Genomic DNA, 57,671 nt, shown 5'->3' on the forward strand with positions numbered 1-57,671 from the left:
TGGAGCCGGCCGAGCAACGGATTTCGACTTCGTGCGCGTTTTCCAGCAACAGTCCGCCTTCGCGAACGCCGACGGCTTCACCGTGCAATTCGACGGGCACAGCCAATTCAACCTTTTCCTTCAGGTTGACGCGAATCAGGTCCATGTGCAGGACTTCGATGCCCAATGGATCCCACTGCATGTCGCTGACGAGAGCGGTCTCATCCACGTCGCCTGACAATTGGACGGTTTTGCTGTGGTGACGAAGCAGCCCTTTGACCTGAACTTCAGGAATCGCCAAGTGCTGATTTTCTTCGCCGTGACCGTACAGGACTGCGGGGACATGACCGTCGCGACGCAATCGGCGAGTGGCGGCCGTGCCGGTGGATTCACGTTTCGTGACTTGAATGACGTCCGTCATAACGGGACCGACCTGGACAAATAAAAGTGGGTGTGGATGGGGAAAACCGCCTCAAAATCGTGTTCGCTGCCATCATCGTCGACTCGATCTCACCGCTTCTGACAGCGGGCAGCGACCGACGGGGCGCGGGATTCCTGGCGGAGCAATTTTTCGAAGCACGGCAGTATGCCGATTTCCGGTCTGCCTGCAAGGCCAAAACTACCTGTTTTGCGTCTCCGATCCAGTCGCATCCGCGATCGCTTCGTTGAGAACTTGAAGCATCCGGGACATCGACTCCTCGTCAAAGGCTCGATACCCCAAGTGCGTCTTCAGCTCCGACGACCAAGGAATTTGGACTGGCCCGGGCATCCGCTGCAAGGCAAATGCTCGGTCTTTCGGGATCATCAGGATCGAAATCTCGTTTCCGTCCACATGGATTGCCCGATCTTCGACCGTATCCGCAGGAATTAGATGAATCGGCATCGCGGTCTCCACACTCCAGTGTTCCGACCGCGCCGGCGTCGTTTCTTCGTTCAGCAACCAAACCGCGGTGGCGGTCCGCCCGGTGTCCGGGTGCGTCCAAACCAGATGTCGCATCCGCCGGTCAACATGCTTGCCACCGATGGACACCAAGGCGATCACGTCAAAGATGACCAGATTGGTGGTTTTCAAGATCACCATCGGCGGGTCGAGCATGGCCTCGTTCTTGGCCAACACGCGACTGGCGACCATCCCCAAATCCGCCCCCAGCGATTCCGCTTTCGCGGACGTGACAATCGTCGGTCGGTCACCGATCTGATAGGCCAAGCCCAATCCGACCTCGCGCAATCGGTGCTTGCCATTCTCCGGCTGAACGGTGGCCATGATGGTCAGCTTGAACAAACTGCTGTTGTCGCGAACCAGATCCGTGACCGCGTCAACATCCCCGTGGGTCAGCTTGGGTGTTCCCAGAAACAACAGTTGGTTGAACCGGTCACGAGGGAGTGACTTGGCAACCAAACCCGGTGGCAAACGGACCACACCGGAGTCGACTCCCCATGCCGCTTTGGCGATCGGTTGTTGAGCCGCCAGCTGCTGAGCCGCCAATCGTGCAGGCGATGCGAGTCCACCACCGCCGAGCAGCTCCGCGCAAACGACAATCGCCAAACCAACCAGAAACTGGCGGGTTTGGCGACGCGTGAAAGTTACCAACGGAGATGTCCGTTTCATCAGCGATTCATCGAGCTCAGGCGCTCTTGGTCGTGGGCATCTGGAAGAGATCTTGCTTTCCCGTGACGATGGCTTCGTCGATCGTGTAGACCTTGCCGTCTTCTTGTTCGGGCAAGTCGTACATGATGTCAAGCATCACGTCTTCCATGATGCCACGCAAGCCACGAGCACCGACGCCTTTGTCGATCGCCTTCTGAGCAATCGCGTGCAACGCTTCTTCGGTGAACTCCAACTCGCAATTTTCCATCGCGAACAGAGCTTGGTACTGTTTGACCAACGAATTCTTTGGCTCGGTCAGCACTTGGATCAACCCGTCCAAGTCCAACGGTTGCAGGTAACTGATGACCGGCATCCGCCCGACCAACTCGGGGATCAAACCGAATTTCAGGATGTCTTCGGTTTGGACCTGGGCAACCAATTCGCCGGCTGATTGCTCGTTGCGAACATTGGCACCTTCGCCGAAGCCCAGCGTGCGATGCCCCAGACGGCGACGAATGATCTCTTCGATTCCAACGAACGTTCCGCCGCAGATGAACAGAATGTTGCTGGTGTCGAGCTGGATGTATTGCTGCTCGGGGTGTTTGCGTCCGCCCTGAGGTGGCACGTTGGCCACGGTGCCTTCCAACATCTTCAGCAAACTCTGCTGAACACCTTCACCAGAAACGTCGCGGGTGATCGAGACGTTGCTGTTGGTGCTGCCGATCTTGTCCACTTCGTCGATGTACAGGATGCCACGTTGTGCGGCCTCCACATCGAAGTCCGCAGCGTGCAACAACTTCAACAGCAGGTTTTCGACGTCTTCACCGACGTACCCGGCTTCGGTCAGCGTGGTCGCGTCGCCGATCGCGAAAGGCACGTTCAACATGCGGGCCAGCGAACGTGCGAGCAAGGTCTTTCCGCTACCAGTGGGACCAGCGAGCAGGATGTTGCTCTTTTCAATTTCGACTTCGCCGTTGCTGCCGTCGGCACCATTGCTGAGTCGTTTGTAGTGATTGTGAACCGCGACAGCCAACACGCGTTTGGCGGCGGTTTGACCGATCACATAATTGTCCAAGTGTTCGACGATCGTCCGCGGTGACGGGATGTCATTGAACAAAGACTTGGACGGGCCACGTCGACGTTGTTCCTGATCCAAGATGGATTGGCACAAGTCAATGCACTCGGCGCAGATATAAACGTCACCAGGTCCCTCAACGAGAGGCCCGACGTCACGATAACTCTTACGACAGAAGCTGCAAAAAGCATTCTTCTTCGTCGCTGCGCCGCCGCGGCGAGAGTTCGAAGTTTCCTTGGTGGGCATACACGACTCCTTACTATTATGAGTCCAAGCTGACGGGCGCGAGCTTTTGTTGCCGGTGGATGACGATCATTGAGGTTTTCGCGGACCGTCCAGAGCCGGCACCAAACTTGGTGCCCACGCTGTATTGTACGCGATTCCTCGCATCCACCGAACATTCAAAGCGCGTTCTCGCAGAAGAACTCGACACATCGAACGGATCGGCCACGACTCGAATGCTTTTCAGCTCAGTGCGACCTGGAGCGAATCCAGGCCGACCCGTGCCGAAGGAACATCCTTGTCCTCGAAGCTCGAGCCATTCGTGGTTTGGTAATGGGTTTCATCGGGGTGTCGATGATCGGTATGCCCATGAATTGGGAGGGCAAACCATCGACGGCGTTGGTTAGCAACGGGATCGGTCGATTTCGACTCCTCACCGTTGTCTCGGCGCCTTGTTGGTTCAGGTTCGCGATTCGTTCTCACTCTTCTCGTCAGAACGAGGAGAGAGGGAAGAACCGTGACCGGAATCAGCCTGGGAGGCAGAAGGAACCGGGAGATGAGTCGTCGAAGCGGAAGTTGACCGCGTCGCTGCTTGTATTGTTCGGAATTCCTCCTCGCTAATGTCACCTTTGCGACGCATTTCTTCCAGGTTTGCTAGCAGTTCTGGAGCCTCGAGCTGGTCGTCAGTGGTGTAGTCGCGCAACCTTGCCAACACCCAAAATGCGAGTGCAATCAAGATGGCTAGAACCACTAGAGCAATGCCAGCCTGCACGGCCGGCTTTGCAATCACATCTGTCACAACCGAGACTTCGTTCATGATGGCTAACTGGGAAGTTCGACGCCGCAGACAATCTCGCGAAGGAGGTCTTGCCGCTGCACCTTGATCATAGGAGTGTCCCGGTGGGCCGGTCCACTTTCAAAACTCTGAAAAAACAACGCTTTTGGGTTTCATGACAGGATGTTTCACTCGCCGGGACGAACCGCCTTCCATCGTCGCGGCCGCCTGTGACGTCCTGGCATTCGCGTCTGGCATCCACCTCCCGCCTTCACATTTGATTCAACCGCTCTCGTCGCCGTCTTTCTGCTGGCACGCCCGCTGCCACCAATGACACTGCATCAAATGCTGCATTCCTAGACGCGGAATCTGCAGCCCTTGTTCGCAATGCCCCTCGACCCGAACCACCGCGGGCCCCTCAAAACCGATTTTCCCCAGGGTCTCGGTCACCCGTCGCACACTCAGTTCGCCTTTTCCGATCGGCGTGTCGTCCCGACCAATGGTGGACGGTGGCAAATCACGAGGTGGCTGGCCCGGCCAACGATGATCGCACAGATAGACAATTTTCAGTCGCTCGGCGTTTCGCTGCAGACGGGGTCCCAGCGGCATTTCACCCGCCGACACCATCTCGCCCAAATCGGCGGCCAATCCGAGCTCCACCGACTCAGGCAACCACTGGCAGATGCGTTCAAACTCCGCCACGCTGGCGACAGCATGCCCCGACGCGGGACGCAGAGCGATCACGACGCCGCGTCGCCGAGCGTACTCGCCAATCTGCTCAATCCGAGACGCCACATGTTCGAGATCGGATTCGCTCGGTCCCAGCGAGAATTCTTCGCGGGAGTGAACGCCGGACCCAAACGTCACCATCGTGCCGGGTTTCTGTTCGGCCAATCGGATCCAACCTTGGATCCAATCCAACGTTTTCTGAACACGTTCTTCATCGGAATCCGCCAAACACGGCATCGACGCTGATTCGTCGTCCAACAGAAAAGACGATTCGGTATCGATGACCAACTGACAACGATGCAGCCGAGCTTCTTGCAGCAATCGTTCCCAAGACGATTCATCCGCTTCGAAACGCGAACCGTTGCCCAATGCACCGGGTGAAGATGAAATGCTTGCCAACATTCCCTGTCGGGGGCGCACGGCCACGCAGCGATATCCCATCGACGCCAGCGGCTCCACCAACGCGATCGGATCGTGCAGCAACAAGCCGCTGGTGTGATACCCCGGCGTCATCGGCATGATGGTAACCTTGCGGCTCGAATCATCTCTCGCTTTCGTTGGCTCTGGATGGGATTCATCTGGAAGTGAACGGACAAACCTCGAAGAATGGGCAAACCACCCGCGGTCCAACGGGCACTTGGTCCTTGTCAGGTGGCAACATCGACGCTGCTCATCTTACGAACGGTCCCACCCCCACGCCGGGTCCTTGCTCAACTCGCTTCCCACTGTAGCCGAATCTCCATGCCAGATTCCTCCTCCGCCACCGCTGAACCCTCCACCTCCAGCGGGCCAATTGATTCGCTCAGCCATCCATCGTTCGTTGGATTCATCGCGACACAGTTCTTTGGCGCGTTCAACGACAATCTTTTCAAGCAACTGCTGCTGCTGTTGGCCATCCCAACCGCCGCGGTCGCGACCATGTCCGAAAACGGCTCCCTCGATTCAGCACCGGACCCAGCAACCAATCAAGCAGTGGTCGCGCCAGTCGACAGCGAACCCGAGACGGATCCAACCAACGCCCCATCGACTGAATCAAGCGCCAGTGATACCGCCAACGACAACGCCAACAGTGAAACCGCCAAACCGTCCGGCGGAGGCGACTTGCAGGGCATCGCGACGGTGGTGTTTGGTTTGCCGTTTGTTCTCTTTGGCGGCTTGGCCGGATACTTGGCCGATCGATACAGCAAACGCACGATCATCGTGACCAGCAAGGTTGCCGAGATCGTGGTCATGGGATTGGGTCTGCTCGCATTCCTAGCAACGCCCATGATCGGATTCGCGGGATTGTGGATCGTGCTGTTTCTGATGGGACTTCAAAGCACGTTCTTTGGACCCGGCAAGTACGGCATCATGCCAGAGATGCTTTCGGGCAACCAACTGAACCGAGGCAACGGGTTGGTGCTGATGACGACGTTCATCGCGATCATCATCGGCACGGCGGTGGCGGGACCACTCAAAGATTCGATCATCCCGGAGGGTGTTCCACAGTTGGAAGCCGCGTCGGGTTTGTGGATTGGATCGTTGGTTTGCGTCGGCATCGCCGTGGTGGGAACGATCACCAGCCTGCTGATCATCCGATTGCCGGCCGCGGATCCACAATTGAAATTGAAGGCCGAATACTTGGCCGTCCCGAAACCAATGCGAACGTTGCTGAAAACGGATACACCGTTGCTGATCGCTTTGCTCGCATCCTGTGTGTTCTGGTTGATCGCCGGACTGACCATCCAAGCCGTCAATTCGCTCGGCAAAACGCAGTTGTTGGTCTCCGACACCAAGACCAGTTTGATGGTGTCGTTGATCAGCGTCGGGATTGCCGCCGGTGGTGCCGCGGCGGGTGTGCTGAGCAAACGATTGACCGACCGAGTCGTGATTCAAATTGGGATGTGGGGCGTCGTTGCCTTCTGTGCCCTGATGGCGATCTCGCTGCCCGGCGGTCGCCACCTGCTGGGTTTTGGAGGCTCCATTCCCGTGTTGATGTTGCTCGGTGCTTCCGCAGCCTTCTTCGCAATTCCCATTCAGGTTTTTCTGCAAGCTCGTCCGCCCGAGGCACTCAAAGGACGAATGATCGCGGTCATGAACCAAGCCAACTTTTTCGCGATCGTGATGTCAGGCGTGCTCTATCAAGTCCTGAACACCATCCTGACAAAGGCGGATTTGCCACGCAGCACCGTGTTCGGCGCGATGGCGGTTCTGTTCCTGCCCGTTGCGATTTTCTATCGGCCTTCACTGGAACGCACGTCGGTGGAAACGTTGCCCGTCGCACCGATCGACTGAGCCGACTAGCAGATCTAAGCAATGAGTAGAGCCATGCCGGCCAATCGCTGCAGGTTGGCTTGCATTTTGATGCTCACCAGCGGACGCAGACGTTCCTCGCCCGTGACGACTTGATCGCCTTCGACCAAACCGCCGTTGGACATCGCGTACTGAGTCATCTGCTCGATCAACCCGGCGTGGTCAGTCTTGCCGTCGCAGCAACGGACGAGGTGCGCCGTCACATCGTCCAGCCGAATGGGTTGATGCCATAGGTTGGTCACGGTCTCGCCCGTCCGTGCTTGCTCTCGGGCCAGTTCCGCGACATGGGGGTGAGTCGACACGGTGCAACACGGTTGAACGCTGGAGGCACTGACCGTGACCAGACCAACGCAAACCAATTCGAACAGATCCGCCTTCAAATCTTCCATGGCCTCGGGTGTGTCGGAGTCCGGCGATGTTGATTTGACTTCGCGACACAACTCCTCGAAAGAAATCGTGCGAGGATAGAGTTCGATCAATCGCTGCATCGCGATTTGTGTGACGGGGTAGCCAACCGATCCGCTCAATCCATTGCTGCCCGTTAGCTGCCCATCCTGCATCGTCGACGTGGAAGCCAAATGCATGGTCTCGATTTCGGATGATTGCAACGTTTCACTCAATGTCACGGATTCATGACACACCAACGTCTGCCGAAAAGTGCGGCGTCGAAAGTAATCGAGGGTTTGAGCACGTCGCGTCTTCGGCAAAGACGCGAGCGCACGAGCAACATCCGGTCGCACGTACTCGTAAGTTGTGTCGCCCCATTCCGCCTCGGCAATGTACTGCAACAAGTGCGACGATGCCTCCGCGGCAAACTGGTGGAAGTACCGCGGTTCGTTGGTGTCTTCGAACTGCTCGTGAAAAACGTAGGCTTGGTTGGCTTGTTCCAATGCTTTCAGTTCTTCTTCCAGACTCAAACGGTAAGCGGACCCTTGGGGCACGTTTTGCATGACGGAACTCAACAGAGCTTTGCCATGACGCAACCGAGTCAACGGATCATCGATGCCTTCCGCGTGATAGCGCATGATGTCCCGTGCCATCTCGCGTTGGTGCCATCCGGGATACGTGTTGTAGCTGATCAATGCCACGCCACGCTCCGACAGTCGCATCTGACAGATCGCCAAAATGGATTGCCGGACCGCATCGGGCACCCAGGAATACACTCCGTGCGCGATGATGTAGTCAAAGCGTTCATCATCGGCTTGGGGTTCGACAGCCCAATCCTCGATGTTGCCATGCTTCAATTGAATGTTGTTCAGACCCAACTTGGCGATGACCGCATTGCCTGTTTTGATGTGACCGGCCGCCAAGTCCACACCTTCGAACTGGCTGTTCGGAAGCAAACTCGCCAGCGAGATCAAGTTGCCGCCTGGACCGCAGGCAAGTTCCAACACGCGACAAGACTCCGGCGGCACCGCGTCCAAGCCATTCAAACGAGCGATCGCCGCCATGTTTCCCGGATGGGTGACCGGGTGAATGAAATCGGGATAGGGGACTTCGTCGTAGTTGCTCATCAACTTGGTCGGGTCAGAGATGGTGTGCGGTTTCGACTCGCGAGATGCTCAAATTGTCGTCGGCTTCCGTGTCTTCGGCCGGTCAATGATATGATCGGCGACACACTTTCGCACGATCCATGGTTTTCACGCTCGGGTGCCTCAGTTGAACGAATTGTTTCCACGTTTGATATGCGGACTGGGGATCGTCGTGTTTGTGGCACTGGCGTGGTGCATCAGCTCCGATCGCAAAAACTTTCCTTGGCGGATTGTGATCGGCGGCCTGCTGCTGCAGTTCACCTTGGCTTTGCTGGTCTTGCGAACTCGACCGGGACGGACGGCTTTTAAATGGATCGGTGATGGCTTTCAAACGATGATGGGAACGGTGGACTCCGGATCCGGCTTCCTCTTTTCCACCGGTCCGTCATCGACGCTGCAGGATTCCTTGCTGGGAACGTTTGCGTTTGGTGTTCTGCCGACGGTCATCTTCTTTTCCGCTCTGATGAGCATTCTGTATCACCTTGGCGTGATGCAGCGAATTGTGTGGGTGATGGCTTGGGTGATGAAGTTCTCACTAAAAACGAGCGGCCCTGAAACGTTGGCGGCTGCCGCGAATGTCTTTGTTGGTCACACCGAGGCTCCTCTCGTCGTGCGTCCTTACCTTTCCAAGATGAGTCGCAGCGAACTTTGCGCGATGATGACGGGAGGCTTCGCGACGGTGACCGGCGGTTTGTTGGGTGCGTACGCAAAAATGGGCGTCGACATCAGTCACTTGCTCACGGCGTCCATCATCAGCGCTCCCGCGGCACTTTTGATTGCGAAAGTCATGGTGCCGGCAACGGATCCAACGGACGCAGATGACGCGGCGGACGATTCCATGCAGTTGAACATCCAGAGAACCAGCGTCAATGTGATCGGCGCCGCGGTGGAAGGTGCCAGCGAGGGTCTCAAACTGGCGCTCAACGTGGGTGCGATGCTGATTGCTTTTCTATCGTTGATCGCACTCATTGATTTGCTGCTGGGTGGCATCTGTCACGCGTTTGGTTGGCAATCCACCGATGGCGATCCAATTTTGAGCCTGGGCGTGATCTTGGGCTACGCCTGTTGGCCGCTGGCTTGGTTGTTGGGAATTCCGGCATCGGAATGCTTCGCAGCCGGGGAGCTGATCGGTTTGAAAACCGTGGCCAACGAATTCATCGCCTACCAACAACTTGGGCAAATTGCCGCGGCGGAAGACTCACCGATCAACCCCCGCACGGCGACCGTGCTGACCTACGCCCTAGCCGGATTCAGCAACTTTGCCGCGATTGGAATCCAGGTCGGAGGCATTGGTGGCTTGGTTCCCGAGCGCAAATCCGATTTGGCGTCGCTCGGTCTGCGGGCGATGTTCGGTGGCCTGTTGGCGTGCTGCATGACGGGCGCCGTCGCGGGAATGATGCTCTGATCCGGCGGCATTTTTTTGTCGCTTGAGTTATACTTTGGATTCCTACCTGCACCCTCTGCATCCGCGTCGGGAACTGTGATTCTCGAGCGCGTCGCAATCAGATTTCCCACCCGCATTCTAAGTGAACACCTTGAAATTCCTCCGTTTGCAATTGGTCACCGCACTCGCACTTTTGGCCTCCTTGTTGGTGCCGAACATCAGCACAGCGGAGTCTCAAAAATTGGTATTGGTTGCCGGCAAGCCTTCACACCCGCCTCGCATGCATGAATTCAATGCGGGCGTCCAACTCCTCGCGAAATCACTGCAGGATGTCGAGGACTTGGACGTGGAAGTCGTGCTCAACGGCTGGCCGACCGATGAATCCGTCTTTGAAGATGCCGACGCGGTTGTTTTCTACATGGACGGCGGTGGCCGCCACGAAATCGTTCAAGAGGAGGGTCGTCGTCTGAAGATAATTGACCAGTGGGCCAAACAAGGCGTCGGGCTCGGGTTCATGCACTACGGCGTGGAAGTCGTCGCGGACCAAGCTGGCGAAGAAATGATGCGTTGGATCGGCGGTCATTACGAGAACGCTTTTTCCTGCAATCCAATCTGGGAACCCTCGTTCACCGTTTTCCCCGACCATCCGGTAACGCAAGGCGTGAAGCCGTTCCAAATCAACGACGAGTGGTATTTCAACATGCGTTTTTTGTCAGGATCGGCCGGTAACGAAGCCGAGACGGTGGACGGCATGAAGTTCCAACCGATCCTGCTCGCGAAACCATCGGATGATGTTCGCGATGGTCCCTACGTTTACCCTCGCGGACCCTACGATCACATCCAAGCATCCAAGGGCCGTGCGGAAGCGATGATGTGGGTGGTGGAACGAACCGACGGGGGCCGCGGCTTTGGTTTCACCGGTGGTCACTTCCACGACAACTGGGGAAATGACGACTATCGCAAAGTGGTGCTCAACACTCTCGTTTGGACAGCCAAAGGTGATGTCCCTTCGAATGGCATCGAGTCCACCGTGACCCAAGACGAATTGGACCTGAATTTGGATCCCAAGAAGCCACGTAAAAAGAAGTGAACACGTCCCGCATCGAATGCCTCACCGGAGCAGTCTCAGGCTGCTCCGTTTTTTTTGTGGAACGGCAGTCGTTCAGAACAAGACAGGTTTGCCACACGACCGCCGCACGGGAACCACCTGCCCAGCGTGCATCATCGGGTGGGTTCCAATCAGGATGAACATGTCGCCGATGGTCGGACAAAACGCACGCATGTGTTCGGGTGATGGGTCGTCCAAGGTGGAGTCGTCCATTTCGGTTAAGGCCGCCAGCGTATTGGCCCGAACCTTGGTCATCAGGTCAAAGTATTCTTCGCGGGTGTTGAACTTCGACGCATCGTCGCAGCCCGCGTTGTCTTTGTGGTGAGCTTCCTCGAACCCTTCGGGTAACTCAGTCTTTTTATCCGGGAACATCCCGCTGACCATCATGACTTCGGAGACGATCAAGTGCCCGATCTGCCACGCCAAGTGATTGCAGTCAGGATTTGGCCGCAGCATCAGCTCTTTGTCGTCCAAATCACCGAGGTACCCTCGGAACACCATGTCGCTGAAATTCATCGCCGACCGAATCGCGTCTTTTGCTTGCACGACAGAACCTTGTCATAGAATCGAGTGAATCCCGCGAGCGTGATGGGAGATCCATCCTGAAACGCAAACGGGGCTAGGCACGAGTCTACCGAATTGGATGCAACCAAAACATTGTGACCGCGGACATCGTGCCCACGATCCGCAAATCTAACCGTGTCGCGGATAGGCCCCAACTTCACGTTCACGCGAAACAGCTTGCGCCCACTTCGACCCACACCTGATCCACCAACACCGCATCGAGAGCGTTCGATGAAGTTTCATCATCCTCTCCATGAAGTTCCGAATCATGATCGTGATCCGGATCGTCATGGTGATGATCCTCGTGGTCGTGATCACCATGGTCGTGGTCATGCAGGAACACCGAGATGATGGGATCCACGTGCCCACTCAACGAATTCTCGGAGGATGTTTCATCTCCGTGGTCTTCTTCGTGTGCATGATCATCGTCATGTTCGTGGACGTGATCGTGTTCGTGAACGTGGACATCGCCTTCGTGTTCTTCGGCAGATGTGAGTTCCAGCGCCGCGGCGGAAACTGCGTTCACCGAGTCACTTTCTGAACTCGCGGCGGGTGGTCCTGATAACGTGTTGATCACGCGAAGAGCGTCCAGCGACGACACCGTTCCGTCACCGGTCACATCGTAGTAGTTGCCATTGCCAACGATACCCTCGCCAACATTCACTGCGTTCTGACCAAACTCGTTCAGAAGATTGATGACGCGAAGGGCATCCAGCGCCGAAACCATTCCGTCACCCGTCACGTCAGCGGGTTGGAGCAAGTTCAACGCCACCGGGTTATTGATCGCTTGGTACCCAGCACTGGAGCTGACCTGATATTGCTCGGCCGTGGATCGAGCGTCAAAGCGAAGGACATAGTCACGGTTTGCCGCCAACGAAACCGTCAACTCGCCCGAACCGTCGTACTGTCCGATCGGTTGCAAGTTCTCATCGAGAACAAAGAACGCTTCCGATGGCGGATTGCCACCAACCTTCGTCACTTGGAACGTCGTGTTGGCGGATGCTCGAAATAGAAAGGCGAGCGGCTGACCATTGCCGGGAACGGTGATGGATGTGCCGCTGAACTCCGGGTTGCTCAGTTGAGTTTCGGAGACCGGAGCACCATCGTTGTCCAAAATGTGAACCGTTGTGGCGACGGAGTCACCCAGTTTTGCATCGGTCGAATCCCGCAACGTCACCGTCACGGATTCCAGCGACTCGTTCGTCGCATCGTCTACGATGTTCACGGTCACCGTCGCATTGCGTTGACCGGGCGAAAAATTGAAAGCCGACGGCGACAACGTGTAATCCGAATTCGCCGACGCGTTTCCCGTCACGGTGAATGGAACGGAAATGCTTTGGGTGCGAGTGGCAGACAAAGAAGCCGTCAGGGTCACTTCGCCAGCCGACTCCGGCACGGTTTGCTCACCGGATGTCAGTTGCACCGTCGGTCGGTCATCCGCGGCCACTTCCCAGCCAGTGTCATCCAACGCCGCGAAATCCAGGTCGCTCAAAAAGCCATCAAAGTACTGAGTCATGGTGGTCGGCACGACGTCACGGACTGAATCCGCGAAGTGGCTCGAACCGTTCATGGGAACGTTGGCCGAGCCGGGATAAACCGCGTTGGTTTGTGGTCCCGTGAATCGCGAACCCGATAGGTAACGAGTGAAAGACGGAGCGGTTCCAAAACCCAACACGTGCGCGAATTCGTGAGACACCAGTGCACGGAAGTTCGTTTGACCGAGATCCTCCGACCCAATCGATCCGAAGTACCAATCCACACCGGTTCGGGTGTCGATGGTGATCGCACCGACCACGGGTGCGAAGTCGGTGGGGTTCGATCCCGCCGCGCCCGTTTCCCCACGAGTGGTCAAATTCTGAATGAACGCGTTCGCTTGATTGACGCAGGCCTGATCGGGGCAGTTGTATCCCACTCCGAAGGAGTTGTACCCACCCAGGCCTCGCGTCAGCCCGGTCAGGTTGTTTCCGCGAACGTAAACCACAATCTCGTTCGCTGCGGCGCGAAACGATTGCGGCAACGCACTGAGTGCCCCTGTCCGCGGATCCAACACCGCGGGTTGCCACTGAATCTCGGAACGACTGGGTGGGTTGATCGCCGACAACGTGTCGTTGAAACGCGCGACGACTTCGTCCACCGCCTCCTGCATCGCGGCTCTCGCCTGCGGATAACGAGAGGTGAAGAAGTTGCTCTGGTCGAGAGAAAAATCCAAACGGACTTTGAGGACACTTTCGCCCTCGGCCGCCTGATCCGAACCTTCCGCCGAAGCGAAAACGGCCGAGCTGGTGACCGCATCGGCTGGATGACTCTCCAACCAATCGTCCGGCAGTGACGGTCCCATCGCGAAATCACCCGCCAGCAGTCGACGGGTTTCCAAATTTTCAACGCGAAGGCGTCGGGAAGAGTTCTTCATTCATCCGGCTCGACAAGAATTGCTGCGGTTGGAATCCCTCATTCCCAGCTCGCACAAACATTTTACGAGTGAGCAAACTCGATTCGAGCGGCTTCAACTCAATTGAGTGGAACCACGGAGTGAAACTTCGCAGCGAACTAAGGGCGCAAGTTCCATTCCTTCATCTCTGATAAAAGCCCTTCACGCGTCAAGTTGAAATGCAGCGGCGTCAGCGTCACATGCCCCTGACGCAACTGGGTCACGTCCGTCATTTCCTCGGGCGGCTTGGCAGGCTCGGTCCACAACGCCCAATAGTAATCACGTCCACCGGGATCTTGTCGTTTCTCATAACGACGTCCGTACTGGGCCAACCCCATGGGGACCACCTTTACCTCGCTGGCGGATTCAGTTGCCGCCGTCGGCACGTTCAGATTGAACAAACCACCGCGACTTTCCTCATGCCGAACGATCTCGCCGATCACATTGCGAGCGATCACCGCCGCGGCATCGAAATCATTGTCGTCCGAATTTTCAAGCGACACAGCGACGCTGGTGACACCAAAGAAAGCCCCCTCGATCGCGGCCGCCACCGTGCCGGAATACAGCACATTGATTCCGGCATTCAAGCCGTTGTTGATTCCGCTGACGACCAAATCAATGGGCTCATCGACAAACAACTCCGCCAAAGACAGCTTCACACAATCCGCCGGCGAACCTTCCACGGCCCAAGCCCAATGCACACCGTCGCGGTGAATGGATTTCGGCACCAAGGGCGTCAGGTACGTGATCGAGTGCCCCACGCCACTTTGCTCCGTCGCCGGAGCCACCGTGATCACTTCGCCCAAATGCCGAAGCTGCTGACGTAGCGCAGCCAACCCCGGAGCGTGCACACCATCATCGTTTGTTAACAAGATTCGCATCAGAAGTGATTGTCCATCAAAGAGTGCGGCTCATACCGATCCGTCGATTCGGTCCGAAGCGTTAGGTTATGAACTGCACGACAACATCGAACAACCCGGACGATGACGTGCCCATTCCGGTCGCTTTTCCGCGAATCGTTCTTTGCCGGGTTGTTCGTCGTACGGGCGTCGCAACACATCGAGCAATTCATGGACAACCGAGTGGTCGCCTTTTTCCGACGCATCAATCGCTAGCTGAGCCAGATAGTTACGAAGCACATACTTCGGGTTCACCAAGTTCATTCGCTGACGACGTTCCGCATCATTTGGTTCGTGACCCGCATCTGACAACACTCGCTGTTGATAGGCCCGCATCCAATCCATCAGGGCTTGCCGATATTCCTCGGTGACTTCATCCGCGACGTACAACGCTGGCGACAGAATCGCGAGGACGTCTTTCAAGACCAACTCCTTCGGCTGCGAACGTGTGCCGAGTTCGATGTCGGCAAGTTGACGATAAAAGATTGTCATGTCGGTCTCGGCCAGTTGCAGCAGCGTCAACAACGAATCCACCAACTCGTCATCGGTTTCACTTTCGTAGGTCGACCATCCCAGTTTCGCAGCCATCATCGCGTGCCATTCGTCTTGGAACGCGCTGACATAAGTCGCGATGCCGCGTTGCAACGGTTCGGCCTCTTTCACCAAGGGAACCAGTGCATTGGCCAAAGCGACCAAATTCCACTGGGCGATCTGCGGTTGGTGCGCGTAGCGATAGCGACGGCCTTGCGCGTCCGTGGTGTTGGGCGTCCAATCGGGATCGTAATCTTCCAACCAACCATACGGACCGTAATCAATAGTCAGCCCAAGGATCGACATGTTGTCGGTGTTCATCACCCCATGCACAAAGCCGACTCGCATCCAGTGCACAACCATGGTGGCAGTCGTGCGGCAGACTTCTTCAAACATCGCCGCAATCGTGTCGGGAGTGATCTTTGATTCGCCTTCGACCAAATGCGGGAACTCCGATCGAATCGTGTGATCCACCAGCGTGCGTAGCGTCTCCAGATCCTCTCGCGAGGCGAAGATCTCGAAGTTGCCAAAGCGAATGAATGATGGAGCCACACGGCAAACGATGGCCCCCAGTTCATGTTCCGGATGCCCGTCATAGAACATGTCGCGAAGCACCTTCTCACCCGTCAGTACCAAACTCAATGCGCGCGTCGTGGGCACGCCGAGATGGTGCATCGCTTCACTGCATAGAAATTCTCGGACGCTGGATCGCAACACGGCCAATCCATCCGCCGTGCGTGAATAGGGCGTGCGTCCCGCGCCTTTGAGCTGCAACGTCCAATGATGATTGTCAGCGGTTTGGACTTCGCCCAGGTTGATTGCCCGTCCGTCGCCCAGTTGACCGGCCCAGTTCCCGAATTGGTGACCGCCGTAGCACATCGCAAACGGCTCCATGCCATCGACCAATACGTTGCCGGCCATCGCCTGAGTCAGCTCGTCCGAACCCAACCACTTTTGGTCCAATCCAATCAGATTCGCGACCTCTTTGGATCCCGCGACCCAACTGGGATTGGACACGTGTGTCGGGTCGACCCGAGAGTAACCCGCTTGATGAACTTGCCGAACGAAGTTGCGAGACTCAGAGTCCGCGGGCAAATCTCGCGTGAATCGATTGTCAAATTTCAGATCAAAGGTCACGCGAAAATCTCGTGGAAGTTCTCGCCGTAGCGAAAGTCGTCGAGACTTTCGAGCTCTCGCCAAGCAGGTCGAAACTCTTGACGAGTTTCGCTACCTGAACATTTCGCTGTCACGAACAACGAGCGAGAACCGGCTAGGGGAGTGGTGCAAGACAACTTACCCAGACGTGCTTACACGAGCCAGTCAGCAAATCTCACGAGAATCGATTGTCGAATTTCAGCTCCAAGGCCACACGGATATCCCGTGGAAGTTCTCGCCGTAGCGAAAGTCGTCAAGACTTTCGAGGTCTCGCCAAGCAGGTCGAAACTCTTGACGAGTTTCGCTACCTGAACATTTCGTTGTCACGGACAACGAGCCAGAACCGGCTGGAGGAGTGGTGCAAGACAACTTACCCAGACGTGCTTACACGAGACCGGTCAGGGCACCATCGCCGCAGAAATCGGGGTTTCCGAATGTCTTTTGGCCGAAGCCCATTTGCTCGGCGATCGTCAACAAGAATCGGTTGTGGGGAACCTTGCCGTAGTCTTTCGCACGCCCGGTTTGCAGGCCCAATCCGCCACCGACGCAAACAAACGGGATGTCGTTGCGGGTGTGCGAGTTGCCTTTGCCCAGTTCGTTGGTCCAAACAATCGTGGTGTGATCCAACATCGATCCCTCGCCACCGGGTTCCGGCGTGTCCTGCAAACGTTTCGCCAAATGAGCGATTTGCTCGCAGTACCAAGTATTGATTCGAATCAGTTTTTCGTAAGCGTCTTCGTTCGAATCCGGTTCGTGTGACAGACCGTGGTGTCCTTCATCAATGTCCAACCATCGCATTCGAGGCTGGCCGACACTGTTGGTGATTTGGAACGTTGCTACGCGAGCGAAGTCGGCCGCCATGGCGCTCACCAACAACTCGGTTTGCATCCGAGTGATCTCGGGCATGTTGTCGTTTTGCACTTCCACGTTCGGCGTCAATTCCGGAACCGCATGCCCCACGTTGTTGGTGCTGGCTTCCAATTCGATCTTCAAGTCTTTCTCGACTTTTCGCACCAACTCTACATGCTGTTGAAGCAGGTGACGATCTTCTGAACTGACCATGGATTCGATTTTCTTGAAATCGCCGGTCAAATCATCCAGCACGCTGGCCAGCAATTCTCGGTTCTTCGCTTGGCCGTAAAGCTTGTCAAACATCTTGTAGGGATCATCGATCGGAGCGACCGGTTGGTTCGCTCCCGCGTACGACATCCGCGTCCATGTGTCGGCCCGATCCGGAACCATCACGCCAAACTCCAACGATCCAAACCGAGTTCGCGTGGACGGATCAGCTTGCAATTGGTTCTTCAGGAATTGATCGATGCTGATGCCCATCGACCACCCGGCGGGCGTATCACTGCCGCCTTGGATATCGCCGGGGAACAATTCGATTCCGGTCAACAGACATCCCATGCCTCGCATGTGACCATCGCCATCACCTTGAATTTGGTTGCACAAACCTTTGATGGTCAGCGTTTGGTTCGCGAAAGGTTCCAGCGGCTTCAGAATGCGTTTGAATTCCAGCTTTTCCTCGCCCGCCGTGGGCCAGAAGTGTTTTGGAATCACACCATTGGGACTGAAGACGATGATCAATCGTTGACGCGGAGTCGCATCGGCGGCGAGTGCCAGACTCGGCAGATTCATCGTGAAGTTCAGCGCGGCGGCGCTGATGCCGGTACGCTGCAAGAATCGACGTCGAGACAGACGTTTGGACTGTTGGCGTTTAGCAATTTTTTCCATCGTTCTCAAGCTCCCACCGTTGATTGATTCTTGGCTGGTTTCTTCTCGTCGTTTGATTCGGGAAGCACATCGCTCGCCGCAATCACCGCAATCTCGATCAACAACTTCTGAATGTTGTAATCAGATTGCCGGAAGGTTTCGGTCAATTCATCCAACCGATGGGCGCCATAGGACGCCACCGGTTGCTTTACAAAGTACTGGAACATTCGAGTCACAAAAGCTCGGTGCGTGTCGGGATTGGCAATTGCCACCTCCGCCAAACCGCGTGCTCCGGTGAATTCGATGCGTTCATCGTCGCGAGTCAGGTAACTTCCCGACGCATCGACGGGTTTCTTCATGTCTTGTTCGCGAAAACGTCCCACGGCGTCGAATTGCTCCAACGAAAACCCAAGCGGGTTGATCCGCGAGTGACATATTTGGCAACTCTCGGGACTGGTTTGCAATTCAACGCGTTCTCTGGTTGTCAGATCCGGATGCAGGTCAGGACTGAGCGGTGCAAAGGCTTCGTTCGGCGGACGCAGTGTACGTCCCATCACATGACGCAGCAAAAACACACCGCGATGAATCGGCGAAGTCGCCGAGTGATACGACAACCGAGCCATCACCAAGGGATGCGTCAGCACACCGACGTGAGTCCGCGGATCGCCCACCGTGCGGGTCCATGTTTCGTCCGATTCGGCTGGCTTCCACGCATCACCATAAAACTCGGTCAGACGTGGGTTCGTGTACGTCCAATCGGCTGCCAATAGCTGTCGAAAATCGCTGGTCTCGCTCCAAATGGTGTCGTCAAGGAATCGGTCCAACGACTCACGCAAATCAGCAATCAGTTCAGGAGTGAAACCCGGATACTTCTCATCGTCTTTGCGAAGATCGTCTTCCGGGCCAAGCTCCATCCAGTGATAGAGCATTTGTTTGAGCTTCGCCCGAGTTCGAGCGTCGTCCAGCATTCGTTCCGCAGAACGACGGATGACGGCCTCGTTGCTGAGTTGCCCCTTTTCAATCTGAGTCAACATCCAGCTTTCGGATGGCAACGAATCATGCAACACGAGTGCCAAACGATTCGCGGCTCTTTGTGAAACGCTGCGGTCCTGATCCAAGGTGGGATACAAAAAACGAGGTGACTTCAATGTCATCAACACCACTGATTTGATGATGTCCGACTCGTCTTCGAATGCGTCCATTGCCGGTCTGACAATACGTTGCGGTTCAGTCTCCGATTCATCGCCGCGATGCGCCACCGTGACGAAATCCGTCAAGAAGTTCTTCATTTTGTCCTGGCGAGAGCCTTCGTCTTTCTTGTGACGACGCAGGTACTCTTTCCACAGCTCATCCCGCATCGCTTCGGCCAATTCGATGGCCCCTTCGGTGACGGCGGAGTCCCAAGCGGTATCGACCGAGATGCCTCGTTCAAAACCATAGCTGCTGTCATCCGGCGGCATCGTGGTCGCCATCTGCAGCACGGGCGGATTCCAACCGGGCATCATCGCCGATGCGGGAATGATGGTTTCAACCCCGCCGGGTGGCACCCAAGAAAGCGAAATGGTTGCCGGAGGCGTTTCGCCCTTTCGTTTCCGTTGGTTCAAATCAATTTTAAACGGGTACACACGCCCGGCCGTCAGCAACAACGTGCGACGAAACTCTTCACGGCCTTCGGACTGGACATGGTTGTCGATCAACTGTCGGCCGCCGTGGCCGAAGTCCATCGTGAACGAAGTCTTGCTGCGGACAATCAATTCATAGCGTCCCGTTTGCTCGATTCGCAGACCGCCTTCCCAATGAGCATGGAACTCGTCCCAAGCCACACCTTCACCGGGGCCTTCTTTGCCGAAGTCAAAATCGATCACGGGATCAACGCGTTCGATCTTTCGATTTTCTTTCTTCCAACCTTTGCCTTCGTAGATCGATACCTTCAACCCAGCTTCGTTGCGGTGGGTTTCCCAACGAGTGTTCTGCAGTCCAGCAAAGTGTGCATAGAGATCTGCCAAACTTTGACGGAACTGAACTCCCGTCAAACGTTGCAATGATTGTCGTGGTGGACGGTTCCGAATCTGAGCCGCTTCGCTGTAGAACGCGTGATGGATGTAAGCCGCAACCGCCGCGGCGTCTTCACCAACGCACAGATCGGGGTCTTCTTCCGGCATCGTGTCGACAATGATCTCGGTCAACTCACCGATGGAGCCATCACCGACCAACGGATCGGGATAGTAGTCTTCGGTGCCGATGCCTTGTTCGCCGTGACACTGCAAACACTGTTCGGCGTAAATCTTCTTTCCAGAAGACAGCACGGGATCCGCCGCGATCAATTCGTCCGCCGAATTCGACTCCGCAGCGGAAAGCGGCAAAGACAGACTCATCGCAACCACGGTCAAGAAGACCGGGACTCGTAGGAAGAACGTTTCGGCAAGAGCAGCGATCGATGCGCGTACCGATCGAGGGATGCAACGCATGGGAATCTGGGCAGGAATGTTTGTGAATCCGAAAGGTGGGAACCAGAAAGCTGGCGGGATTCAGCTCGGGTGGGATTGTCCATTTTAGGCAACCTAGGCGGCAAAGACACCCCGAAAACCTCGATTTCGAGCTGACGCACCCCCAGACAGGGTCGTTTGGGGGACCGCGTAACCTTCCATCCTGGACGTTTTTGACCCATTTCGGGCTTTCGACCGATTTGCCCCATTCGATAGGCTCGGCAAATCGGCTTCCGCTGATCCAGTGAGTCCCCATTCAATTGGCCGGCCAATCCGATTGGCCCGATGGTCCGCCTCCACATTTGATACGAGCGTCAAGGATGATGCGTTTGAATTTCTCGGTGTTTCGCCGCCCGTTTTCCTCACGCCCCGCTTTGCTCGCCGCCGCGTGCGGTGTCGCGAGTGTGGTGATGACGAGCCTTCCCCTGATGGCTCAAACCCGCGGTGCGGCCCCCGCTCAATCGCAATCCACCCAAGCGGCGACCAATCCCAACGCGGCTCCGTTTCCACCGCTCAGTGCCGCCGAGCAGCAACGACTCGACCAAATCTTGTCGGCTTGGGAACAACAGAGCCAAGGCACCAAGACACTTGAGTGCGAATTCAAACGTTGGCACTTCGATTTGTTCGCTGCACCCGCGGGTATCTACGCCAACAAAGCCGAAGGCGTGATCAAGTACGCCAATCCCGACAAAGGCTTGTTCCAAGTCAAAGCGGTCGTCAGTTACGACGGCAAGGACGAGAACGGCAAACCCAAATATTCGGCCAAACCAGGTCTCTATGGAGAACACTGGGTTTGCACCGGAACCGAGTTGAAGGAATTCGACCACGCGACCAAGCAGTGCAAGATCCAGCAACTGCCGCCACACATGCAGGGACAGAACATCATCGAGAGCCCGCTGCCGTTTGTCTTCAATGCCAACGCGCAACAGATCAAAGAACGGTACTGGGTCCAACCGATGCAGTCACCCAAACCCGAATTGATTTTGATCGCGGCTTACCCGAAACACCAAGCCGACCGAGCTCAATACAAGGTCGTGCAAATTGCTTTGGACGCAAAGACGTTCCTACCGCAAGCGTTGATCATGTACGCCCCCAACTTCGATCAAAAGAATCAACCCAAGTGGGACCACTACGAGTTCACCAACGTGAAACGCAACTCGATCAACGCCAGCCTGCGTAAGTTGTTCTTGCAAAACTTCATCGATCAAGAACCACCTTCGGACTGGAAGGTCTTCCGCGACAACTACACCGGACCAGCCCAAATTGCAGACGGCGAAAACCAAACTCGCCGAAAGTAATTCAGCTCAACTCATTGATGTAGATTGGCCACTCTTGGCCGACTGAGCCCAACCAAGGCTCGGCTATTCACGGCCGAGCTTTTTTCATTGGCAACGAGCGAACTCACTTCGTTGCGTCGAACGCCGACTGTGCTTCCTGACGAATCTGGTCGGCGGTCTTGTTCGTTTCGCGGCACAATCGTTGAACCTCATCGTTTTCCAACGAGAATCTCAACGAACCATCCGGTAGGCGCACGGTCTTTCCCGTCGCCGGCCCATCCGGCGTTTGCACGGTTTGTTGTTCGCGAGGCAACTTCGATCGATCCATCTCCGTGCGGCGAATGCCAATCGTGCTGGTGTGCGTGAACAGCAACGTTTGCAACGCATCGATCTTGGCCGGTTCGCAAAGCACCGCGACCGTGCTTGCCAAACGTCCCTTCTTCATCACGATCGGCGTTTGCCACACATCCAACGCACCTTGCTGCATCAGGGCTTCGGAAACGTTTGCCAGTTGCTCCGGCGAAGCATCGTCGATGTTGCTTTCGAGCAATGTCACTCGATCCGTTTCCAATTTGCTCGACGACGCTCCTTTGACTGACTCACCCAGCGTCACTCGCAAGATGTTGGCTTGGCCTTCCAAGTCTCGCGTTCCCGAACCGTAGCCGACTCGCAGCGGAGTCATCGCTGGGGCCGGTCCAAAGGAACTCGCGAGAGTCTTGATGATCGCGGCTCCGGTGGGAGTCGTCAGCTCGGATTCGATATCACAAGCCATGATCGGGACACCGGTCAGAATCTCTGCGGTCGCGGGTGCCGGTACCGCGACACGTCCGTGGTCGATGGTGATCGCACCGGTGCCGGTCGGAATGTGAGACGAGGTGACTCGCGAAATGTCCAATGCGTCGATGGCGATCGCGACACCCACGATGTCCGCGATCGAGTCAATCGCGCCCACCTCGTGAAAGTGGACTTTGCGAAGCGTGCAACCGTGCACTTTGGCTTCGGCTTCGCCGACACACAGAAAGATCTTCTTCGCCAAAGCCTTCGCCGAATCGTTGATGTCGGCGGCTTGGTCGATCATCTCGTCAATGTGGTGCAGGTGGCGGTGAGCCTTTTCCTCCGGATGGTCCACATAGATTTGGATCGCGCGGAAACCGCACTTTTTGACTTCCTCGGTGCGTAGCTTCAGCTCCGGCAATTTCAGCGATTGAAGTCCCTGCTGGATCTGATCGGCGGGCACGCCCAAATCGATCAGGGCTCCCAACGTCATGTCACCGCTGATTCCCGACAGACAATCAAAATGAAGTGTTTTGTTCATGCCGCCAGTGGAGCAAAACGGAGCCGTTTCACCAAGCCACCCACGAACCAAACGTCGCTGGTCGTCGTTCTACAATCGCGTTCCGGTGAACACCCGATTCGTGGTACCCTGTCCGCCCGTCGCAACCTGCTGATCTTCTTTTCTGGACGCTTTTCATGACTGACGACCCAAAGAATTTGCCCGCCGAAGCCATTGGGGAAGATGAACTGCAACGTCCTCAACCGATCGATGATCCGATTTCGGACAATCAATCGCAGGACCTGTTTCAAGTCATGCGACACACCATCGAGCGTCTCGAGAAAGACCAGACCGCTCGCGGCGATGTGAAGATTCTTTCACGAACCCTTCGCGAATTGCGTTACGCGTTCAAAGTCTTTCGGCCTTATCGCCGTCGACGCAAAGTCACCATCTTTGGATCTGCCCGGACGGCTCCCGATCGTCCCGACTATCAAGCGGCCGTGGACCTGGGTCGTCGCATGGCGGCTCACGGTTGGATGGTGATCACCGGAGCCGGTGGCGGCATCATGGAAGCCGGTCACAAAGGCGCGGGACGCGACGCGTCGATGGGTCTGAACATCATGCTGCCGTTCGAACAAGGCGCGAACGAGTTCATCGAAAACGATCCCAAACTGGTCACGCTGAAGTACTTCTTCACTCGCAAGTTGATGTTTTTGAAAGAGTGCAGCGGCATCGTCTGCCTGCCTGGCGGGTTCGGCACGCTGGATGAAGGCTTGGAAGTTCTGACGCTGCTGCAAACCGGCAAACAAACCATGATGCCGTTGATCTTTTTGGATCACCCCGGCGGCAGTTATTGGAAGGACTTGGGCAAGTTCTTTGACAAACAACTGATGTGCAACGGGATGATCAGTCCCGAGGATGTGGCACTCTACAAAATCACGAACTCAGTCGACGACGCGGTCGAGGAACTGTTGACGTTCTACGACGTCTATCACTCTCAACGTTACGTTCGCGAACAGTTGGTGTTGCGGATGAAACGCAAGCTGACGGACGAACAGCTCGCGCAAATCCAGGACGAATTCGCGGACATCGTGAAGAGCGGCACGTTCGAGCAAACGGGACCGCTGCCGCAAGAAGCCAGCGAACCCGAATTGGCCGAGCTGCCACGATTGGTGTTCCATTTCAATCGCCGCAGTCTGGGCCGCTTGCGAATGTTGATCAACCAAATCAACGGGCACCCGCTGACCACCACCCCCGACCCCGAATGCTAACGAGGGCTGAGGGCTGAGGGCTGAGGGCTGAGGGCTGAGGGCTGAGGGCTGAGGGCTGAGGTTTAGCCATCGCATTGTTAGCGGTGCGGCGCAAGCCGCCTGGTACCGATTCGCACAAATTTCGTGACTCGTTCCAACATCATCGTAGGCCGTACCGAAGCGAAGCGGAGCTCCGGCACCCGCCCAGCGTCTTTTCAAAAAGCACCCACGCGGCGGTAATACCATCCAGCCTTCTGGACAAGCTCATCACCGCTTTGCCGGCCGATCAGCCTGTCGACAGCATCCACTTCCTCGCGTCCCGTGCCGCAACAAACACGGGGGTTTGGAAGAGGAATTCGCCCGCGACTCAAATGTTGGCATCCGCCGCACAGAAGCCTTAAGCTGAAACTTGGTTTCCATCCCCAACGCAGCTGACAAGGATCTCTGATGTCGACAATGCTTCCGGAAATAGCACCCCCGAAAGTCCGCCACACCCAGCTTTTTATCGACGGCCAGTGGCGTGATTCGGCCAGCGGAAAGACCTTTGCCACGATCAACCCGGCAACCGAAGAAGAGATCGTCCAAGTCGCCGAAGGTGACAAGGAAGACATCGACGCGGCGGTGAAGGCGGCTCGCAAAGCGTTCGATTCCGGACCTTGGCGAACGATGGACGCTCGGGATCGCGGTCGGTTGATGATGAAGCTTGCCGATGCGATCGAAAATGAGATCGATGAACTGGCTCAACTCGAAACGCTCGACAACGGCAAACCCCTTCGCGAATCACGGCATGCGGATTTGCCCTTGGTAATCGACGCGCTGCGTTACTACGCCGGCTATGCCGACAAGATCCAGGGCGAAACGGTTCCTATTCGTGGCAACTACCTGTGCTACACACGGAAAGAACCAGTCGGGGTGGTCGGTCAAATCATCCCGTGGAACTTTCCCATGTTGATGGTCGCCTGGAAGTGGGGACCGGCACTCGCCGCCGGCTGCACCATCGTGATGAAGCCAGCCGAACAAACACCGTTGACTTGCCTGCGGATGGCTCAGCTCGCCAAAGAAGTTGGCTTTCCCGATGGCGTCATCAATGTCGTTCCCGGCTTTGGTCCGACCGCGGGAGGTGCCTTGGTCGACCATCCCGGCGTCGACAAAATCGCGTTCACGGGCGAGCACCGCACGGCTCAGTTGATCATGAAGAACTCGGCTCAGTCACTCAAACGGTTGACGTTTGAACTGGGTGGTAAGAGTCCCAACGTGATTTTCAGCGACGCGGATTTGGACGCTGCTGTGCAAGGCAGTTTCGTGGGTCTGTATCTAAACCAAGGCCAATGTTGCTGTGCCGGCAGTCGCGTCTTCGTCGAAGAATCCATTCACGAAGCCTTCGTTGAAAAGCTCACTGAGCTCACGAACAAACGCGTCGTTGGTAACCCGTTCGAACAGGCCACCGAACAAGGTCCCCAGATCGACCAAGCCCAATTCGACAAAATCATGAGCTACATCGACAAAGGCAACCAGCAAGGTGCGTCCTGCGTCAGTGGTGGCAAACGTTCCGGTGATCGTGGTTACTTCATTGAACCAACCGTCTTCACCGACGTTCAGGACGACATGGCGATCGCGCGTGATGAGATCTTTGGTCCGGTGATGAGCGTGTTGTCGTTCAAGGACAGCGAAGACATTTTGAAACGAGCCAATGACACGATGTTTGGCTTGGCCGCCGCTGTGTGGACACAAGACATCAAGAAAGCGCACCATTTCGCGGCCAACGTTCGCGCAGGAACCGTGTGGGTCAACTGCTACGATGTCTTTGACGCCGCCGCACCGTTCGGCGGATTCAAGATGAGTGGGCAAGGCCGCGAACTCGGAACCGAAGGCCTGAAGCCTTATTTGGAAAGCAAAACCGTGACGGTCGCGCTTTAAAGCAGCGTCGAATCACTCGGAGTTGAGAGCATTCAACATCCGCCGAAGCAACGGGCCCACCAACAGACGGCTCGTTGCTTTTTTTGACTTCGCTTTTTTGGTGAATCCTAGTTCGCCATCAAACGGTATCTCGCGTTGATCGACTCCGCGTCGTAGCGACCGCCGCGTTCGTCTTTAAAACGCTGATACACCCGAGCTCGGTAGGATCGGTCGACTGGTTCTGGACGAGAAGCATCCGTTTTCAATCCGATCTGATCAAACGGGATGGGTTGAAAGCCCTTGGGCGTCGGGAAATCTTCGCGGAATGTGAAGTCCAATTTTTTGACGTCGACAAATGCCTCCCAACCGATCTTCTCAGGCAGTTCGAAATGACCGCTTTTTGGTAGGTCAGTGACGCGTCCCGTTTTCCGACTCTCCATGCCTTCCACCGTTCCCGAACCGCCGTGGACGTGGAACGGAACGCGAACTTCGTTCACATAATTGTCTGCCACAACGCAGAAGGTTTGGGCGAATGGATTCAGGGCGATGGCTTGTCCAAGCTTTGGGAACTCCTCGCTCCACGGCGGACGGTTCCATCCGTTCTTCCCCAGCATCTGCTCCAGCAGATAGATGTTGTCGCCTTTGTCACCATGGGGCAGATCGCGACCAAACCGTTCCAAACCTTTCCACTCGGCAGCAACTTCGTCCGCCGTAATGGCTGATTTGTTCGTCCACCACATGTGACCGGACTTCATCGTGATGTTGTTGCGAAATGAGTTCAACGGTCCTTGGAACTGAGCCGCACCCCGACCCGACCGATAGAAGACATTGCCAAACATCTGCAATCCCATGCCACCATCGTCGTTGCGAAAGCCAAAGATGGGATGCCCGCCGGGCTCGAACAAGTGATGCACGAAATTGAAACGCAACACGTTGTTCATCATGTGCCAATTAGCCCCGCAATAGGCAACGTTGAAGTCACCCATTTCGTAACCAATGTTGTAAAACTCATTGAATTCCATCAGCGTGTCGACCGCGTTGAAACTCAGCGCTCCATTCATGTCATGAACGAGGTTGTGGGCAAAGTACATCCCGACGCCGTTCATCCCCATCACGCCGTATCCGCGACGACGACACGAGTGAACTTCGTTGTTGGTGGCATGGTGATAACAACGTTCCAGCGTTTTGAAATCGCCACCACGCATTGAAAAGGCACTTTCCAAATCATGGAATTCGCATCCGGTGATCCCATGACGCAAACCGCCGTCAATCGACACGCCACGTTGGGCTCCGTTGCGGAACGTGCATCCCGAAAGCAAACACGCTTCACCGGATTGAATCGTTACCGCCGCGCGTCCGGTGTCTTCGAAAACAATGTCACGAAAAACGGTGTATGAAACATCTTTCAGCTGCAGAATCGCGGGATGCTCCGACCACAACAAAGCGAGTGTGGAACTTCGCCGATCAAATCCTTCCGTCGGCCAGAAATACAGACGTGCGTCGTCGGCGTCGTAGTACCACTCACCGGGTTCATCCAATTCGGCCAAAACATTGACCAGGCGTACGCGACGAGGAATGGACTTGATTTTGTTGGCAACTCCGTAGCGTGTGTGCTGCATCAGTTGCACGACTCCGTCGCGGATCATTCCAACTGGTTCGCGTTGAAAATACCAATCGTTGTGAAAGTAGCCTTCCACTTGCATGCTTCGGGTTCGAGCAAACTCTTTTTGCACCAGTGGCGAGAGTGTTTCTACCGTGTCGAACCTCGCACCGTTGGGTGCATCCAAACTTCCGGGGACTGGTTTTTCCCCGGGTTTCAGCCATCGGGTCGTCGGGCCTTGGTCAAAAATATCATCAATGTGGCAGTACCCGAGATTCGGCCACTGAGCCAGTGTCAACAAATTGCCATCTAAAGAGATCTGTCGAGGTCGTCGATACTCGCTCAACAAAGATTGCTGCGACGCCGGGATCGACAACACCATGACGGCACCGTGGGCGGATGGTTTCAAGCGATCCAGGTCCGCTCCCGAAGCGACCTTCGCCGCTTTTAGATCGACCGATTCGCCTGCGGTGAAAACCACTGAGCCTTTTCGTTCGGCACGAAAGATTACCGGTGATTTGGCAGTCCCGGAGTCGATCTTTCCAAACACGACAGGCTGCTCGAACTTGTATCGTCCCGGCCTCAAGACGACTTCCACACCGCCAGGGGGAAGTCCGCTCGCCTTTCGATAATCACGAAGGTGATCGCGCACTTTGTTCAAGTCAGTGAACGGGTTCTGCTTCGATCCATCGGCCGGCGTCTCATTCCCCGGTTCACGTTCCGGGGACACATAAAGAGTCATTCCAGGTTCGATGCTGGGACGCCATTGCGGGTCCAAGTACCGATCGTGATACTCGATCTCCGCATAAGCGGGTGTCGGCAAGGCTTCGTTCGCATTGCAACGATCCGCCGCTTCGCACGACAAAAGTAGAAACGCAAAGACCACACCGGTGGCCTTGCAAGTGGTCAGGATGTTCATCGAGAAGGTGGGTAGGCAGGTGGGAAAGGTTGCTGATTCGACTCAGCGGAGGGAGGCAGTTCGTGGGGTGCGCAAAAGAAGTCGGCAGCAGTTTGGAGCGTAGCTCCTGGTGTGCGGTGATAAAGAGTTCCGTCAAACAGTGTGTAACAAAACACGGATGCCCTACAAAAAGGAAAGACGAGAAGAGAACCGTGTCTCCCCCCGCCTATTTCATGTTGTTTCGAGAAGCCTCTGTTGTTGATCAGAACTTTTCGAATTCAGCTTCCTCAACAGCTTCTCCGTCGGCTCCGATGCCGGCAGCTTCATCCATCGCCTTGAAATCATCTTCGCTGTAATCCAGCAGGACAGGTTCATTGGAGGAGCATCCGGTCAACAATCCAACGGATCCAAAACAGACCGTCAGGGCAAGAATCGTTTTCAACATAGATTTTGTTTCGTAGGTGAATGAAGAAATGTCGGTGGCATGGAAACAACAGCCCGTCGCGTGAACGGGGAGTCATTGTTTGCCGCACTCGCTGTTTGATGCACTCGCTCGCGGTTGTGCTGAACTTTGGTATGTTCGGTTTCCGCCGGCCACAACTCGGCGAGCCGGTGACGCAAGCAAAAGACCGCTGACGCAAGCAAGTGATTGAAATGTTCTACTTGCTCGCGTTTCGCCATGGTGTTTCCAATCGAGACCACACTGGTTGGTTCATGCTGACCCGACTGGACCGTTCGATCAGAACTCTTGATCGATGACTTCTTTGCTGGCACGTGTGCCCAGGGCTCCCCACAACCCATAGGGGCTTGCTCGACCAGCCGTTGGATCACAACCACTGCGGCCGGGATCGACCGGAGGAGCGTCTGAGTTTCCAGAGTCAATCGAATCCGTGATGAATTTGACGGCTCCATCGCCCATCAACACGTGAGCACCGCCCTGGTGACGGCTGCTGGCGGTGAAGGTTCCGACATGTTCGTAGGAATTGGCATTGCCGGAGTTACGCGTGCAGGTTGGTTTGTTGGGAGCCAGCATGGTGTTCATACCGGTGAAAGCGGCACCCGCGGCGGTCCAACGAAAACCACGTTTCACGTTGCCATTGATCAACGGGACGTAGCTTCCATTGTTGATATCCCAGTAAGTGGGCCGCTCTGGATCCACCAACGCGGCGCACGCGTTTGGATTGCACAGAATCTCGTTGTTGGACGAGTTAGTCCCGATCGTCGTGGTCGCGAAATTGTCACCAAGATCGGTGGCGATTTCGCCCATCGCGATGGTGTTGCTCAATCCATCCAAGACATCACGAAACTTCATGCTGGCGTGCGCAACAAACATGCCGCGGCAACGTGGTTCGGCCGAAGCACCCACCACCGTGGAGTTGTTGAAACGGCTCTTGATTCCGCGGTGATTGTTCCAGATCCCATCGCCCAGACACATGGCGTAGTTGGTACGACCCAAAGCTGGCAATCCGGTCCCCGGATCGCTGGGGCAGCGAAGCGTTGGGATTTCAGTTCGAGCTGGGTTATAGCGAGCGACGTCGGATCCTCCGTAGGTGTGATTGGATCCAAACGGCCAGTACAAGATCACTCCATCGTCACTGACCGTTTTGACGGTCATCTGCTCCCACAAACCTTGTTGCTCCATGAATGGCATCATTCCAATCAAAGCGCTGCCTTGAGCTTTGGTGGATCGACGGTTCTCGGATCCTTCGTTGCCATTGTTGTTGGGACCACGGCTCTCGTCGCCATACGGACCCGTGCCTTGAATTGGCATTTGGTTGTAGGCGGAGTGGTAGTTGTGAATGCCCAAGCCAAGTTGCTTGAAATTGTTGCTGCAGCTCATGCGGCGTGCTGCTTCGCGAGCCGCTTGGACGGCGGGCAACAACAAGCCCACCAACACACCAATGATTGCGATCACGACCAACAGTTCCACCAACGTGAAACCGGCGTGACGAATTCGCCCTCGTTCGTTCATCAAATGATTCCTCAAAAAGTTGACTTAGCCAAAGCGGATCTCTATAGAACGAAGACGTCACAACACGACAGATGATCGCTCCAAAATCCGTACAATGGCGGTTCAGATACCGCCTTGGAGGATTACTGCCTCTCGATTCTCATCTAGCCAACTTTTCTTGGGAAATTGCAAAGGTTTTTGTAACTTTCGCGAGAGTTTCGACCCGCCGCTCATCTATAGATAAATCGGAAGTGGTGGCAACGCTTGGAGTTCGGTGGCTATAGATTTTGATCAACGGACCGATCTCAACGATTCGTCAAAAAATCTATCGAATTAAATTCTTTCGAGGCTGATTCTCGTACGAGCGGCAGTAGCTCTGGTAGGCCGAAGATGTGGCCCTGCCACCCAATGGCTCTTTTCACGAATGACTGCGAGATGGAATCACAGGACTCTTCAATCAATCACGCGGATGTCGAACGATTCGTCCGTTTGTTGACGACCCACGAACGAAAGCTTCGCGCTTTCCTCTTCCATTTGGTCGTCGATCGTGATGCGGTCGACGAGATCATGCAGGACGCATGCACGTCGCTCTGGAAGAAATTCTCACAACTCGAAAACGACGACGGCTTTCTGCCTTGGGCCTACGTCATCTGCCGCTACGAAACGTTGATGTACCGCCGCAAACTCGCTCGGGATCGACTGGTGTTCGATGAAGGACTGATCGAACAACTTGCCAACGAATATGAATCGCACATCACTTCGGAAGCTGTGGATCTTCGGCAGTCTTACTTGAAGGAATGCATGACGCATCTTCGCGAGAACGACCAACGGCTGTTGATGACGGCTTATGGTTCCAAGACCACCATCATCGACATGGCGGAACAACTCGGAACCAGCTCCAACGCACTTTACAAGTCTCTTGGACGTCTGCGCAGACGTTTGAAGGATTGCGTTCGAAGCAAATTGGTGGCAACAACGTGACACCCAACTCGTCAATCGCCACTTTTTTCGCCACCGGTCCAAAGGACATTGAGCGGGGAACATGAATCGACAACTGGACGAACTGATCGATCAATACTGTGCCGGGTGCATTTCCAAAGAGGAATTGGAAACGCTCCAGGATTTACTGCGCAGTAGCGCGGAATACAGACGGCACTATCACGAAATATTGTCGGTTCATGCCGATTTGCATGAGTGCATTGATACCCAATCGAATGGTGACGATGGCATTCCCAATCCAACGCAATCATTTGGCGAGCAGTTATCTCGTCATACCACCGGCGATGCGAACCATTCAGCGACACCTTGGATCCGCAATATCGCTCCGCAAGCATGGATGGCGGTGGCGTCTCTCTCATCCATTGCCGCGACGTTCCTGGCAGTGGTGGTTTGGCAACAATCAGTGACGCTGGATCGACAAGTTCAACTGAAAGTGACTCCACCCGAAGTCAACAGCACGCCAACCGTTCGAGTTGTGCAAGCTCCCGATTCGATCGTCGTCCCCACGGCAACAGGTTCGCGACGCAAGGACAGCCTGGCCATCTTGCAACAAGCGGTGGAACCGGTCTGGGTCGATGGTACAAACGTCCCTCGAATTGGCGACGAACTGGCCTCCCAGACTTTGGAGCTGGACGCGGGGATTGTTCATTTGGCGTTCTTCAATGGAGCCACTGCAATTTTGGAAGGCCCCGCACGACTGGATCTGATTTCCAACCAACGTGGCGTGCTTCATTTTGGCAAAATTCATTGTTTCGTTCCCGACAGCGCCCAGGGATTTACGATCGAAACCGCAACCAACCGATTCGTGGACTTGGGAACGGAGTTCGGTTTGGATGTCGGTCGTGATGGGCTGCAAGAATTGCATGTTTTCAACGGCGAAGTCGAACTGCAATCGTTGGAAGAAACCAGCGAACCCCAGCGGATTTTGGGTGGCAATGCGATTGCTCGTGGTATGAACGACATTCAGTGGTCCTCGGTTGAAACCCAGCCCACACGTTTCACCAGCATCGCCAAGATGCAGGGACTGAAAGAACAATCCGATCGCCGCCGTGTCGAACAATGGCAATCAAGGATGGAGAACCTTTTGGAAGATCCGGACTTGCTGGTGCTTTACGACTTTGAACCGGACCCGAATGAACCGGGACGTTTGACTAACCGCAAATCCAATTCGATTCATGGAACGATTTTGGGATGCGAATGGGCGCCGGGTCGTTGGTCAGGCAAGCTCGCATTGGATTTCAAACGGCCCAACAACCGAGTCAGGTTCAACCTGCCGGGCACGTATCGAAATTTGACCATGTCGACGTGGTTGCGTGTCGACGGATTTGATCGAGTGTTCAGCTCCATCATGTCCAGCGATTTCTTTGACAATCATCATTTGCACTGGCAACTGAAATCCAACGGCAGCATCGGTTCCGGCATCAAACCGCCGACAACGCTCCGTTTGATTTACAACACGCCGCGATTGTTAGGGTACGAAGACTTGGGTCGATGGGTCCATCTGGCTCTGGTGGTCGACCAAGATGATGGCACCATGACTCACTACCTCAATGGAGAAATCGCGACGCGTTTGCCGATGGATACCGGAAGCGAACCGAACCGCATCGACGCTCTTGGCAGTGGACCATGGCCTCTTCGAATTGGAAAAGCTGAACTGGGGAACTGGAGCCCAGCGGAGGACTACGATGAATGGCTGGTTCGAAATTTGAACGGCCGCATCGATGAATTCGCGGTTTTCGCCCGCGCGTTGACGGCGGACGAGATTCAATTCGCGTATCAGTCCGGCAAACCAATCGATTGAAGCCGACACGGCAACATGTCTGCAATTGATCCTTCTCATTTACCTCGTACTTACTCCCACCCGTCATGACGTTCCGTACCCATCGTCGCCGGTTCCTTGGTCAATCCGTTGCCCTTTCAGCTGCAACATTGGCCCCAGCTCATCTTCGATCCACGGTTGCGGCGGAAACCGAATCGGCGAACGACCGTCCCGGTTTAGCGCTGGTTGGCGCAGGCCGAATGGGACACAACCACATGCGTTTTGCCAAAGGCATGTGCGACGTCGTCGCAGTTTGTGATGTGGATCAAAATCATCGCGACAAAGCCGTGCAAAACCTCAGCGGTGGCAAAGCTCGCGGAGTCAACGACTATCGCGAAGTACTGAACCAAAAGAACGTGGACGTCGTCTACATCGCCACGCCTGATCATTGGCATGCGAAGATCTTGATCGAGGCGATGTTGGCGGGCAAAGACGTCTATTGCGAAAAGCCACTCACATTGACCGTTGACGAAGGCAAGCAGGTTCGCAAGGTTCAGCAACAAACCGATCGTGTGGTTCAAGTCGGAACCATGCAACGGAGTTACTTGGATCTGTTCGTCAAAGCCGTCGCCATTGCCGGAGCGGGAAGGCTGGGACGGATTCATCGTACCACGGTTTCGATCGGAGGCAGCTCGGTCTCGGGCCCGATCCCAACAGCCAAAGTTCCCACTTGGTTGGATTGGAATCAGTGGTTGGGTCCCGCACCGCAATCCCCTTTTCGATTGGTCGCTGATCCGAAAGCGGACGAATGGAATCTCGGCAAAACCAATGCTCATCAAAACTTTCGTTGGTGGTACGACTACTCCGGCGGCAAGATGACCGATTGGGGTGCCCACCACGTCGACATCGCATGTTGGGCAATTCGAGAAGCGGGACAATCCGACGAATTGGTCTCCATCGAAGGCGATGCAAAGACACCAGTGCCTTTCGCAGATGGCTACCCAACCAAGAGCGACCAGTACAACACGGCGCACTCCTTCGCGATGCTGGCCAAGATGAAAGACGGCACCGAACTGCAAATCAACAGTGAAGGCAGAAACGGTGTTCTTCTGGAGGGCGACCGCGGCCGCATCTTTGTCAGTCGCGGCGACTTGACTGGTGCCCCGGTGGAGCAGTTGAAAGACAACCCTCTGCCCGAAGGCGCCATCGCAAAGGTCTATCGCAACCTACCGACGCCCTACAACCAACATCGCAACCACTGGGCGAACTTCTTCCATTGCACGCGAGAACGCATCGAACCGATCTCGGACGTCACCAGCCATTTACGCGCAATTGACATTTGTCACCTCGCCAACTTGTCTGCTCGTTTCGGCCGTTCACTTCGCTGGGATGCGGAAACCGAACAAATTCTCGGCGACGACGAAACGAATTCTCTGTTGGCGCGCCCCGCTCGCTCCGGATTCGAGACTGACTTCTCATGAGTCCATTTCCAATCACGACCATGCATCGCCCCACCCCATGTTCAATCGAATCGAAGAGGACAACGGATCGTTGGTGATCCGCAGCTATCCCACCTGGATTGCGGGGTTCTGTTTGGTTGTGCTCATTGCCGTGATCGTTCAATGGGTTCGTGGTCGGCTGGCTTGGATCGATGCTGCCATTCCAATCTTTGTGGTATGCGTCGCGGCAGCTGTTTTGGAATACAAAGTCGCCATCTTTCGAAGTGGCGACCCGAATGTGCTGATCCGGTCAGTTCGATTGTTTCATCGCAATGAGACCCAAATCCCATTGAATCAGATTCGATCTGTTCATCGCAGCATGGGACGCGGCGGTCACGCTCATGCCGGGGTGGTGGAACTAAGAACCAATGACGACGAGGTTTCGGTGACCTCGGTGGCGGCGTTTGGATCTGGGAAACAGGTTCGCGCGTTGAAAGCGATCCGGGAGTTTCTGTCTCTCGTTTAATTGCGTCGTCTCGATGCCTCTGTTTGCGATCCCACCGATTCAGTCATCGTCAGTGGTTGGGACTCGCTACGTCAGTCATCATGGTGATCCGGTCGACGGGCAATTCTGTCGAGATCGACCTGCTGACGGTTTGCCAACACTTGCTCGCTGAGACACACCATGAACTGGTCTTTGGTCACTCGAATCCACGCGATGTGGATCCTGATTGCGGTATTCCTTGCTGTGCCAGCGAGCTCACGACCTTTCGCGGCCGAAACGACAGCCGCGAGTACAACGGACTCCTCCGAAGCGGTTCAAGCACTGCACAAATTTTTGGATGACCACCAAACCGAAAGTTTTCAAGCGGTTGCGCAAAAACCATGGAGTTCGACCCATCTGACGCGAGCCGATGTCGCTCGTGCAAGAGACCTGTTGGTGGAAGCTCGAAAGAAGGTGTTGCGTCGGACTCGCGCCGGGGAAATGAAAGACCGAGTGCTGACGTTGGGTGATCAGCGGATGCCGTTTGAGTACCAAGTGTTTGGCGAGAAGCCGGACAACGGTCGCAGCCTGTTTCTTTCTCTTCACGGTGGTGGCGGTGCACCCAAAACGGTCAACGATCAGCAATGGGAAAACCAGAAACGTCTTTATCGACCCCAGGAAGGCGTCTACGTCGCGCCGCGTGCTCCCACGGACACCTGGAATCTGTGGCACCAAGGACACATCGATCCGATGTTCGTTCGTTTAATTCAAAACATGGTGGCCCTGGAGGATGTCGATCCAAACCGTGTTTATGTGATGGGATACTCCGCCGGCGGCGATGGTGTCTATCAACTCGCACCCCGCATGTCGGATCGTTGGGCCGCCGCCGCGATGATGGCGGGGCATCCCAACGAAACGTCGCCGTTGGGTCTGCGCAACGTTCCCTTTGCCTTGCAAATGGGCGGGCGAGATGCGGCATACAAACGCAATCAAATTGCTGCGGACTGGAAAGATCAACTCGCGAAACTACGAGAGGAAGATCCGGATGGCTACGAACACTTCGTCAAAATCTATCCAAACAAAGGTCACTGGATGGACCGCGAGGATGCAGTCGCGGTTCCCTGGATGGCCAAGCACACGCGAAACGTGACCCCGTCCAAGATCGTGTGGGTCCAAGACGATGTGCTGCACTCCCACTCGTACTGGCTGGGCGTGGACAAAGCCAACGCAACGGCGGGTGATGTGCTGCGTGCTTCCGTGAGCGATCAAACCATTGAGCTCGAATCCAATGATGTCAGCGAGGTGGAAGTCTTCCTTGATGATCGTTTCATCGACCTCGATCAACCGATCAAAATCGTCGGCAATGGGCAAACCGTGTTCGAGGGCCACGTGCATCGGACGATCGCGACGTTGGTTCAATCGCTCGAACAGCGATCCGATACGGAGTTGGCTTTCCCAAGCCGTGTCACCGTGACTTTGCCAAAACCCTTTCCTCAGTCGTTGGTACCAGAAGAAGACTTACCGCGTTATGTCGCTGCGAAGACCGATCAGATGTTGCTGATCGATGGCGAATTGAACGAGGAAGCCTGGCGGATGACACGTAAGACGACGCCGTTTGTCGATCTGATCAGCGGCGAACCCACTCGCTACGACACGCGTTCGGCAATTCTTTGGGACGATGAGTTCCTTTACATCGGTTTCTGGATCGACGAACCCAACGTGGATGCAGAATACAAAGAACGTGATGATCCAATTTACTACGACAACGATGTCGAAGTCTTCATTGCTGGGCAGGACGCGTATTACGAGTTTGAAATCAACGCGTTTGGAACGGTCTATGAAGCGTTCTTCGTTTGGAAAGACGCCTATGAGGCGGGCGATTTCGCGTCGGACCCACAACTCAGCCCCAACGCACCCAACCGACAAACGTTCAATGGAGTCGGATTCACCGACCATCCGCGTGGCGAGCGAATCGCGTTTCTCGGTTACGACTTTCCCAACTTTCAGTCAGCCGTCCATATCAACGGGACGCTCAACGACGATTCCGACATTGATGAAGGTTGGACGGTCGAACTCGCGTTTCCATGGAAAGAAATGCACTGGCTCGCCCAAGCCGATAACCGGTCACTTCCACCCAACGTCGGTGACCAATGGCGAATCGACCTGTTTCGTTTCAACAAAACCAAAGCACCCAAACCCGCCACCGATTCCAGCGGCTGGGGCTTGGGCAAACACACGGTTTGGGACTCGCATATCCCAGAAATCTTTCCGGTCATCACCTTCGCAGAAAGGTGATTTTCGAAAGCTCACTCACACCAACCGTTCGACTGGAGCCAAGCTTTGAATTGGTTTGGCCAGTGATCAACAGGACGATCGCCGCGGAACATGCCGCAGCCATGGCCGCCGGTGGGGAAGAGGTGCATTTCGGCTTGAACGTTGTGTTTCAGGCACGCCTCATAAAAACGAATGCTGTTCTGCACCGGCACGGCACCGTCGTCGCCCGAGTGAACCAGGAAAGTGGGGCAGGTCTCGGGTGTCACCTGTTCATCTCGCGACATCAAACGCACCATCTCGTCGCTAGGTGAATCGCCCAACAGGTTCTTCTTGGACCCACCATGGGTGACACCATCGCGAAAGGACACGACGGGGTAGATCAATGCGGCGAAGTTCACGCCGGTTTCTGGATCCGTGGCGATCGTCGATGCCAAATGGCCGCCAGCGGAGAAACCCATGATGCCGACTTGGTCCGTTTTGATATTCCACTCATCGGCATGTTCTCGCATCACTTGAACGGCTTTGCGAGCGTCACCCATTGGAATCGGATGCTTGTTGGCACCGCCGCCGCAACGGTACTTCAAGACGCCGGCGGTGACGCCTTGCTCCGCCAGCCATTGTGCGACCACATGGCCTTCTTTGTCGATCGCCAAACCACCGTAACCTCCGCCCGGACAAACAACCATCGCGGTGCCGCTTCGCTTTTCAGGGTCCGCTTGATAGACCGTCAGAGTTGGCCGATTGATGTTGCCCACCCAAGCGTTTTGATCACCGCGATCCTTGCGGACCTCCGTGTTTTCAGCCTCGGTCGAGCCCAACTCTTCGTCTGTCCAAAGCGATAGCGTTTCAGGCTCGGCAGCATGCATTGGGGAGAAGTTGATCATCGACACGACCAACAGAAAGAGCAGGGCGGTGACAATTGAAGGGCTGGTCTTCATCGGTGGGTTCGCAAACAGGGTGGGAATGATTGGGTGAGGCTCCAAATCATAACTGCTCGCGACACCGGGCGTGTTGCTTCCGTCAGCGAGTCAAAACCTGTGCGTTCTCTGGCTCCCGCTGGCTGAGACTTGGGGCGGTCAACTACGACGGTTCAACCGAGGCGGGTTCGTGTGGCATTGGCAAAGACGATGGCACGGGAACATCCGGAATCTGGTGTGGAACGACGGGCGCCGGAGTCGAAACGGGTCGGCTGCGGAATGTTTGGTGATAGTCCGCCAAGTGCTGATCGATGTCGCGAGACAACATCCGACCATTGATGTGCCCCGCGATCACACAACCGTAATACAACGCACTGCCACCATTGGGAATGAACCAGCTCGCAGTTCCCGCGACATAGGTTCCGTAGGCTGGGTACAATACTCGATTGGCCTCAATGATTCCCGATCGATCCCGCCGATCATAAAGATGGGCCATCACATCGCGCGATGCGATCGTTTCGTGCCAGGTGGGAATGAAGGCATAGGCCAGGGCGTAGGTGCCTTGATATTTACGACGGGTGAAGTCCTTGGCGTGTGCCAATTCATGCAGCGCAACCGCGGGGATATCGCTGTACAAGTGGACCGTTTGCGTGAATGGGTTGAAGTGATCCCCACCAAAGAAACGTCCTGGCAAAATCGTCTCGCCGCCAACCGACAACAACCCAAGCGTGTAACGATAGGGCCACGCAACAGTCTTGTTCTTGCGCAGTCGATGGAAATCATCGATCGGAGCGTACTGGTTCACTCGGACTTTGACATGTGGCAGGTTATTCGCCTGCAAGTAATCCGCAACCGCCTCGACGGTGGGCGCCGTGATGTGGTGATTGTCGACACGGTGGTCCCACAGCAAGATCTTGTCGGGGATACCCCAAATCCATCCCGCGGTGTCGAGCACCTTGTGCGGCTTGCCAAATTCCAACTGGTTGCTGGAATCGTTCACCAACTCCGGAGCGATGAATTGTTGCCGTGCAGAAATGTGATCCGGCGAAAGCACGTGACAACCAACGCAGCCCATCCATGCGGTCATCGCGAAAACGATGGCGGTGGATCGGATCAGAGTTTGGCACGCGTTGATCTTCATCCGCTTCCTTTCGCTGACGACACTCGGCTGCCCGGGGGCAATTCACACGAGGGTACTATCGGACGAATCAGAAGTCCGATGCGAATCTATTTATGCCGGTGAGGCAAGAAAGACAGACGCGGTTTCACGACTGTCGTTTCACGCCAAACGGTCCGTTGCCACGTGATACTGTGGGTCTTCGGAAACGTTGACTTCCACCAAGTCACCTGCTTGATTCAGCAAGGAACGACACTCTTCGCTGAGGTGAGTCAGGTGCAATCGCTTGCCCGCGGCTTGATACTTTTCGGCCAGACCATTGATGGCTTCCAAACCGGACTGGTCATAAACGCGGGTGTAGTAGAAGTCGATCACGACATCGTCGGGGTCTTCCGAGACGTTGAACATCTCTTTGAAGGAAGCGACGGACGCGAAGAACAGAGGACCGTGAAGTTGGTAAATCTTGCTACCAAATTCGTTGACCTTGATGTCGGCTCCGATATGCGTGGCGTGCTGCCATGCAAAGACCAACGCGGAAACGATCACGCCCAGAATCACGGCTGATGCCAAATCGTGCATGAACACCGTGTAACCGGCGACCAAGATCATGACAAACATGTCGCTGCGAGGCATGCGGCGAAGCATTTTCAGCGACGCCCATTCAAACGTCCCAATCACCACCATGAACATCACGCCGACCAAAGCCGCCATTGGGATTTGCTCGATCCAAGGCGCCAAGAACAAAACGAACAGCAACAAGCAAACCGCTGCGGTGATGCCTGACAGTCGGCCTCGACCACCCGAGTTCACGTTGATCAATGATTGCCCAATCATGGCACAACCACCCATGCCGCCGAACAGTCCGCAGATTAGGTTCGCGGTTCCTTGACCGATGCATTCACGGTTGCCTTGGCCTCGCGTTTCGGTGATTTCATCGATCAACGACAACGTCATCAACGATTCAATCAATCCGACGCCGCACAAAACAATCGCGTAGGGGAAGATGATCTTCAGCGTGTTCCAGCTGAATGGAACCATCGCGTATTCCAACCAGTACGGCATGGGCAGCCCACCACTGATGCCAGATTCTGCGGCATCACTTGAGTTGGCCGAAGGATCCGCCGGAGGATTCTCAATCTTGGGTGTCGCAACCGCTTCGGCGAACGTGTCTTTGATCGACGGGCTGTCTTGTGCGACGACCGCACTGACCAACGTCAGTTCGGAGGTCAGCACGTCGCGTGAGTCGGAACGTTGAGCGTGCATCAAGGCGTCGTCGTCTTCCGACGCCATCGCTTCTTGTGCTTTCTTGGTTTCAGCTGCGATCGTGTTGGTTCGCAACATATCGCCAACGGTCGCCAACAGGTTTTCACCCGAGTCCGTGCGTTGTGAATTGTTCACCGCAACCGCAATCAACGTGATGCTCAAAATCGCGGCCAACGAGGCGGGCACCGCGGTGGTGACTTTTGGAAGCAACCAAATGATGGCCATCGTCAAACCGACCAAGGCCAACATCGCCATCAGTGGAAAACCGCTGAGGTAGACCAACGTTCCCGAATCAGAAAGCGTTTTGAAACTTCCCAGTTGAGCCATCCCGATCACGATCGCCAATCCGTTCACGAAACCCAGCATCACCGGATGAGGAACCATACGGATCAGTTTCCCCAACCGCAGCAAACCGATGATGATCTGCAACACACCGCACAGGATGACGGTTGGAAACATGTATTCGATTCCGTGATCCGCGACCAAGCTCACGACCACCACGGCCATCGCCCCGGTCGCACCCGAGATCATGCCCGGCCGGCCACCGACCACCGCCGTGATCAAACCCAGGAAGAATGCTGAGTACAAACCGATCAGCGGCGAGACACCGGCTACAAATGCAAACGCGATCGCTTCGGGCACGAGTGCCAACGCGACGGTCAATCCGGAGAGCAGATCGTTCTTGAAAGAGCTGGTTTGTTGACGGAAAAAGTTCAGCATGATTGGTTCCGAGTCAGTGACCTCTGGAAGAACGAGATCACAAGTTCTGCAAGCGTCTTTGCGGATGAGCGTCCTTAAACGTAGGCCACTGTCAGACAAACGCTCGGCCGAAAGAAAAATCGGCGGCGTCTGACGTTCGCCAAACGTCTGGCCGGGATGGCATCATCGCCTTACCGTGAAAGGAGCGCGGGGTTGATCCAACCCAAGAAGCGACGCAGGTCAATCCGTTCGTTCCTACGCATACAGCTCCCACGGAAAACGCCGGACTATAATCCTGTCCAACCATCGGTCAACGCGAATTCAATTTGACCGTCCCACCACCATTCCCACCTCAATCACTTTTCGTCCCTCAACAGCGAACGCTTCTGCAACCTAACGTGCAACCTGGTCGCTTTAGGTTCACCCGAGGTGATCGTTCGCCCCGGTACCCGCCTGTTCGCTCCCTCCAAATCAACAGACTTCGCTGATGCCGTCAAAATCAGAATTTTTCGGACCTTCCTCGTTTCTTGCGCGATTTGCCCCGCGTTGCTTCTCATCTTTGGCCACGATGGCATTGCCAAGCCTGCTGATCCTGGCTGGTCTTCCTTCTGTTCACGCAGAAGATTCCGCGGGCCAATCCGCCGTCGAAGTGAAGATTTTCGACACTTCCGCACCCGGATGGCGACAACTCAGCGGTGAAGACTTCATTCGCGTCAACGGCGACGAAAAAACACTGACGTGGGATGGCACCGAGGCACACGGCAGTGGCCAACCCATCGGGGTCACGCGAACCAATTTCGAGGTCAAGAACTTTGAATTGGTCATTCAGTGGATGCACCTGAAGCCGGCTGGAAATTCCGGCGTGTTCGCTTGGGTTCCTATGTCCGCACTCGAAGACTTGCCACCGAATCAGCTACCCAACACGGGAATCGAAGTTCAAATGTTGGATCTCGATTATGGCCGCATGTACACGGAAAAAACGGGCAAGGCTCCGACCTGGTTCACCAGCCACGGAGACATCTTCGCCGTCGGAAAGTCGTCGATGCAGCCGTTCCCACCGCTGTCACCCGACGGACACCGCAGCTTTCCCTCGGCGGAAACCACCAATCCACACGGTGAGTGGAATCAGTACTACGTTCGCGGAATCAATGGTGAGATCCGTTTGTGGGTCAATGGTGTGGAGGTCTCGGGTGGACGCAGTTGTTCACCCAGCGAGGGTTACTTGTGTCTGGAATCCGAAGGCAGCCCCATTCGCTTCAAAGAGATCTGGGTCCGCGAACTTCCGTGATCCGGCGGTCCAGTTCCGCCAAAATTGCTCTCCGCGGGTAGGTCCGGTTCCACCGGACGATTGCCGCTGACCAATTGCCAGCGACCAAGGTCCGAGTCTGACTCGCAATTCGCCGGGTTGGTTCGTTTTCTCTCACGAGACCGCATTTTCGCGGACGATCAACAGGATTCGTCCGGTCTTGGAAAATCAGCCCTGGTCAAAATGCCGGGTAGTCGCTATCCTCCGCGATTCGAAAATTCGACCTAGTTGTCAATTCCCCATTCACCCCAAACCTTTTTTCCCGCCATGTATGCCATCTTTGTCGACGGTGGACGCCAATACCGAGTCGAGCCAGGAATGGAACTCGACGTCGATTACCGTGACATCGCAGCAGGAGAAAACCTGAAATTTGAAACCGTTTTGGCCGTTGGTGGCGATGACGGGTTAAAATTGGGTGCCCCGACGTTGGACGGAGTTTCCGTCAGCGCTTCGGTGTTGGGCATGGCCCAGGACAAAAAGATTTACGTCCAAAAGTTCCGTCGTCGTAAGCACAGCAAAAAGCGCACGGGACACCGCCAAAAGAACACCCGCATCCGAATCGAAGAGATCGCGGGCGTATGACGCTTTCCTGATCGGCTGGAACAATGCCCCACCTTCGCCTGACTGATTTCGAATTGGGCGTGGTGCTTGGTGTGGGCACGGTCGGTACGGTCTACGACGGAAAAGTTCGCGACGATATCGAAGTCCATCCTGCTGCGGATGCGATTCGAGGCCAAGACCTGGCCATCAAAAAGCTGCACCCTGCCGTTTCGCAAGACGACCTAATTCAAGCTCGTTTTCGCCGGGAAATGGTGATTCTCGAGCGAGTGCAGCACCCCAACATCATTGGCTATTTCGGCGGTGGTACCGAAGATGGCCAATTGTTTTATGTGATGGAGCGGGTCGATGGCGGAACGATCAAGGATCTGCTGGAAACCAACGGCGCACTGGCTTGGCCCGTGGTCGTCGACGTGGCGCGGCAAGTCTGCTCAGCACTGCAATGTGCCCACAACCACGGCGTCATTCACCGGGATTTGAAACCCGGCAATCTCTTCCTGACACGAGACGCTCAGGTCAAATTGGGTGATTTCGGCATCGCTCGTGACCAATACTCTTCGGATCTGACGTCCCAGGGTCTCACCGTTGGCACCCATGCTTACATGGCCCCGGAACAGATCACTGGAGACGAATCGATTAGCGGAAAAGCAGATTTGTACGCTTTGGGCTGCGTGCTATTTGAAATGCTGAGCAATCGAAAGGTCTTCGCTGGAGAAAACTTCGCTCAGTTGTTTGAACAGCATTTACGGACCAAAGCACCTTCGATTTCGTCTCTGGTCGCGGATTTGCCGCCAGAGCTGGATCAAGTGATCGCAGAATGCTTGGAAAAGTCGCCCGATGATCGTCCGTTCAACGCTCGGTCTGTTCAGGGCGTGATGATCCAAATCGGTGAGAAGTACGATTTGTCGACTTCGGACGATGGGTCCGCGGCGGGCTCTCAATCGACGGATCACCCGTCAGCGGACGTCAGTGCCGAAAGTGTGACAGAAAAGGGACGTTTGCTGCTGGAGGAACAAATCCTGCATCGTTTGGGGGGCACCCCGCGGGAGCCGGTGGGATGGGCAAAGATCTGCGTGGTGGGGATCGCGATCGTCGTGCTGATCGCCATCGCAATTTCAACGTCCGGCGGCTAAGCGGCGGTCTTGGACATTGTTCATCCGTGTTCATGAAATTTGGATCCGCCACCGCAGAGAATGGTTCGTCGATTCACAAAATCACTGTTTCCGCAGGCTGTTGTCGCACCAATTCGCAGGGGCGTGAAGTATCCTGCGTCGACTGGTATCTTGAATGCAGGCAGCACGAAGTCTCGAAGGTTGTTGGCGATTGTCTGCCCACAACGCGTCTGCTTGCCTCCCTCTAAGGACATTACCGATGCCCCGTCTCTCCCGCCTTTTGATTCCCACCCTCTGTTTGGCCTCGTTCGTCATGACTTCCCCCGCCCAAGCCCAAGACGATTCCGCGGCCACGGTCGATGACCAGCTTGGGTACTTCCTCGGCTTCACCGTGGGAAGCTCGTTTGCTCAGCAAGGTTTCAAACCGTCTGACTTCACCGTCGAAGGCATGAACCAAGGCCTGACGGACGCTCTTTCTCAGAAAGATCCCGCTCTTTCCGATGAGCAATTGCAAGAGATCCAGGGCAAGATCCAAGCCATGATGGAAAAACGCCAAGCGGCTCGCATGGCAGAATTTCAAAAGCAGGGTGTCGCGAATAAAGAGAAAAGCGAACTGTGGATGAAGCAGAACGCGAAAGCCGAAGGCATCAAGGAGCTGGAAGGTGGACTGCAATATAAAGTGGTCAAGGAAGGCGAAGGTGCTTCCCCGTCCGCAGAAGACACGGTCGCGGTGCACTACACCGGCAAATTGACCAACGGCGAAGTGTTTGACAGCTCCGTCCAACGAGGTCAGCCGGCAAAGTTCCCAGTCAACCGAGTGATCCAAGGTTGGCAAATGGCTCTTCAACAAATGAAGGTCGGTTCGAAGTGGATGCTGTACATTCCACCAGAATTGGCGTACGGCGAAAACGGTTCGCCACCCAAAATCGGCCCCAACGAAGTGTTGGTGTTCGAAGTGGAATTGCTGGAGATCCTGTAGGTTCACCTTCGAATCTTCCAATCGAATATTCAAGGACGCTCGTCAATTGACGGGCGTCTTTTTTGCTATCTCCACTCATCCCGTTCTCACTCATCAAGGTTGTTCTCATGCAGAAGCCCCATGATTCTCGTTCATTGCTCCGGCGATCCCTTCTCGGTGGTGTCGTGACGGCGTGCTTGACGGCAGCACCGCTACAGGCCGCTTCTCCAGAGGCAGTCACCGCCACACCCAAACCATCCGCAGAAACGATCAACCTTGCGAAGCCGCCGGAGTCGTTGGACGTTTCGCCAATGCCCGTGAAAACGGTGGAAGCGTACCCCAACCTTCGCATCAGCCGGCCCGTGATCATCACGGGCGCCGGTGATGGAAGCGGACGCTTGTTTGTTGCCAGCCAGACCGGCGAAGTGTACGTCTTTGACGAAAATGATCAGGATGTATCCGAGCCTGAACTCTTCGCTGATTTCAGCGAGCTGGTGACTTATAAAGATCGCGAAAACGAAGAAGGTTTCTTGGGCATGGCCTTCCATCCCAAGTTCAAAGAGAACGGTTTGCTCTACGCTTACTTCACAACATCCGACAAACCTCATGTCTCGGTGTTGGCGGAGTTCAGCACTGTCAAAGGCAGCAACAACCAAAAGGGTGATCCGTCATCCATGCGTGAATTGATGCGGATCGAGCAACCGTTTTGGAACCACAACGGTGGTACGGTGGCGTTTGGTCCTGACGGATACTTGTACGTCGCATTGGGAGACGGCGGGAAGGCGAACGACCCGCTGCAGTCGGGACAGGACCCGAGTCAGTTGTTGGGATCGATCATGCGAATTGATGTCGACAAACGGGACAACGGCAAAGCCTACGGCATTCCCGCGGACAACCCTTTCGTTGACAAATCAGACGCCCAGCCCGAGATCTACGCGATTGGCATTCGTAATATCTGGCGAATGGCTTTCGATTCCAAAACCGATTTGCTTTGGGCTGCTGACGTCGGTCAAAACGATTGGGAAGAGGTCAACTTGATCCGCAAAGGCGGCAACTACGGTTGGAGCCTGCGAGAAGCGAACCACAAGTTCACCCTGAATGGAAACGGGTCTGACGCTCGTCCGGATTTGATCGATCCATTGGTGGAGTACCCGCACACGGACGACTGGGGCAAATCGGTCACGGGTGGCGCGGTTTACCGAGGCACTCAAACACCGATGCTCGATGGTTATTACCTCTACGGCGACTATGTCAGCGGCAAGGTTTGGGCGTTGAAGTACGATGATTCGACCGGAACGGTGACCGAAAACCGTCCCATCGAAGCCAGCGGATTGCCCGTGTTCACCTTCGGACAAACCGACTCCGGTGAAGTCCTAGTCAGCACCATGATGGGCGGCGGACGAATCTACAAATTCGTCAAGAAGTGAGCTGATTCAGTTAGGGAAAGGTCCGGCTCCGTCTGGACCTTTCCACTTGATACATTCTGACCTTATACAGAGCCAAACATGGCGAGGGCGTTTCGCCGCCTGGGCGAATTGCATTCAACTCTCTGTTCGAATCGAGTTGAAGAAAACCAATCACGATGGAGGAATGCCACGCGGTCACCATGTCTTCTTCGACCGAACAACCACTTACCGACGGGATGCAATCCACGGCGGATGAGCTTTCACTTTTGTCCATCGTGATCCCGGCAAAGAATGAAGAGGGTTGCATCGCTTCCACGGTCGAGCATCTTCATCTGGAACTATCGATCCAGAAAGTCCCCCACGAAATCGTTGTGGTTGATGACGGAAGCGACGACCGGACGTGGGAGATACTGAATGACGTTTCCGCCAGGATTGACGAGCTTCGGCCAATTCAGAACAGAGGGCCCCATGGATTTGGTCGCGCTATCATTCACGGCATCGATCACTCCGGTGGCGATGCAGTGGTGATCATGATGGCCGACGAATCGGACGATTGTCGGGATGTCGCGAAATATTGGAATCTGTTGAATGAGGGGTGGGACTGTGTCTTTGGCAGTCGCTTCATTAAAGGCGGAGGTGTCATCGACTATCCATGGATCAAACTACGGCTCAATCGATTCGCGAACTGGTTCATCAAACTGCTATTCCGAATCAAACTGAACGACACCACCAATGCCTTCAAAGCCTACCGACGAACGACGATCGATGGTTGTCGACCCTTTCTCTCACCGCACTTCAACCTAACAGTGGAACTGCCACTGAAAGCAATTGTGCGAGGCTATACGTGGACGACCATGCCAATCACCTGGCGAAATCGCCGAACGGGGCTTGCCAAGCTCAAGATCACTGAGATGGGCAGTCGCTATTTCTTCATCGTTGCCTACGTTTGGTTGGAACGATATTTCAGTCGCGGCGACTACATGAAGCCGGTGTCGCAAGCAAGGCCCAAGTAGTTACCCTTCGAGTGAAGGCCAACTAAGCCGGTTCGGCTGGACGTCATTTCTGGTAAGCCTACTACCTTCTTTTCATCAAAACGTTTTGGCTATGAAGACTGTCCTTATTTCGGGCGTGTGTGGCTTTGTTGGATCGTCCTTGGCCAAGTATTTTCGTCATGCCTATCCGGCTACTGAACTCGAGCTCGTAGGTTTTGACAATCTAACGCGACCAGGCGCTTGGTCAAATCTGCAATCGCTGAAGTCGTTGGATGTTCAATTTCATCACTTAGACGTGCGGAGCGTCACGGACTTAGACTCGCTGCCGAAATTTGATTGGGTCATTGATGCGGCTGCGAATCCGTCTGTCTTGGCCGGAACCACCAAAGCATCTGGTTCCCGCTCATTGATGGAAACCAATCTGATCGGCACGTTGAATTTGCTTGAGTTATGCAAATGCCACTCCGCTGGTATGGTTCTACTTAGCACGAGTCGCGTCTATGGGTTGGATGCTCTTTGCAATTTGCCCTTGAAACCGGCGTGCGACCGTTTTGTATTGGATGAGAGTTGTTTGCCGGAGGGAGTCTCCGCACGTGGTGTGCAAGAGTCGTTTTCGACTCAACCACCTGTCTCGCTATATGGTTGCTCCAAATTGGCCTCTGAATCATTGGCGACGGAATACTCTCTCGCCTATGACTTTCCTGTTTGGATCAATCGATGTGGAGTCCTTGCCGGGGCAGGACAATTCGGCAAACCCGACCAGGGCATCTTCGCTTTTTGGCTTCATAGTTGGCGAGAGAAACAGCCCTTGAGATACATCGGATTCAACGGGAGCGGGCATCAGGTGCGCGACTGCCTGCATCCTGAAGACTTGTTTCGTTTGGTCGATCGGCAAATACAATCATCGAACCCTGACTTCGATCGGGTGATCAATGTCTCGGGAGGTTGCAATTCAGCACGTTCGCTGAAGATGGTTAGCGATTGGTGCAAGGATCGGTGGGGCACCCACGAAGTGAACAGCGCATCGAACGAAGAACGTCCTTACGATATTCCTTGGATCGTATTGGACTCTTCAAAAGCTGCTGAGTTGTGGGACTGGCAACCCGAGAAATCAACAAACGACATTTTGGAAGAAATCGCGGATTTTGCCGACGAAAACCCATCGTGGCTGAAGCTGTCCAGCACCTAGATCGAATCTGAGGGAGTCACCGTTTGACTCCCTCAGATTCAAGCAGTATTGAAAACGGCTGCTCTCAACGAGCGATATCGAATGCGAAGACGAGGTTTTGGTCGCGGATGTAAAGGGTTTGATCCGCGATCACGGGGTGAGCCCAGATCGCTCCGCTGCCACGTGGAAGTGTCGTTTCACGTGGCAGGGTCAGTGATCCTTGGGGCGACCATTCTTCGGCAGAGGGTTCGACCAGCACAACCGTCCCGTCTTTGTCGTTGTAGCAATACAGACGACCATCTGCGAAACCGATTGAGCCACTGGTATTGCCTCGCAGCTTTTCGACCCAGAGTGTGTCACCGCTGGAGACTTCCTGAGCCATCCAAACTCCGCCATTGGCTTTGGTAAAACCGTACACCACACCATCAAGTTCCACGACACCGCCGTGGTGATTCAACATGGTTTTCCCATTGAGGTGGTAAACCTGCTCGGCGTCGATGCCGCTTCCGGACGCGGTCAGATTCAACAAGACATTGCCCGCACCGTAGTCACTGGTGTGATAGACCTGATCCCCAAGAATCAATGGCGTGGGAATGGTGGCAACTTGGTTTCCCGTGTTGGAGTTCTCAAAGAGCTTGTTCCCGTTTTCGGTATCAAAAGCAACCACTCCAATGCTGCTTGCTGTGACGTAGTAGCTCTTTCCGCCAACTTCGCCCTTCATGATTGAAACGTAGTGTGCGGGTGCGTCGACGCCTTTGGATTGCCAGACTTGTTTGCCCGTTCGTCGATCCAAACCGATGGCAAAGTTGTTGCCGCCAGGTGTAACCAACACGCGATCACCGTCGACCAACACGGACTCGCTGTAACCCCATTTGGGAATTCCACCGCCGTACTCTGCCACCAGATCCACCGACCAGAGTTTCCGACCATCCTGTCGACGAATTGCTGACACGACGCCAACATCTGACAAAACGAAGATTTGGTCGCCATCGACGGTGGGGGTGCTTCGAGGTCCGGCGCCCCAACCGGTGTTGTAGTCATCTCCGCCGCCGGCTCGCGAAATGGGTGTTTGCCAAACGCGTTGCCCGTTCTTGGCATTCAAACACACCGCGTAACAGGTCTGTTCATCCGAACCCAACGTGTACAAACGACCGTCCACCGAAGAAACACTGCTGTAGCCACGCCCAGATTCAGCGAACGTCCATTTCAACTTGGGGCCGCCTTCCGGCCAGGATTGCAACAATTCCTGCTGAGCAGCTTTGCCATCGCGTTCGGGGCCTCGCCATTGAGGCCAATCCGAATCGCCGGCCTGAGCGTCCGAAAGCAACATGAAGCCTGCAACCAACAAAGTAGTTGCTGCAATTCGTTGTGCTATTGCCAAGATCGGTCGAGCAGAAGCGAAGGAGGGCAGGATACGAAGTCGACGAAGCATGAGGCTCGTTCCGTGAAGGGTGAAGGCGGGAAGGTTCGGAATTCTTGGCGAAGTTCCGACCGAGCACTGTAGCAAACGGTACCTGGCGATCCAAGCAAGCACCTCTGCTCAGCGACGTTCTTGGTCACCACTTTCCATCGGTTTTCCCGGCGAATCCGTTTGACCTAAGTGTTTGCGAGCCATCACCTTACGAAACACGAAAATCGCCACGATTGACGCAACATCGCACCGAATGGGCAATGACTGAAGCCAACGTGAGATGGGATTCATGTGTTCTTTCACGCACTTCAACAAGTCGGGCAATCAAATTGATTCCCAAACTGGACTAAACTAAACCAGCCTCCATTGCCCGAGAGATTTGTGTTGAACGATTCGTCACCCAACTCGTCTTCATCAAATACCACCACCGCGTTGGTCGTCGCATCGAAACGCGGTGACAACGAAGCGTTGGGCAAATTGATGTTGCGCTATCGTGGTTACTTGTTGATGCTGGCTCATCGCTACTTGAGCGACCAGTTGCGACGACGAATCGATCCGGCGGATCTGGTCCAGGTGACATTCTTGGAAGCCAAACGCGATCTGCATTCTTTTCGAGGTGAATCCGCGGGCGAATTCGCGGGCTGGTTGCGAGGCATGTTGAAGAACAATGTTGCCTCCGCCGTCGCTCATCACGTGATGACGCAAAAGCGCTCGACAAAGAAAGAGGTGCACGCTGGTGGCGGTGGTGGCGAAGGAAGCTCTCCTGAAAACTGGATCGCCCAAATGCCGGGGGCCAAGACGAGTCCCAGCGGCGTCGCGGTTCGACGCGAAGCAGTTGGCGCGATGATGCAGGCCTTGCATGAGTTGCCTGAGACACAAGCGGAAGCAATCCGGCTTCGCTACATGGAAGGACTTTCGTTGAAGGAAATCGTCGATCGAATGGACAAGAGCGAAACCGCCGTCGCAGGTTTGCTCAAACGAGGTTTGAAGAAGCTTCGAACCATTTTGGACACCGATAGCAGTCCTTGGTGGAAGACCTGATGACCCAGTCCAACGAAGACGATTTGGATGAGATCTTCGCTTTGTATTTGTCGGCGTGTGACACGGGAGAGATCACGTCACGAGAGGACTTTTTGCGTCAACATCCCGAACATGCGGATCAACTTCGTGAGCTGATGGATGCTGCGGATTTGATTGGCACATTCTCACTGTCGGGCGGTCCCACGGACGGATCATCTGATCCTTGGGCAAACCCAATCACCTTGCCATCGGATTTGGAAGTTCCCAAAGAAGAAGGCCTGCCGTCGACGGCCAGCCAGTTGGACCCACGCAGTGATCTGGCCGACACGATTGGCGTTGGTTCTCCCTTGAATCAGGAATTCTCGGGTGACGTGTCCGACGTCGATCCCAACATCACTCTGCCGATGTCCAATCGCTCTCAAGGCGACACCGGCCCATCGTTGCCGTTTGATTTGGGCGACTATCAACTGCTGAAGGTATTGGGCGTTGGTGGCATGGGTGTGGTCTACCTCGCCAAACAACGCGAGCTGGATCGTTTGGTCGCTGTGAAAATGATTCGCAGTGGAATCTTGGCCGGACAAGATGAGGTCAAACGCTTTTACACCGAAGCGAAAGCGGCAGCCAAGCTTCGTCACCCCAACATCGTTGCGGTGCACCAGTTCGGCCGACGTGCCGGTCACCACTTCTTTTCGATGCAGTATGTCGAAGGCGAAGATCTTCAAAAGGTGATTTCCAAAGGTCCTTTGGAAGCGAAACGAGCCGCTGAAGTTGTTCGCGATGTTGCCATGGCCATTCATCATGCTCACAGCCGAGGCGTTTTGCACCGTGATCTTAAGCCTGGCAACGTGCTGATCGATCACTCGGATCAAGTCCACGTCACTGATTTTGGTCTGGCCAAACATACCGACGCCGATAGCAGCGTGACGGGAAGCGGTGCTGCCGTTGGAACACCGCATTACATGGCCCCGGAACAAGCTCTCGGACACAGCGACCGAGTGACCCATCACAGCGACATCTATTCGCTTGGTGCGATTTTGTTCGCCGCGGTCACGTCTCGACCACCCATTGTTGGCGATACCGTGATGCAAACCTTGTTGAAGGTGGCTCACCAACCCGCGCCAAACCTCCGCTCCGTGTGTGCGGATGCGGATTCGGATCTGGAAGTCATCGTCGCGAAGTGTTTGGAGAAACAGCCCAAGGATCGCTACAAAACAGCCAAACATTTGGCCGATGATCTGCAACGATACCTGCAAGGACAATCCATCCACGCACGATCGCGGAGTCGCGCTCGCAAGGTCGCAGACTGGTTCGCACAAGTTCCCATCGTCGCGGCGATCGCGGGTCGTCAAACATCCGACACACCGCTCGGACAACGAAGGTTTCAAAACGGTGTGCTGGCGGCATCCTTCGTCATTCCGTTGTTGCTGGTTGGTGGTGTGATCTGGCAGGAAAGCGTCAACAACGCGATGCCCGCACGGGTTCGAATCGCCGGCGGATTGCCGGGCGGTTTGTACACGCGAGCCTCGGAGCAACTTTCACAGACTCTTCAGTCACAAACGTCCGTGCCCTGCGAAGTCGTCTCCACCAATGGCACCTGGGACAATCGAGAGCGACTTCTCGCGGGTGAATTCGATTTGGCACCCATCCAAGCCACCGCGGTCAACGGCGAAACCCTGCGTGTTGTCGCGCCACTGTTTTATGAAGCGGTCCATGTCATCATTCGCGAAGACAGTGGCATTGATTCGGTGGAGGACCTTGCCGGACAAAGCATCGCCGTGGGGCCGCACGGTAGTGGATCAAGGCGCGCTGCTGAAATGGTGTTGGAGTCATTGGAGCTATCCGAAACGATCTCGCCTCGCATCGAGATGCCGTGGCAAACGCTTCAGGAAACAGACCCAACAGTTTCCGCCGACGCGGCCATCATTTGCATCGGTGTGGGCAGTGATCTGGTCCAACACATGTTGTCAGAGCGACAATGGCATCTGCTTCCACTTCCCGATGGCGTTTCGATTGCCCTCCAGCATCCAACGCTTCATGCAATGACCATCAAAGCCCAGGCCTACCCGGGAGCGTCTCTTCCGCCGACGGGAGTGCATACCGTCGGCACAACGTCATTCCTGGTCTGCCGCGAAGATGCACCCGACCCGTTGATCGAAAGCACGTTGCATTCGCTGTATGACGAACCCAACATCATTGGATTGATTCCGGCTCGCCAAGCGGCGGAGTGGCAGGGTCTCGCCTTTCACCGAATCTCACGTCGCTATTACGATCAACTTGAATCGGAAGCTCAAAAGGTATCAGTCGCCGACTGACCTCTTCTGCTTGTTCGTTTTCTTTTTGGGTTTCTGGCCTCGTTTCATGTGGTTGAGAGCGTCCATTTCGGTGGCTTGGCCTTGGTCGCCGCAGTATTGCATCCAATCGTCCAGTTCCTTGCGGAGCGATGTCATGGTTGCTTCGTATTGCGGATCCGTGGCCAGATTGTTCAGTTCCAACGGATCTTTCTGTAGGTCGTAGAATTCGATCTCGGGACGATGTTGATAGCGACTCACCAACTCCGCTGCCCGGGTGTCTCCCGCATTGGCCGCTTTGATCCAACTCCTGAATTCTTTGGATTCTGTGCAAGCGTTTTGGAAAGTGACTTCTGGGGTGAAGTTCCAAATGTACTTGTAGCGGTCGGAACGCACGCTGCGGATCCCATAGTGGTCCGACCCGCTGTTGATTCCTCGAGTGGTCATCTCACCAAAGACCAGCGACTTGTGCGTCTGTTCGCCCGCTAGCACTGGCAAAAGACTCTTTCCATCCAGCTTGGTTGCCGGACCGGATTCTAAGTCACCGCCCGCGATCTCGATCCAAGTCGGAAGGAAGTCGATGTATTCCATCATCGCTGGATTGATCGATCCGGCTTCGACGTGCCCCGGCCAACGAACGATGCATCCCGACTGAAGTCCGCTGTCGTAGCAGGTCCACTTGGCGAATGGCATGGAGTTGCCTTGTTCGCTGACCACGATCAGCAGGGTGTTGTCGGCAAGTTGGTGCTGATCCAGAAGATCAATGGCTTGTCCAACCTGCGAGTCGAAATAGGTGATCTCGGCCAAATACCGGGTCATTCCTTCACGGGTCTCGGGTGTATCCGCCAGATATGGCGGCAATACTACGTCCGCGGCGTTGTAGCGGGAGGCATCCCCTTTGTTCCAAGGAGTATGAGGTTCGTTGGAACACAGAAACAAACAAAACGGCTGTTCCTGCTCACCACATTCATCCAGAAACTCGTCCACGGCCGCGAAATCTGGATTGGATTTTCCGGGCAAACGCTCCCACGAAAAGACCGAGGGCGGGCCGATATGTCCCTTGCCACTGTGTGCGACCCGGTAACCGAGCGGTTTCAAGAATTGAACAACGCTGCTGGTTCCATCGGGCACGAAGGTGTGATTGGGATACGCACCGGTTTTTACCGGGTACTGACCACAATAGATGCTGTGCCGCGTGGGGGAACACATCGCGACCGATTGAAAGCATCGGGTGAAACGCATGCCTTCTTCTGCCAAGGCATCGATTCGAGGGGTATGGGCTTGTCCGCCGTAGCATCCCAAATCACGAAAGGTGCAATCGTCGGCGATGATGAAAACAAAATTCGTCGCGTCTTTTGCGATTGCACTCGATGGTCCCAGGATCCCAATTAACAAAGCGATCCAGAAATTGGGTTTGAAGTTCTTCATGAGTCCGCCTTCTTTCGCCAAACGGGACGAGCGTTTTGGGTGATCTCCCGATCCAGTTCCTCCATTCGTGCCTGCATTTGCTTCACACGTTCTGGGTCATCGGATGCTAAGTTGGTCTGCTCTTCGAGGTCATCTGCCAAATTGAACAGAAAAATTTGAGGCTTCTGCGGCGTGCCCTTTTTGTTTTTCAACGCACGGGGGACTTTCCGCATGTACTTCCAATCACCCATCCGAATTCCTTCCAATGCCCCATGCGCTGAGTAGTAGACGAACTCTTTGCGTGGTGAATCATCCGAGGTGAACGTTGGAGTCAGGTCGACACCGTCGACTTGTCGATCGGACGTCAACGGCGTTCCCGTGACGGCCGCGATGGTTGGCAACAAATCCATGTTGGTCGCGAAAGCGTTGGTTGACGTTCCGGCGGGAATGCGTCCCGGCGCCCACATCACACAAGGAACTCGTTGGCCGCCTTCAAAGGTGGTTCCTTTTCCCGCTCGCAAGGGAAAAGCACTGCCACCATGATTTTTGAACTGTAGCCAAGGACCATTGTCGCTGGTGTAAATGATCACCGTGTCTTCCGCCAAACCCAGCTCACGGACTGTGTCGACCAAACGGCCCACTTCCGCGTCGATATGCTCGATCACGCATTTGTAGGCATTTTGCGGATCCGCATCGTAAACATCCTCCGGCACATACAGTGGGATGTGAGGCATGGAATGAGGCAGATAGAGGAAGAACGGTTGGTCCTTGTTCTCCGTGATGAACTCGATTGCTCGATCGGTGTAGCGACGTGTGATGGTGCGTTGGTCAACGGGCAGTTCAATGATCTCCTCGTTCTGCACGAGTGGAGTGTTCCAACCTGTGACTGCCGTCGATTGATCTTTCCAAAGTTCATCCGATCGCATTTTTGTCTTGCGTTTGTTGTCCGGATGATTCATGTCGTTGGAATAAGGAATGCCATAGTACGAATCAAATCCGTTGGACGTCGGCAAGGTTTCTTTGTGATGACCGAGGTGCCATTTGCCGACACAAGCTGTCGCATAGCCCGCCGATTTCAGATGATCCGCGATGGTGACTTCGTCTGGATGCAAACCGGTTTTGCTTTGCGGAAAGAGAACGTGTTGATGCAATCCAACCCGTTTTGGATAGCAACCGGTTAGCAAAGCAGCTCGTGAGGGCGAACAAACCGAACAGGCCGAATAGAAACTGGTGTAACGGCGGCCCTCGGCAGCGAGTCGGTCCACATTGGGTGTTTTGATATTTGGCGAACCAAAGCAACCCAAATCGTTGTATCCCTGGTCATCGGTGAAGATCACAATGACGTTGGGTTTGCCATCACGAGTCGGTGCGGCGTCAGCGATCGAGACGCCAAGCGTCACCGGAACCACCATGGCGATCACCAACCACATGATCGATGGACGCCAAGTTTGACGAGGGATTGGACGGGCTCGCATGAAGTCCACCTGTGTGCGGGGAAGGAAGGATTCAAAATCCCCGGAGAGCTGACTTCTCGAATCTCGCGTGGAACCGGCGTCGCTGCCGGTGATGTTCCTGGCTTGCGTCGCGAACTGGGTCGGCAGCGAACTGGGTCGGCAGCGAACAAGGAGAAACTTCTTGCTACAGCTGATCCACCACGGCTGATTCAACACGGTTCGGACGATGAGAAAGCAGATGGGAGGGGATTGGGAGGGAGCCCCAATCATAGCTGCTTTTAATGCCGCGGATCGATAGACTTCACGAGTCCGCTAAGAAATCGCCCTACGTGCTGACTCTGGTATCGCGACCGAGCAGTAGCCACAACGGATGATCGCTTCAGGAGAGCAATTCTCGCGTGGCGGCTTCAATGTCCGGTTTCCGCATCAACGATTCGCCAACGAGAATGGCTTTGATGCCGCCGGCTTTCAATGCGGCCACGTCGTCTGCGGTACGGATCCCGCTTTCGCCGACAATCAAACGATCGCTGGGGATGTCGGTGGCAAGACGCACGCAGTGTTGCAGATCGGTCTTGAATGTTCGCAGGTCTCGATTGTTGATTCCCACCAAACGAGTCTTGGTCGCGAGAACGGCGTCCAGGTTCTCCGGTTCGAAAAGTTCGATCAGCGTTTGCAGACCCAACTCAGAGGCTTGTTCGTCCAGCTCAATCAGTTGCTGTGGCGAGAGACATTCGGCAATCAAAAGCACCGCATCGGCACCCGCCTGGCGTGCTTGCAACAGTTGATAAGGATCGACGATGAAGTCCTTCCGTAGGATCGGAAGCTCCACCGCGGAACGGACCTGTCGCAGGTAATCGAGCGAACCTTGAAAGAACGGTTCATCCGTGAGAACGCTGATGCACGCGGCTCCGCCTGACTCATAGTCGCGAGCGATCGTCGGCGGATCAAAGTCCTCTCGGATCAATCCCGCGGACGGGCTGGCTCGTTTGACCTCGGCGATCAAGCGAACTCGATCGGTTGCCGCGAGTGAAC

General features: G+C 55.3%; 44 protein-coding genes (2 of these 44 only partly in view). 20 read left to right on the plus strand and 24 right to left on the minus strand.

All coding sequences use genetic code 11. The annotated features are described in order from the left end of the window. From LOC70_RS02830 to LOC70_RS02850, 5 genes are all read right to left on the minus strand, one after another. Window positions 1-400 carry the 5' portion of a 50S ribosomal protein L25 gene (locus LOC70_RS02830; RefSeq protein WP_230251704.1) on the minus strand. The gene continues 218 nt to the left of window position 1, outside the view, so the window shows 400 of its 618 coding nt (coding positions 1-400); its start codon is at window positions 398-400; its stop codon lies off the left edge, out of view. 198 nt (window positions 401-598) lie between these two features. Then, window positions 599-1,588 carry a pyruvate kinase gene (locus LOC70_RS02835; protein WP_230251705.1) on the minus strand — a complete coding sequence of 330 codons (990 nt, stop codon included), beginning with the start codon at window positions 1,586-1,588 and terminating at the stop codon, window positions 599-601. A gap of 16 nt (window positions 1,589-1,604) precedes the next feature. Then, the gene (gene clpX / locus LOC70_RS02840) at window positions 1,605-2,888 is read right to left on the minus strand and encodes an ATP-dependent Clp protease ATP-binding subunit ClpX (RefSeq protein ID WP_230251706.1); all 1,284 of its coding nucleotides are present in this window, start codon (window positions 2,886-2,888) and stop codon (window positions 1,605-1,607) included. A 436-nt stretch (window positions 2,889-3,324) separates the two neighbouring features. After that, window positions 3,325-3,681 carry a hypothetical protein gene (locus LOC70_RS02845; protein ID WP_230251707.1) on the minus strand — a complete coding sequence of 119 codons (357 nt, stop codon included), beginning with the start codon at window positions 3,679-3,681 and terminating at the stop codon, window positions 3,325-3,327. Between the two features lie 240 nt (window positions 3,682-3,921). Then, window positions 3,922-4,887, minus strand: coding sequence for a sugar phosphate isomerase/epimerase family protein (locus LOC70_RS02850; RefSeq protein WP_230251708.1), 966 nt, complete (start codon window positions 4,885-4,887; stop codon window positions 3,922-3,924). Between the two features lie 222 nt (window positions 4,888-5,109). On the opposite strand from LOC70_RS02850, the gene LOC70_RS02855 reads away from it, so the two are divergent. Further along, window positions 5,110-6,642: an MFS transporter gene (locus tag LOC70_RS02855; RefSeq protein WP_230251709.1), complete on the plus strand. Its 1,533-nt coding sequence runs from the start codon at window positions 5,110-5,112 to the stop codon at window positions 6,640-6,642. A 14-nt stretch (window positions 6,643-6,656) separates the two neighbouring features. Here the strand turns inward: LOC70_RS02855 and LOC70_RS02860 are convergent, their stop codons facing one another. Next, window positions 6,657-8,174, minus strand: coding sequence for a methyltransferase regulatory domain-containing protein (locus LOC70_RS02860; protein ID WP_230251710.1), 1,518 nt, complete (start codon window positions 8,172-8,174; stop codon window positions 6,657-6,659). A gap of 136 nt (window positions 8,175-8,310) precedes the next feature. Between LOC70_RS02860 and LOC70_RS02865 the strand changes: the two genes are divergently transcribed. Further along, complete coding sequence (locus tag LOC70_RS02865; RefSeq protein ID WP_230251711.1) at window positions 8,311-9,597, plus strand: NupC/NupG family nucleoside CNT transporter; 1,287 nt, start codon at window positions 8,311-8,313, stop codon at window positions 9,595-9,597. 121 nt (window positions 9,598-9,718) lie between these two features. Next, on the plus strand, window positions 9,719-10,666 hold the full coding sequence (locus LOC70_RS02870; protein ID WP_230251712.1) for a ThuA domain-containing protein: 948 nt from the start codon (window positions 9,719-9,721) through the stop codon (window positions 10,664-10,666). A gap of 72 nt (window positions 10,667-10,738) precedes the next feature. Here LOC70_RS02870 and LOC70_RS02875 read toward each other — a convergent pair whose 3' ends face one another. The 6 genes from LOC70_RS02875 to LOC70_RS02900 all read right to left on the minus strand — a co-directional run bounded on the left by LOC70_RS02875 (window position 10,739) and on the right by LOC70_RS02900 (window position 20,352). After that, window positions 10,739-11,200 carry a DinB family protein gene (locus LOC70_RS02875; protein ID WP_230251713.1) on the minus strand — a complete coding sequence of 154 codons (462 nt, stop codon included), beginning with the start codon at window positions 11,198-11,200 and terminating at the stop codon, window positions 10,739-10,741. 211 nt (window positions 11,201-11,411) lie between these two features. After that, window positions 11,412-13,658 carry a dockerin type I domain-containing protein gene (locus LOC70_RS02880; protein ID WP_230251714.1) on the minus strand — a complete coding sequence of 749 codons (2,247 nt, stop codon included), beginning with the start codon at window positions 13,656-13,658 and terminating at the stop codon, window positions 11,412-11,414. A gap of 137 nt (window positions 13,659-13,795) precedes the next feature. Further along, window positions 13,796-14,557 (minus strand): 5'/3'-nucleotidase SurE, encoded by a 762-nt coding sequence (surE, locus tag LOC70_RS02885; RefSeq protein WP_230251715.1) that lies wholly within the window; start codon window positions 14,555-14,557, stop codon window positions 13,796-13,798. A gap of 66 nt (window positions 14,558-14,623) precedes the next feature. Next, window positions 14,624-16,243 (minus strand): protein adenylyltransferase SelO, encoded by a 1,620-nt coding sequence (locus LOC70_RS02890; RefSeq protein WP_230251716.1) that lies wholly within the window; start codon window positions 16,241-16,243, stop codon window positions 14,624-14,626. 402 nt (window positions 16,244-16,645) lie between these two features. Continuing rightward, entirely contained in the window at window positions 16,646-17,998 is a 1,353-nt protein-coding gene (locus LOC70_RS02895; RefSeq protein WP_230251717.1) for a DUF1552 domain-containing protein, read from the minus strand. A 5-nt stretch (window positions 17,999-18,003) separates the two neighbouring features. Continuing rightward, the gene (locus tag LOC70_RS02900; protein ID WP_390888984.1) at window positions 18,004-20,352 is read right to left on the minus strand and encodes a PA14 domain-containing protein; all 2,349 of its coding nucleotides are present in this window, start codon (window positions 20,350-20,352) and stop codon (window positions 18,004-18,006) included. Between the two features lie 521 nt (window positions 20,353-20,873). Here LOC70_RS02900 and LOC70_RS02905 point away from each other — a divergent pair. Beyond that, window positions 20,874-21,761, plus strand: a complete 888-nt coding sequence (locus tag LOC70_RS02905) for a TIGR03009 domain-containing protein (RefSeq protein WP_230251719.1) — start codon at window positions 20,874-20,876, stop codon at window positions 21,759-21,761. A gap of 103 nt (window positions 21,762-21,864) precedes the next feature. Here LOC70_RS02905 and larC read toward each other — a convergent pair whose 3' ends face one another. Further along, entirely contained in the window at window positions 21,865-23,055 is a 1,191-nt protein-coding gene (gene larC, locus LOC70_RS02910; RefSeq protein ID WP_230251720.1) for a nickel pincer cofactor biosynthesis protein LarC, read from the minus strand. A gap of 155 nt (window positions 23,056-23,210) precedes the next feature. On the opposite strand from larC, the gene LOC70_RS02915 reads away from it, so the two are divergent. Together LOC70_RS02915 and LOC70_RS02920 are read left to right on the plus strand one after the other, a co-directional pair. Further along, window positions 23,211-24,284: an LOG family protein gene (locus LOC70_RS02915; protein WP_230251721.1), complete on the plus strand. Its 1,074-nt coding sequence runs from the start codon at window positions 23,211-23,213 to the stop codon at window positions 24,282-24,284. A 426-nt stretch (window positions 24,285-24,710) separates the two neighbouring features. Continuing rightward, window positions 24,711-26,180 carry an aldehyde dehydrogenase family protein gene (locus LOC70_RS02920; RefSeq protein ID WP_230251722.1) on the plus strand — a complete coding sequence of 490 codons (1,470 nt, stop codon included), beginning with the start codon at window positions 24,711-24,713 and terminating at the stop codon, window positions 26,178-26,180. 107 nt (window positions 26,181-26,287) lie between these two features. Here LOC70_RS02920 and LOC70_RS02925 read toward each other — a convergent pair whose 3' ends face one another. From LOC70_RS02925 to LOC70_RS02935, 3 genes are all read right to left on the minus strand, one after another. Further along, on the minus strand, window positions 26,288-28,678 hold the full coding sequence (locus LOC70_RS02925; protein WP_230251723.1) for a right-handed parallel beta-helix repeat-containing protein: 2,391 nt from the start codon (window positions 28,676-28,678) through the stop codon (window positions 26,288-26,290). 241 nt (window positions 28,679-28,919) lie between these two features. Next, window positions 28,920-29,102, minus strand: coding sequence for a hypothetical protein (locus LOC70_RS02930; protein ID WP_230251724.1), 183 nt, complete (start codon window positions 29,100-29,102; stop codon window positions 28,920-28,922). 294 nt (window positions 29,103-29,396) lie between these two features. Next, on the minus strand, window positions 29,397-30,629 hold the full coding sequence (locus LOC70_RS02935; RefSeq protein WP_230251725.1) for a DUF1559 domain-containing protein: 1,233 nt from the start codon (window positions 30,627-30,629) through the stop codon (window positions 29,397-29,399). A 414-nt stretch (window positions 30,630-31,043) separates the two neighbouring features. Between LOC70_RS02935 and LOC70_RS02940 the strand changes: the two genes are divergently transcribed. From LOC70_RS02940 to LOC70_RS02960, 5 genes are all read left to right on the plus strand, one after another. Beyond that, window positions 31,044-31,589, plus strand: a complete 546-nt coding sequence (locus tag LOC70_RS02940; protein WP_230251726.1) for a sigma-70 family RNA polymerase sigma factor — start codon at window positions 31,044-31,046, stop codon at window positions 31,587-31,589. Between the two features lie 61 nt (window positions 31,590-31,650). Then, the gene (locus tag LOC70_RS02945; protein ID WP_230251727.1) at window positions 31,651-33,408 is read left to right on the plus strand and encodes a LamG domain-containing protein; all 1,758 of its coding nucleotides are present in this window, start codon (window positions 31,651-31,653) and stop codon (window positions 33,406-33,408) included. Window positions 33,409-33,473: 65 nt separating this feature from the next. Next, window positions 33,474-34,847: a Gfo/Idh/MocA family protein gene (locus tag LOC70_RS02950; RefSeq protein ID WP_255715204.1), complete on the plus strand. Its 1,374-nt coding sequence runs from the start codon at window positions 33,474-33,476 to the stop codon at window positions 34,845-34,847. Window positions 34,848-34,884: 37 nt separating this feature from the next. After that, window positions 34,885-35,331, plus strand: a complete 447-nt coding sequence (locus LOC70_RS02955) for a hypothetical protein (RefSeq protein WP_230251729.1) — start codon at window positions 34,885-34,887, stop codon at window positions 35,329-35,331. A gap of 159 nt (window positions 35,332-35,490) precedes the next feature. Beyond that, window positions 35,491-37,584, plus strand: a complete 2,094-nt coding sequence (locus LOC70_RS02960; protein ID WP_230251730.1) for a carbohydrate-binding family 9-like protein — start codon at window positions 35,491-35,493, stop codon at window positions 37,582-37,584. Between the two features lie 11 nt (window positions 37,585-37,595). Here LOC70_RS02960 and LOC70_RS02965 read toward each other — a convergent pair whose 3' ends face one another. The 3 genes from LOC70_RS02965 to LOC70_RS02975 all read right to left on the minus strand — a co-directional run bounded on the left by LOC70_RS02965 (window position 37,596) and on the right by LOC70_RS02975 (window position 41,580). After that, the gene (locus LOC70_RS02965) at window positions 37,596-38,501 is read right to left on the minus strand and encodes an alpha/beta hydrolase (protein WP_230251731.1); all 906 of its coding nucleotides are present in this window, start codon (window positions 38,499-38,501) and stop codon (window positions 37,596-37,598) included. Between the two features lie 142 nt (window positions 38,502-38,643). After that, the gene (locus tag LOC70_RS02970; protein ID WP_230251732.1) at window positions 38,644-39,621 is read right to left on the minus strand and encodes a hypothetical protein; all 978 of its coding nucleotides are present in this window, start codon (window positions 39,619-39,621) and stop codon (window positions 38,644-38,646) included. 138 nt (window positions 39,622-39,759) lie between these two features. Beyond that, on the minus strand, window positions 39,760-41,580 hold the full coding sequence (locus tag LOC70_RS02975) for a SulP family inorganic anion transporter (protein WP_230251733.1): 1,821 nt from the start codon (window positions 41,578-41,580) through the stop codon (window positions 39,760-39,762). Between the two features lie 547 nt (window positions 41,581-42,127). Between LOC70_RS02975 and LOC70_RS02980 the strand changes: the two genes are divergently transcribed. The 7 genes from LOC70_RS02980 to LOC70_RS03010 all read left to right on the plus strand — a co-directional run bounded on the left by LOC70_RS02980 (window position 42,128) and on the right by LOC70_RS03010 (window position 49,080). After that, complete coding sequence (locus tag LOC70_RS02980) at window positions 42,128-42,847, plus strand: 3-keto-disaccharide hydrolase (protein WP_230251734.1); 720 nt, start codon at window positions 42,128-42,130, stop codon at window positions 42,845-42,847. Window positions 42,848-43,132: 285 nt separating this feature from the next. Beyond that, on the plus strand, window positions 43,133-43,447 hold the full coding sequence (gene rplU / locus LOC70_RS02985) for a 50S ribosomal protein L21 (protein ID WP_230251897.1): 315 nt from the start codon (window positions 43,133-43,135) through the stop codon (window positions 43,445-43,447). Between the two features lie 71 nt (window positions 43,448-43,518). Continuing rightward, on the plus strand, window positions 43,519-44,556 hold the full coding sequence (locus tag LOC70_RS02990; protein ID WP_390888985.1) for a serine/threonine protein kinase: 1,038 nt from the start codon (window positions 43,519-43,521) through the stop codon (window positions 44,554-44,556). A 292-nt stretch (window positions 44,557-44,848) separates the two neighbouring features. Beyond that, the gene (locus LOC70_RS02995) at window positions 44,849-45,514 is read left to right on the plus strand and encodes an FKBP-type peptidyl-prolyl cis-trans isomerase (protein ID WP_230251736.1); all 666 of its coding nucleotides are present in this window, start codon (window positions 44,849-44,851) and stop codon (window positions 45,512-45,514) included. Between the two features lie 107 nt (window positions 45,515-45,621). Then, window positions 45,622-46,920 carry a PQQ-dependent sugar dehydrogenase gene (locus tag LOC70_RS03000; RefSeq protein ID WP_230251737.1) on the plus strand — a complete coding sequence of 433 codons (1,299 nt, stop codon included), beginning with the start codon at window positions 45,622-45,624 and terminating at the stop codon, window positions 46,918-46,920. A gap of 179 nt (window positions 46,921-47,099) precedes the next feature. Next, window positions 47,100-47,912 carry a glycosyltransferase family 2 protein gene (locus LOC70_RS03005; protein ID WP_230251738.1) on the plus strand — a complete coding sequence of 271 codons (813 nt, stop codon included), beginning with the start codon at window positions 47,100-47,102 and terminating at the stop codon, window positions 47,910-47,912. Between the two features lie 91 nt (window positions 47,913-48,003). After that, window positions 48,004-49,080: an NAD-dependent epimerase/dehydratase family protein gene (locus tag LOC70_RS03010; RefSeq protein ID WP_230251739.1), complete on the plus strand. Its 1,077-nt coding sequence runs from the start codon at window positions 48,004-48,006 to the stop codon at window positions 49,078-49,080. Window positions 49,081-49,144: 64 nt separating this feature from the next. Here LOC70_RS03010 and LOC70_RS03015 read toward each other — a convergent pair whose 3' ends face one another. Together LOC70_RS03015 and LOC70_RS03020 are read right to left on the minus strand one after the other, a co-directional pair. Then, window positions 49,145-50,122 carry an outer membrane protein assembly factor BamB family protein gene (locus LOC70_RS03015; protein WP_390888986.1) on the minus strand — a complete coding sequence of 326 codons (978 nt, stop codon included), beginning with the start codon at window positions 50,120-50,122 and terminating at the stop codon, window positions 49,145-49,147. Window positions 50,123-50,599: 477 nt separating this feature from the next. After that, complete coding sequence (locus LOC70_RS03020) at window positions 50,600-50,761, minus strand: hypothetical protein (RefSeq protein ID WP_230251741.1); 162 nt, start codon at window positions 50,759-50,761, stop codon at window positions 50,600-50,602. Between the two features lie 93 nt (window positions 50,762-50,854). Between LOC70_RS03020 and LOC70_RS03025 the strand changes: the two genes are divergently transcribed. Both LOC70_RS03025 and LOC70_RS03030 read left to right on the plus strand, forming a co-directional pair. Then, window positions 50,855-51,511 (plus strand): sigma-70 family RNA polymerase sigma factor, encoded by a 657-nt coding sequence (locus LOC70_RS03025; RefSeq protein WP_255712575.1) that lies wholly within the window; start codon window positions 50,855-50,857, stop codon window positions 51,509-51,511. Next, entirely contained in the window at window positions 51,496-53,802 is a 2,307-nt protein-coding gene (locus tag LOC70_RS03030; RefSeq protein ID WP_230251743.1) for a serine/threonine-protein kinase, read from the plus strand. Before LOC70_RS03025 ends, LOC70_RS03030 begins: the two co-directional genes overlap by 16 nt. Here LOC70_RS03030 and LOC70_RS03035 read toward each other — a convergent pair. The 3 genes from LOC70_RS03035 to trpC form a co-directional block, all read right to left on the minus strand. Next, the gene (locus LOC70_RS03035; protein ID WP_230251744.1) at window positions 53,788-55,206 is read right to left on the minus strand and encodes a sulfatase family protein; all 1,419 of its coding nucleotides are present in this window, start codon (window positions 55,204-55,206) and stop codon (window positions 53,788-53,790) included. The genes LOC70_RS03030 and LOC70_RS03035 overlap by 15 nt on opposite strands. Further along, the gene (locus LOC70_RS03040) at window positions 55,203-56,597 is read right to left on the minus strand and encodes a sulfatase family protein (protein ID WP_230251898.1); all 1,395 of its coding nucleotides are present in this window, start codon (window positions 56,595-56,597) and stop codon (window positions 55,203-55,205) included. Before LOC70_RS03040 ends, LOC70_RS03035 begins: the two co-directional genes overlap by 4 nt. Window positions 56,598-57,018: 421 nt before the next feature. After that, window positions 57,019-57,671 carry the 3' portion of an indole-3-glycerol phosphate synthase TrpC gene (gene trpC / locus LOC70_RS03045; RefSeq protein WP_230251745.1) on the minus strand. 124 nt of this gene lie beyond the right edge of the window, so the window shows 653 of its 777 coding nt (coding positions 125-777); its start codon lies off the right edge, out of view; the stop codon is at window positions 57,019-57,021.

The organism is Rhodopirellula halodulae, from assembly GCF_020966775.1.
In the GTDB taxonomy this organism is placed as follows: Bacteria; Planctomycetota; Planctomycetia; order Pirellulales; family Pirellulaceae; genus Rhodopirellula; species Rhodopirellula halodulae.

Coding starts and splice junctions, on each gene's coding strand:
- LOC70_RS02965 (WP_230251731.1), bottom strand. CDS start 38,501: ATGAAGACCAGCCCTTCAATTGTCACCGCCCTGCTCTTTCTGTTGGTC.
- LOC70_RS02955 (WP_230251729.1), top strand. CDS start 34,885: ATGTTCAATCGAATCGAAGAGGACAACGGATCGTTGGTGATCCGCAGC.
- LOC70_RS03000 (WP_230251737.1), top strand. CDS start 45,622: ATGCAGAAGCCCCATGATTCTCGTTCATTGCTCCGGCGATCCCTTCTC.
- LOC70_RS02930 (WP_230251724.1), bottom strand. CDS start 29,102: ATGTTGAAAACGATTCTTGCCCTGACGGTCTGTTTTGGATCCGTTGGA.
- rplU (WP_230251897.1), top strand. CDS start 43,133: ATGTATGCCATCTTTGTCGACGGTGGACGCCAATACCGAGTCGAGCCA.
- LOC70_RS03035 (WP_230251744.1), bottom strand. CDS start 55,206: ATGAAGAACTTCAAACCCAATTTCTGGATCGCTTTGTTAATTGGGATC.
- LOC70_RS03005 (WP_230251738.1), top strand. CDS start 47,100: ATGTCTTCTTCGACCGAACAACCACTTACCGACGGGATGCAATCCACG.
- LOC70_RS02975 (WP_230251733.1), bottom strand. CDS start 41,580: ATGCTGAACTTTTTCCGTCAACAAACCAGCTCTTTCAAGAACGATCTG.
- LOC70_RS02935 (WP_230251725.1), bottom strand. CDS start 30,629: ATGAACGAACGAGGGCGAATTCGTCACGCCGGTTTCACGTTGGTGGAA.
- LOC70_RS02940 (WP_230251726.1), top strand. CDS start 31,044: ATGGAATCACAGGACTCTTCAATCAATCACGCGGATGTCGAACGATTC.
- larC (WP_230251720.1), bottom strand. CDS start 23,055: ATGAACAAAACACTTCATTTTGATTGTCTGTCGGGAATCAGCGGTGAC.
- LOC70_RS02860 (WP_230251710.1), bottom strand. CDS start 8,174: ATGAGCAACTACGACGAAGTCCCCTATCCCGATTTCATTCACCCGGTC.
- LOC70_RS03020 (WP_230251741.1), bottom strand. CDS start 50,761: ATGAATCCCATCTCACGTTGGCTTCAGTCATTGCCCATTCGGTGCGAT.
- LOC70_RS02875 (WP_230251713.1), bottom strand. CDS start 11,200: ATGAATTTCAGCGACATGGTGTTCCGAGGGTACCTCGGTGATTTGGAC.
- LOC70_RS02945 (WP_230251727.1), top strand. CDS start 31,651: ATGAATCGACAACTGGACGAACTGATCGATCAATACTGTGCCGGGTGC.
- LOC70_RS02845 (WP_230251707.1), bottom strand. CDS start 3,681: ATGAACGAAGTCTCGGTTGTGACAGATGTGATTGCAAAGCCGGCCGTG.
- LOC70_RS03010 (WP_230251739.1), top strand. CDS start 48,004: ATGAAGACTGTCCTTATTTCGGGCGTGTGTGGCTTTGTTGGATCGTCC.
- LOC70_RS02970 (WP_230251732.1), bottom strand. CDS start 39,621: ATGAAGATCAACGCGTGCCAAACTCTGATCCGATCCACCGCCATCGTT.
- LOC70_RS02895 (WP_230251717.1), bottom strand. CDS start 17,998: ATGGAAAAAATTGCTAAACGCCAACAGTCCAAACGTCTGTCTCGACGT.
- LOC70_RS02905 (WP_230251719.1), top strand. CDS start 20,874: ATGACGAGCCTTCCCCTGATGGCTCAAACCCGCGGTGCGGCCCCCGCT.
- LOC70_RS02900 (WP_390888984.1), bottom strand. CDS start 20,352: ATGAGTCTGTCTTTGCCGCTTTCCGCTGCGGAGTCGAATTCGGCGGAC.
- LOC70_RS02880 (WP_230251714.1), bottom strand. CDS start 13,658: ATGAAGAACTCTTCCCGACGCCTTCGCGTTGAAAATTTGGAAACCCGT.
- LOC70_RS03040 (WP_230251898.1), bottom strand. CDS start 56,597: ATGGTGGTTCCGGTGACGCTTGGCGTCTCGATCGCTGACGCCGCACCG.
- clpX (WP_230251706.1), bottom strand. CDS start 2,888: ATGCCCACCAAGGAAACTTCGAACTCTCGCCGCGGCGGCGCAGCGACG.
- LOC70_RS02835 (WP_230251705.1), bottom strand. CDS start 1,588: ATGAAACGGACATCTCCGTTGGTAACTTTCACGCGTCGCCAAACCCGC.
- LOC70_RS02915 (WP_230251721.1), top strand. CDS start 23,211: ATGACTGACGACCCAAAGAATTTGCCCGCCGAAGCCATTGGGGAAGAT.
- LOC70_RS02960 (WP_230251730.1), top strand. CDS start 35,491: ATGAACTGGTCTTTGGTCACTCGAATCCACGCGATGTGGATCCTGATT.
- surE (WP_230251715.1), bottom strand. CDS start 14,557: ATGCGAATCTTGTTAACAAACGATGATGGTGTGCACGCTCCGGGGTTG.
- LOC70_RS02950 (WP_255715204.1), top strand. CDS start 33,474: ATGACGTTCCGTACCCATCGTCGCCGGTTCCTTGGTCAATCCGTTGCC.
- LOC70_RS02995 (WP_230251736.1), top strand. CDS start 44,849: ATGACTTCCCCCGCCCAAGCCCAAGACGATTCCGCGGCCACGGTCGAT.
- LOC70_RS02980 (WP_230251734.1), top strand. CDS start 42,128: ATGGCATTGCCAAGCCTGCTGATCCTGGCTGGTCTTCCTTCTGTTCAC.
- LOC70_RS02920 (WP_230251722.1), top strand. CDS start 24,711: ATGTCGACAATGCTTCCGGAAATAGCACCCCCGAAAGTCCGCCACACC.
- LOC70_RS02850 (WP_230251708.1), bottom strand. CDS start 4,887: ATGCCGATGACGCCGGGGTATCACACCAGCGGCTTGTTGCTGCACGAT.
- LOC70_RS02855 (WP_230251709.1), top strand. CDS start 5,110: ATGCCAGATTCCTCCTCCGCCACCGCTGAACCCTCCACCTCCAGCGGG.
- LOC70_RS02925 (WP_230251723.1), bottom strand. CDS start 28,678: ATGAACATCCTGACCACTTGCAAGGCCACCGGTGTGGTCTTTGCGTTT.